This is a genomic window from Tardiphaga sp. OK245, assembly GCF_900108575.1.
Classification (GTDB): domain Bacteria; phylum Pseudomonadota; class Alphaproteobacteria; order Rhizobiales; family Xanthobacteraceae; genus Tardiphaga; species Tardiphaga robiniae.
Map to the genome: position 1 here is coordinate 515,900 of NZ_FNWZ01000002.1, position 56,763 is coordinate 572,662.

Consider the following 56,763-nt stretch of genomic DNA (forward strand, 5'->3'; position numbering starts at 1 on the left):
AGAGTGACTGCCCAATAATTCCTCAGGGAATGGCGAGCGAACATAAAATGACAACGTTTCTCGCCGGACTCAAGTGGCACCCCAATTGCATGCACTTATTGCCATGACAAGTATGCAAGAAAATGGACCCACCGAGGGCCAACGCAGACCGACCGCCGTTGAACTGTCAGCGACCTCGGTAACGTTCGGCCGCGGCCCGACCGCCACGCCGGCGCTTGCGGAGACGAACCTTATCATCCCCGACGGCGAATTCCTTGCCCTTGTCGGCCCCTCCGGCTGCGGAAAGTCGACGATCCTCAAGCTCGTCAGCAATCTGCTCCGCCCCACCACCGGCGTCGTCATCGTCGGCGGACGTGAGGTCGCCGCGAAGGCGTTGCGGATTGGCATGGCGTTCCAGAACCCGACCATGCTGCCCTGGCTGACCATTGAGCGGAACATCATGTTGCCGCTCAAGATCGTGGAGCCGTTCCGGTCCGAGTATCGGCAGAAGCGCAAAGGCGAATTTCGCGACAAGGCCCATGCATTGCTGGCCCAGGTCGGCCTCAAGGATTTCGGAAACAAATATCCCTGGCAGTTGTCCGGCGGCATGCTGCAGCGGGCCAATCTGTGCCGCGCGCTGATCCATGAGCCGCGCATGTTGCTGCTCGACGAGCCGTTCGGCGCGCTCGACCAGTTCACCAAGGAAGAACTCTGGTCGATCCTGCAGAGCCTCTGGCTGCAACACAAACCGACGGTGCTGCTGGTCACGCATGACCTCCGCGAAGCGGGCTTCCTGGCCAGCCGCATCTGCGTGATGAGCGCACGACCGGGCCGCATCCTCGACGACAGCCCGGTGGACTTCCCGCGCCCGCGCACCATCCCCATGACTTTCGAGCCTGATTTCGTCGCACTCAACCAGCGCCTGCGGGAACTCATCGTCAATGCCCGGAGCAACGCTCCCGAAGCGCAGGAGGCATAGGTCATGAGTGTAGGCCTGCGTCAAAAACTCTGGTCGTTCGGACTGATCGTCATCTTCTTCGTCGGATGGCAATTATTTTGCGCCATGTCGGGCGTGTCGGATCTGGTTCTTCCGCGTCCGACGGAAATCATTGCGACGCTGATCGCGCGCTTCCCGATCCTGTGGCCGCATATTCTACAGACCCTCGGCACGACTATGGCGGGCTTCGTCCTTGGCGTCGGCCTTGGCGTCGTGCTGGGCGCGGTCATCGGCGTCTCGAAAGTCGCCTATGACACCGCCTATCCGCTGCTGGTCGGCTTCTCGTCGATTCCAAAAGTCGCCGTCGTGCCAATCTTCGTGTTGTGGTTCGGCTCGGGCTCCGTGCCTGCGATTCTTACCGCGCTGTCGATCTGCTTCTTCCCCATCGTCGTCAATATCGCGACCGGCCTCGCGACCACCGAACCGGAGCTGGAAGACGTGTTGAAGGCACTCGGCGCCAGCAAGATGGACATTCTCTGGAATGTCGGCCTGCCGCGCACCATGCCGTTCTTCTTTGCCTCGCTGAAAGTCGCGGTCAGCTACGCCTTTGTCGGCGCCGTGCTGGCCGAGACCGTCGCGTCGAATCGCGGCATCGGCAATGTGATGATGAGCGCATCGTCGAACTTCAACGTCCCGCTGGTGTTCGCCTGCCTGTTCATTCTCGCGATCCTCGGCGTGGCGCTCTACGTCATTTTCTCTCTGATCGAAGCGCGTGTGACCGGCTGGGCCACGCGCAAGAACGATCTCGTTGCGACCTAATCCACCCACATCAACCAGGAGAATGTCATGTTGAAGAGATTGACCGCCCTCGCAGTCGGCAGCGTCCTGCTCACAGGCTCCGCCTTCGCTCAAGAGACGACCATCAAGTTCACGCTGGGCTGGAAAACCCAGGGCAGTGACGCGGCGTTCTTCTATGCCAAGGACAAAGGCTACTTCAAGGAAGAGGGCCTGAACGTTGTCATCGATCAGGGCGAAGGCTCGGGCGCGACCGTGACCCGTATCATGTCCGGCGCCTGGGATGCCGGCTTCGGCGACGTCAATGCCATCATCCAGAACTCCTCGACGCGCCCACAGGACGCGCCGGTGATGGTCTATATGATGTGGAACCAGCCTCCCTTCTCGATCGTCACCAAGAACACCAGCGGCATCAAAACGATCAAGGATTTCGAAGGCCACACGCTCGGCGGCGCGCAGGGCACGCCGACGACGCGTCTGTTGCCTGTCTTCATCCAGAAGAACGGCCTCGCGGCCGACAAGATCAAGGTCACCAATATGGCTCCCAATCTGCAGGAGCCGATGCTGATCAAGGGCGATATCGACGCCGCGCTGGTGTTCAACATTACCAGCTATTTCAATCTCGTCCTGAACCGCCAGGATCCCGAGAAGGATTATAAGTGGTTCTCCTTCGGTGAATTCGGCCTCGACCTGTATTCCAACGGCGTGATGGTATCGCAGAAGCTATTGGCTTCGAATCCCAAGGCTGTTGCCGGTCTGGTCCGCGCGATCAACAAGGCTAACATCGCCGTCGCCAAGGATCAGAACGCCGGCATGGCGTCGGTCGTCGCCTTCGACAATCTCGTCGATGTTCCCGTCGAAAAGCGCCGCCTGCAATATTCCTTCGACAAGCTGATGGTCTCGCCCGAGATGAAGGAAATCGGCGTCGGCGATATCAAGGATGACCGCATGACCCGCGCCATCGGCATGGTCGTCGAAGGTTACGATCTGAAGCGCACGCCGACCCCGAAGGAAATCTTCTCGCGCGAATTCCTGCCGGCGCGCGGAGATCGCGAACTGGTCTATACGGCGAACTAAGGCTTGCACGCGGATGAACGGGATCCTGTCTGCGACGAATATCTTCACCGGCACAGATCGAGGCCTCGTGCCTCAGGCCAGCATCCATTATGCGGATGGCCTGATCACGAGCGTCTCGGCCGGCGCGCATATTTCACCGCAGACAAACCACCTGATTATCCCCGCACTGGTCAACGCCCACGACCACGCCCGGCCGTCCATGACATCCTTCGGCGCATCGAACATGCCCTTGGAATCGTGGATCGCACGCTCAGCCTTCGGCACGCCGCCCGATCCCTATCTCGTCGCCGCTGTCTCGCTCGCCCATGCGGCGCGTGCAGGCTGCGGCGGCGCGATGATTCATTATACCCGGCCGAGCGGCAAGATGCCGATCGTCGATGAGTCGATCGCAATCGCAAAGGCCGCGAGCGATGTCGGCATCCGGCTGGCCTTCGCGCTCGCCGTGCGCGACCAGAATCCGATCGTCTATGGCGATAGCGCCGACGTGCTTGCCGCATTGCCCGAAGACAACCGCAGCACGATTCAGGACATGTTCATTCGTCCGAGCCCGACACCATCCGAATATCTCGACCGCGTCGACGCTATTCATGCCGCTATTGCCGGGCCGATGATCGACGTGCAATTCGGGCCGGCTGGCGTCCAGTGGTGTTCCACCGCGCTGCTCGAGGCGATTGCCGAACGCTCGGCCACCACCGGCCGGCGCGTCCACATGCATCTGCTCGAGACCATCTATCAGCGACAATGGGCCGACCGCGCTTTTCCGAGCGGCATTGTACGCTACCTGAAAGATATCGGCCTGCTGTCCAACCGCCTGACACTGGCGCATTGCATCCATGCCCGGCCGGACGAACTCGATATGATCGCCGAGTCCGGCGCGACCATCGTAACGAATTTCAGCTCCAATCTGCACCTGCATTCCGGTCTTGCGCCGATTGCCGATGCGCATCGCCGTGGCTGCCCGATCGCCGTCGGCATCGACGGCGTCGCCCTCGACGAGGACGATGATGCGATCCGCGAAATGCGCCTCGTGCAGATGGCGCATGACGGCCTCGGCTTCGACCGCACATGGAGCCGTGCGGAGTTTCTCACGCTCGCCGTCCGCAACGGCCGGAAGTCGATCGGCGCACCGGGCTCGGGCATGCTCGCCGCCGGAGAAGCCGCTGATTTCATTGTTCTCGATATCGGCCAACTCGACCGCGATGCCATCATGCCGGTCGATCCGATCGACATGCTGTTTGCGCGCGGCAACACGAGCTGCATCCGCGATGTCGTGGTCGACGGGCGCACCATCAGCCGCGATGGCAAGCCGACCGGCGTCGACCTGGAGGCCATGGAGACCGAGTTGCGCGGGCTCTATCGCAAGAGCGTGCCCCAGTTCAAGGCGCTCGAACGCGCCTGGGCACCGTTCGAAAGCGCCGTGTCGCACTGGTTCCGGCAACAGGGGTGTTGCTAGCAGCGGGGGCGCTGCTAGCTCACCAAACCTTCAGCGGCTTCAGTTCACCTGACGTTTTTCCAGCTTTCGTGCCAGCGTGCGGCGATGCATGCCGAGGCGGCGCGCCGTCTCCGAAATGTTGAAATCGCTCTCCACCAGCGTCTGGTGGATGCGTTCCCATTCCAGCGTCTTGATCGAGGTCGGACGTTCCGTGAGCGCCACTTGCACATCGCCGGTCGCCTTCTGGAACGCTTCCTCGATATCGTCGGTGTTCGAAGGCTTGGCGAGGTAATGACACGCGCCGAGCTTGATCGCCTCCACCGCCGTGGCAATGCTGGCATAGCCGGTGAGCACTACGATCAGCATCTCAGGGCTCAGCGCATGCAACGCCTCGACACAAGCCAGGCCCGAGGCTCCGCCGAGCTTGAGATCGACCACCGCATAGCCCGGCACCTTGTCGCCGAGCACCTCGGTTAAGGTCTCGAAGCCCTCGGAATGCAGCACGGTGTAACCGCGACGCTCGAACGATCGCTTCAGCGTGCGCGCGAAACCCTCGTCATCCTCGACAATGATCAGCAGACGTTCATCCGACATGTTTGCGCGCTCCAATCGCGAGGGCGGATAGTGGTAGCGACAGCGTCACGAGGGCACCGCCCACAGGACGATTCTCCGCCACCACTGCGCCGCCCAGTTTGCGGACAGCATTGACCACCAGAAACAGACCGAGCCCGCGCCCGGACTGGCCCTTGCTTGAATTATAGGGCTTGCCGAAATTCGCCAGCATCTCCTTGGCGAAACCCGGTCCCATGTCGCTGACCTTCAGCATCAGCGAATCGCCATCGCGCTCGATAGCGAGGCGAACCCAGAGCGGCGATACCTCGTTGGCGTTATCGAGCACGTTGAAGATCATCTGCTTCAACGCCGAGTCCGACACGATCGGCATGTCCTCGCCGAACCGATTCTCATAGACCAGCGTGTTGATCGAGCGCGCACCGCGCCAGTCCTCGACCAGTTCGCCGAAGAAACCATTGACGGTCGTCACAACCGGTGCCTCGCCGCGCATGTCGCCCGCTGACATGAGAATTCCAGTGACGATCGACTTGCAGCGCTGCACATCGGCCTGCATCTCGCTGATCTCTTCCATCAGCTCGGGGTTGCCTGCAAGTTCCGGCATCCGGCGCCAGTCACTGAGGATCACCGACAGTGAGGCCAGCGGCGTACCGAGTTCATGCGCGGCGCCGGAAGCGAGCAGGCCCATGCGCACAATATGATCTTCCTCCGCGGCCTGCTGACGCAGCGCTGCTAGACCCTCGTCGCGCTCGCGCAGGTTTTCTGCAATGCGCGTCATGAAAACGACGATCAGCGCCGCGTCGAGCACGAAGCAGATCAACATGCCGATAATGTGCAACTGGAACAGATCGTCGCGCAGCGCGTCCGGCAGCGCCAGCGGACGATGAAATACAATCAGCCCGGCGAAGCATAGACAGGCAACAACAACAACGACCCAGGTCGAGCGGCCGTTCAGCAACATCGCCCCGAGCGTAACCTGCAGGAGATAGAGCGATATGAATGGATTTGTGGCGCCGCCGCTCAGATAAAGCTGGGCAGTCAGCGCCGCGACGTCGAGCAGCAAAAGCAGGAGCAGTTCGCGGTCACGCGCGTCGGTCTGCTGACGCAGCCACTCCTGGCTGATGACGTTCAGAAATACTGAGCCGCACAGCACCATGACCATGGCCATCAGCGGTAGCGAAATGCCCATCACCAGATGCACGAAGCCGATGGTCAGAACCTGCCCGACCACTGCGATCCAGCGCAACTGGATCAGCAGATTGATGTTCTTGATATTGGTGGTCTCGTCGAGCGGCAGAGCCGTGACTGCAACGGGCGTGGTGGCACCTGTCGCGTCGACCGGTGACGCGGCAACCGCACTGACGCCAGTGACGTCCGGTGTGCCCACCTTGCTCTCTGCTCCCAAACCCGGCATCTCGCCCCGTCAGCTTGATCGGCCGGGCTCGATCGGACCGGCGTATCATCCAAGACGTCATACGCGAGGTAGTGATTTTTTCCGAATCCGCCACTCGTCGCGAGCGACGAACAGGGCACCGCCGGCCAGCATCAAAGCGAGGCCGAACCAGGTGATGGCATAGACCACGTGGTTGTTCGGGAAGGCGATCACGGTCAGGCCACCATGGGGCTGCCCCGGCGCGTCCAGCGCGGCATTGGAATCGATGAAATAGGGGGCGACGGCGCCGAGCGTCTGGCTGGCGGCAATCGCCTCGACATCGCGGGAATACCAGCGCTGGGTAGCGGGATCATTTGAGCGCAGGAACCCACCCTTCGGTTCGGTGACGCGCAGCAGCCCGGTTACCGACACCTGCGTCGCGGGCGCCGCGAATGCGCCGGCTTTGCGCTCATCCGGGCTGACGAAACCCCGGTTCACCAGCACGGTGTAGCCGGCCTCGGCGCGCAGCGGCGTCAGCACCCAGAAGCCGGCGCCGAGATCCGAGACAGCCTGCACCAGAGTATCGGCGCCCGGCACAAACCGCCCGGTGACGCTGACGCGACGATATTCATCGTCATTGCGATTGATCGCAGGCCACGCCGCAGGCCCGGGTGCAGCTTCGGGCGCGGCGTGGCTGCGCTGATCGACACGTGCGATCAGATCCAGTTTCCAGGCGCGGCGTTCGACCTGCCAGATGCCCAGCGCGGTCAATCCCGCGATACCGAGCAGTGCCGGCAGGCCCAGCACCGTGAGGGTTGTCGCGCGACGTGGCGACCGCCCGGATTCCGTTTTCGATTCAGACGACTCCTGTCTGGCCGGGCGGCCTACGACGATCCCGTCGTTGGCGCGCGCCGTGGCCATCAGGGCATATTCCTCATGTCGTGAACCGGCATCATGTTGACGTTGAGGTGATACATCACCCAGAGCGAACCGCTCAGCGCAATCACGACGATGATGATCGTGAAGATCAGCGCCATCATGGTCCAGCCGGCATCCGACGTCGTGTTCATGTGCAGGAAGTAGACCATGTGAACCACGATCTGCACCACAGCGAACGCAACGACGATCGCGATGGTCCAGTTCTTGTTCTCGATCGCACCCGTCATCACCAGCCAGAATGGAATGGCGGTAAGGATGACCGAGAGGACGAAGCCAGTCATATACGACTTGAACGAACCATGATCGCGGCCGTCATCGTGGCCGTGGTCATCGTGACCATGTCCGTGCGCGGCATGTGCATCGGCGCTCATCGCAGCACTCCCAGCAGATAAACAAAGGTGAAGACGCCGATCCAGACGACGTCGAGGAAATGCCAGAACATGCTCAGGCACATCAGCCGGCGCTGGTTCGCCTCGATCAGGCCGAAACGGGCGACCTGCACCATCAGCGTCACCAGCCAGATGATACCGAAGGTGACGTGCAGACCGTGGGTGCCGACCAGCGTGAAGAAGGACGACAGGAAGGCGCTGCGCCAGGGGCCTGCACCTTCGTGGATCATGTGATGGAACTCATAGAGTTCGATGCAGAGGAACGCGAGGCCGAACAGACCGGTGATGCCGAGCCACATTTGGGTCGACTTCACTTTGCCCTTTATCATCTCCAGCATCGCGAAGCCGTAGGTGATCGACGAGAACAGCAACATCGCGGTGTTAAGCGCGACGAGCTTGAGGTCGAACAAATCCTTCGGCCCGGGGCCCGCAGCATAGCTGCCGCCGAGTACGCCGAAGGTGGCGAACAGCATCGCGAAGATGAGGCAATCGCTCATCAGGTAGAGCCAGAAGCCCAGCATGGTGCTGGAACCGGCCGGATGATCGTGTTCATCGACGACGTAGAAGACCGGCACTTCAGTGCCGTTTATCGTTTGGGTCGGTACGTTCATGACGCGGCCTGCACTGCGAGAAGTTTCGTACGCTCGCCTTCGGTACGGATGACGTCCTCCAACGGAATGTGGAAGTCACGATTGTAGTTGAAGGTATGGAAGATCGCGACGCCGACGATGGCAATGAAGCTCAGGGCCGCGAGCCACCACATGTACCAGATCAGAGCGAAGCCCATCGCCGTGGCCAGGACAGAGAGGATCACGCCGGTACCGGTGTTCTTCGGCATATGGATCGGCCGGAAACCTTCCAGCGGACGCGTATAACCACGGCGCTTCATGTCCCACCACGAGTCATTGTCGTGAATGACCGGGGTGAAAGCGAAGTTGTAATCCGGCGGCGGCGACGACGTTGCCCATTCCAGCGTGCGCCCGTTCCAGGGATCGCCCGTGGTATCGCGCAGCTTCTCGCGATTCCAGATGCTGACGGCGATCTGGACGAGGAAAGCACCGATGCCGATCGCGATCAGAACCGCACCGAAGGCGGCGATGACGAACCAGATCTGCAGCGACGGATCGTCGAAGGTGCGCAGGCGGCGGGTGACGCCCATCAGACCAAGCACATAGAGCGGCATGAAGGCGAAGTAGAAGCCGAGGACCCAGCCCCAGAACGAGACCTTGCCCCAGAACTGATCGAGCTTGAAACCGAAGGCCTTCGGGAACCAGAAGTTGATGGCCGCAAAGATGCCGAACACCACGCCGCCGATGATGACGTTGTGGAAGTGAGCGATCAGGAACAGGCTATTATGCAGCACGAAGTCGGCCGGCGGCACCGCGAGCAGCACGCCGGTCATGCCGCCGATCACGAAGGTCAGCATGAAGGCGATGGTCCACATCATCGGCAATTCGAACCGGATGCGGCCGCGATACATCGTAAACAGCCAGTTGAATATCTTCGCGCCCGTGGGGATCGAGATGATCATGGTCGTGATTCCAAAGAAGGAATTCACGCTGGCGCCCGAGCCCATGGTGAAGAAGTGATGCAGCCAGACAAGATAGGACAGGATCGTGATGACCAGCGTGGCGTAGACCATCGAGGTGTAGCCGAAAAGTTTCTTGCCCGAGAAGGTCGAGGTCACTTCCGAAAATACGCCGAACAGGGGCAGGATCAGGATGTAAACCTCCGGATGGCCCCAGATCCAGATCAGGTTCACATACATCATCGGGTTGCCACCGAGATCGTTCGTGAAGAAGTTGGTGCCGACATAGCGATCCAGCGACAGCAGCGCGAGAACGGCGGTCAGGATCGGGAAGGACGCCACGATCAGGACGTTGGTGCAGAGCGAAGTCCAGGTGAAGATCGGCATCTTCATCATGGTCATGCCGGGCGCACGCATCTTCACAATGGTCGCGATCAGATTGATGCCCGATAGCGTCGTGCCGACACCGGCGACCTGTAGCGCCCAGATGTAATAGTCGACGCCGACATCCGGACTGTAGCCGAGATTCGACAGTGGCGGATAAGCCAGCCAACCCGTCTTGGCGAATTCACCGACAAACAGCGACATCATGACGAGGATGGCGCCGCCGGTGGTCATCCAGAAGCTGAAATTGTTCAGGAACGGAAACGACACGTCGCGCGCACCGATCTGCAGTGGCACGATATAGTTCATCAGGCCGGTGACCAGCGGCATCGCCACGAAGAAGATCATGATCACGCCATGCGCCGTGAACACCTGATCATAGTGATGGGCGGGCAGGAAGCCGTCGGAGCCATTGAAGGCCATGGCCTGCTGGGCGCGCATCATGATGGCGTCGGCGAAACCGCGCAGCAGCATGACGATGCCCAGCACCATATACATGATGCCGATCTTCTTGTGGTCCACGCTGGTGAACCACTCCTTCCAGAGATAACCCCAGAGCTTGAAATAGGTCAGCGCAGCGAGCAGCACGATGCCGCCGAGCGCGACCATCGCGAAAGTCGCGACCAGGATCGGTTCATGATAGGGGAACGACTCGAGCGTCAGGCGGCCGAAGATGAACTTCGCAAGCCCGGTATTTGCCACTACGGCTGTATCAGACATTTAGATCGACCCGATCAGGTGTTGGAAGCGCGCCGCTCGGCAGGCGGCGGCGCAGGCGTGAAATTGAATGGCGCGGGGGCGGCACCCGGGCGCGCGAGACCAGCACCGGTGACCGGCGTCGGGTCAAGTGGAGTCGTCGTCGAGCGGTGATCGGCTGCTTCGCGTGCGGCCTCGGCGAGGGTGCAGACGCTGGCGACGTAGTTCTTGGTCGAGCTGGAGCCGTCAAGCATCGAAATATTGTATTTCAGCGGCAGGATGTTGCGGGCGCTGGCAAGGCCGAGGCCACCCTTAGCGTCCATCGCCATCATCTCACTCATGCACATCTTGCCGGGCTGGGCGCACATGTTGAGGATCGCCTTGTAGAGGTCAGGTGCGACTTCCTTGTAGAGACGAACCGGCACATTCTCGCTGGGCTTTTCGAGATCCAGATAGGCCTCACGGCTCAGCGTCTCATTGCTCGCCTTGGCCTTGGCGATCCAGGCATCGAAGCCGGCCTGGTCGACGCCATGGAACTTGAAGCGCATGCCGGAGAAGCCTGCGCCGCTATAGTTCGCCGAAAAGCCGTCATAAACGCCAGCCTTGTTGATGACCGCGTGCAGCTTGGTTTCCATGCCGGGCATCGCATAGATCTGGCCGGCGAGCGCGGGGATATAAAAAGAGTTCATCACCGACGAAGCAGTGATCTTGAAGCGCACCGGACGATCGACCGGCGCGGCCAGTTCATTGACCGTAGCAATGCCGTATTCCGGGTAGAAGAACAGCCACTTCCAGTCGAGCGCGACGACTTCGACCTGCAGCGGCTCAAGAAGGCTCGCAGCATTGCCGGGCGCAATTCGGTCGAGCCGACGATACGGGTCTAACAGATGCGTGCTGGACCAGGTCACGGCGCCGAGACAGATGATGATGAGGAGGGGCATCGACCAGATGACGAGCTCGAGATGGGTCGAGTGATCCCAGTCCGGCTCGTATTTCGCGTCGGCATTTGACTGCCGGTACTTCCAGGCGAAGAACACGATCAGGGCCATCACCGGCACGATGATCAGCAGCATCAGCACCGTGGAAATGACCACGAGATCGCGTTGCTGCACTGCGATGTCACCCGCAGGATTCATCACGACGAAATTGCATCCGCCCAGCAAGGCAACCAAGGGCAGCAAAAGGAGTATCCGTAGGCGGCTCAAGGTGTTACCCATTCGATAATGTCCGTTCGCGCGCACGGTTAGGCGTATTTGCTGCAGGGCAACATTGGACAATTTGTCCAATGGTCCGAAGACGCGGTTCGCGACAAATCGTCAACCTCGCGTCGCCCTTTGGGCGTCGATTGCATGGCCTTCAACACACCACCGACGGATAGAAAAAATGGCGCAGACGTCATCGACGATCGAACGGGACGCACGCCTTCTGCACGCGGATGGCCACGGAGCGGTTAACCCGGGCGAGATCGCCATTGGCGTCATCATCGGCCGGACCTCCGAGTTCTTTGACTTCTTCGTCTATGCGATCGCTTCGGTGCTGGTGTTTCCGAAGCTCGTCTTCCCCTATCTCGATCCTCTGACCGGCACTCTCTATTCCTTTGCGATCTTTTCGCTGGCATTCATCGCCCGCCCGATCGGCACGATGATCTTCACGGCCATCGATCGCAGCCAGGGCAAAGGCGCCAAATTGACCATCGCGCTGTTCCTGCTCGGCGTTGCCACCGTCGCCATCGCCTTCCTGCCCGGTCACGAATCCATCGGCGTCGCATCGGCCTGGCTGCTGGCTGCTGCACGTATCGGCCAGGGCATTTCCTGGGGCGGCACCTGGGACGGCCTTGCTTCGCTGCTGGCGCTGAATGCGCCGGAAGGCAAGAAGGGCTGGTACGCGATGATCCCGCAGCTCGGCGCCCCGATCGGCCTTCTGGTGGCGAGCGCGCTGTTCGCCTTCTTCGTCGACACGCTGTCCGCTGACGACTTCCTCGACTGGGGCTGGCGCTATCCGTTCTTCGTTGCTTTCGCCATCAACGTCGTCGCCCTGTTCGCGCGCCTGCGCATGGTGGTGACGCCGGGCTACACCGAACTGTTCGAAGCCCGCGAACTCGAGCCGTCCTCGATCACCGAGACGATCGCCCAGCAGGGCCGCACCGTGGTGATCGGCGCCTTCGCACCACTGGCGAGCTTCGCACTGTTCCACATGGTCACAGTGTTCCCGCTCTCATGGGTGTTCCTGTTCACCCGCGAAGCGCCCGGCCGCTTCCTGATCGTCGAATGTATCGGCGCCGTGTTCGGCATCATCGCCATGATCGTGTCGGGCTATGTCGCCGACAAGGTCGGTCGCCGCACGCTGCTGACCGGTTCGGCGATTGCCATCGCGGTATTCAGCGGCTTCGCACCGCAGATGCTGGACGGCGGCATCGTCGGCGAACTCGCCTTCATGGTGACCGGCTTCATCCTGCTCGGCCTGTCGCTCGGTCAATCTTCGGGCTCGGTCGCATCGAGCTTCTCGAAGCGCTTCCGCTACACCGGTTCGGCGCTCACCACCGACCTTGCCTGGCTGTTCGGCGCCGGCTTCGCACCATTCGTGGCGCTGGTGATGTCGAGCCGCTTCGGCCTGTCCTCGTCGGGCGTGTATCTGCTCTCGGGCGCGGTCGTGACCCTGCTTGCGATCTCGATCAACCGGCAGTTCGCCAGCCGCGACGCCTCGGCGATCCAGCCGTAAGCAACACTGTCGCTAAAGAAAGAGCCCCAGTTCTGATCAGAACCGGGGCTCTTTCTTTTTGTTCTGGCTTATTTCCCTGACGCGAACCGGCATCTACTTCGCTAATGCGACAGCGGCACATCATCCTGATGCAGGATGCGTTCGGCGGCACCCTGCAGGTCGTCATACTGGCCTGATTTCAGCGACCACAGGAACGCCGCGAGGCCGCACAGGCCAAGCCCGATGGCGATCGGAATCAGATAGAAATAGTCTGTCATTCCGCCGGCTCCATTCTGACCGCCATTCGCGGCGTTGATGCGCTCGCGTCCTGAGACTTGTCGGACTTGTCGGACTTGCCGCGGCCACGCAGCCGCAGCGCATTGGCGACAACCACGATGGACGAACCGGACATCGCGATCGCCGCAACCAGCGGCGTGACATGGCCCATGATCGCGATCGGCACCGCAATGAGATTGTAGCCGACTGCCAGCGCGAGATTCTGCCGCACGAGATGCCCTGCCTCGCGCGAGACCGCGATTGCCTGAGACACGGCCGACAGATCCTCGCGCAGGAAGACGAGATCGGCGGCGTTGCGCCCGACATCGGCGGCCGATGCCGGAGCCATCGACGCATGCGCGGCCATCAGCGCCGGCGTGTCATTGAGACCGTCGCCGACCATCAGGACCTTCTTGCCGGCGGACGCCAGCTCTGCCACATGCGCCGCCTTGCCGCCCGGCAGCACGCCGGCGAAATATGGCACGCCTATGCCTGCAGCGAGTGTCCGCACCGGCGTCTCGCGATCGCCCGAGACAACCTCGACAGCCAGTCCGTCGCGCTTCAGGTCGCCGACCGTTTCAGCCGCGCCCGCACGCAACCGATCCTCGAAGCGGAAATCCGCCACGCATTGTCCATCGCGCGACAACACGGCGGAAGAGCCATCGAGATCCATACCGCTGGTATCGGTGAGGGCCCATTCCGGCCGCCCGAGGCGCAGCACGCTGCCGCCGAGACGCGCTTCCATGCCGCAGCCCGGATGTTCGGAGACATCATCGAGCGCAATCGGAGTCGTCGTTGTTGAAACGGCAGCAGCGAGTGCACGCGAATAGGGATGACGTGAATGCGCGGCGATCGCGCCGGCCAACGCCAGGGTCGCAGGATCGACGTTGTCCGAATTGACGACGCGGGCATTGCCAAGCGTCAGTGTGCCAGTCTTGTCGAACACCACCGTATCGATCTCGGCGAGACGCTCAAGCGCCCCGCCATCCTTGATCATGATGCCGCTCTCAAACAGCCGCCGCGCAGCAACCACCTGCACCATCGGCACAGCTAAGCCAAGCGCACAGGGACAGGTGATGATCAGCACCGCGACGGCAATAGTGATCGCGCGATGAACGTCGCCGGACACGATGAGCCAGCCAACCAGCGTGATGGCCGCGGTAAGATGCACCACCGGCGCATAGAGCCCGGCCGCACGATCGGCGATGCGGCGATAGACCGAACGGCCCTGCTCTGCGGCTTCCATCATCCGCAGCATTTCCGCGAGGAACGACTCGTTGGCCGAGGCTGTCGCCGTGATGATCAGAGGGCCTGTGAGATTCAGCGTACCCGCGCGCAGCACTGAACTCGGCAGAGCCGGCTGCGGCACGCTCTCACCGGTGACCAGCGAGACGTCGAGTTCCGACAGACCCTTGGTCACCTGCGAATCGACCGGCACGCGCTCGCCGGCAGCGAGCATGATGGTCATACCCGGCGTGATTTCGCCGACCGGCAGATAGGTCTGCGCACCGTCACTCTGCAGAACCAACGCGCCCCGCGCCGCCAGGCGTGCGAGCCCCTTCACCGCGACACGCGCGCGCTCACGCATCATGTGATCGAGGGTGCGGCCGATCAGTAGAAAGAACAGCAGTGTCACGGAGGCATCGAAATAAGCATGCGGCCCATGGATCGCGGTTTCGTGCAGGCTCATGCCGAAGGCCAGCAACACGCCGAGCGAGATTGGCACATCCATATTGGTGCGACCGTGACGCAGTGCCTGCCAGGCCGAGCGAAAGAATACCCGGCCGGAATAAATCAGCGTCGGCAGCGCGATCAGCGCAGAGATACCGTGGAACAGATCGCGCGTCGCGGGCTCGGCACCAGACCACACCGAGACCGACAGCAGCATGATATTGCTGGCTGCAAAGCCCGACACCGCCAGCGCACGGATCAGTTCCGACAGCGTCGTATCCGTAGCATCGCCATCGACCTCGAACAGATGCGCTTCATAGCCAACATTGCGCAGCGTTTCGATGAAAGGCGGCGGTGCGGCATCGGCGCGCCATTTGATGGTGACGCGCTTCGTGGAGAGATTAACCCGTGCCCATGTCACGCCATCGAGCGCACCAAGCGCTTGTTCGACCGTGCGAATACAGGCGCCGCAATGAACGTCCGGCACCGAGAGATCGGTCTGCCTCAAACCGCCGGCAATGGTACGGCTGACCAGCAGGACTTCGCGCGGATCCGGCGCCGCCAGTATGGCCAATTCTGCTCCTGAGCCACAGCAACTCATCGGAGACCTCGTTTCTCACTTTGCACATGATCTTTTCGGAAACCGGTTCCCGCTTCTCCGGATCATGCTTTAGCCAGCCACCTCGACACCCGGCTTCATCGCCACATAGGCGTGCCATGTCCCGTGACCGAGCACGGGAAACACGACGATCATACCGAGCAGGCCGGTCATGACATTGATCAAGAACAAAGCCAGCGCGATTCCCGCCCAGGTCAGCATGACCGGCAGATTGGCCCAGACCATTCCCATACTGGTGCCCATTGCGGTAAGCGCATCGACGCGTTCGTTGAGCAGCATGGGAATGGCGAACACGCTGATCGCAAAGGAGAATGCCGCAAAGATGCCGCCGACCGCGGTGCCGGCGATCAGCATCGCCCAGCCGACGGGTGTGGTGAACAGCATGGCCGCGACGCCATCGAGGCCGGGAAACGGGTTCATGCCGAAAAACAGCGCGTAGATGATCACCGCGGCGCGGATCCAGACCAGCATCAGCGAGCACAACAAGAGGCCCGCGAACAGCAACTGCCCTCCCGACTTTGGCCGGACAAGGATCATCTGCAGCAGCGACACACGCTCATGCGCGGCGATCCGGCGACTTTTCTCATAGAGTCCGATAGCGAGCACTGGCCCGACCACCATGAAGCCGGCAAATGCCGGAAACAGGATGTAGTCCCAACCGAAAGCGAACAACCCGCCGACAAGGACTACCGAGACCGCGAAAACCAGCACGCCATAGCTGAGACTCACCGACGGGATAATTGTCAGATCGCGCCAGCCGGCTTTGAGCCAGTCAAAGGCGACGGATGGCGCAACATGGCGATTCCACGACACCGAGGGTGGTAGCGGAGGAGCAATGGCTGGAAGAGTCATCTTCGACCTCGCAATCTCAACGACGCGGCGTGCATGACGAGGATGCCGCACTGAATTTGCCGGCTTCCGCGGCACTGGTGCCGCGCTTGACGTGATCGATACAGTCGGGCTGCGACGAGAACGCCACATAGGCCATGTGCGCATTGGCCATCAGCACCAACAGCAGAGCGGTAGCAACCGCCATCCAGATCCAGAACTTCGCGTTAACCTGCTTCATCGCTGCTGTGCTCATGGTCCTGCAGCCCTAAGGTTGACGAGATAGAGCGCGAGAATCTTGCGATCGAGCGCCGACAGTCGCGAATCCCAGCTCGGCATGTGACCTTGCCGGCCACCCCAGACAGTCGTGAAGACCGACTGGGCGTCACCGCTATAGATCCAGAAATTGTCACGCAGGTTCGGCGCACCGAGTTCGATATTGCCGGTCGCGTTCTCGCCATGGCAGGCGACGCAATTGTCGGTGAACACCACCTTGCCGCTGGCGAGCTTCCCGGGCGCGATCGCCTTGGCCACCGCGGGATTCGACAGGCTTCGAACATAGTCGACAACATCGTCGATCTGCTCGCGCTTCAGCATCCCGTCGCGGCCGAAGGCCGGCATCTGCGACGTCCGCGAATCCTTGTGCGGCGAATTGATGCCAACGCGGATCGTCTCGGCGATCGCATCGGGCGTACCGCCCCAGAGAAAGGCCTGCGACACCAGCGTTGGAAAGCCGTTGCCACCCTCGGCGGTGCGGCCATGACAGGCCGCGCAATTATCGCCGAACAACGTCGCGCCGGTCTGCCGCACGATCTTCATCAACTTCGGATCGGCCTGGATAGCTTCGAAGCTTTCGGTCTCGATCAGCTTGCTCCACTTGGCGCGGTCCGAGGCCGCGTCCTTGATCTGCTCGGCCACGATGTTGCGCTGGTCGATCCCCAGCAGACCCTTGGTATAGGTCACGCCCAGCGGCCATGCTGGCATCAGGATCCAGTACACAACCGAATACAGAAACGTGGCCCACAGAAAGAAGATCACCGCACGCGGCACCGGCGTGTTCAATTCCTTGATGCCGTTCCACTCGTGGCCGGTGGTGAGATAGCCGGAGTCGGGATCGCGTTCCTCTACTGCCATCACTTCGCCTCGTATGGCTTGTCCTCAACGGAAGGATCGAGGATCGACTGCGCCGCAGAGTCGAACGACTTTTTGTTCTTCGGCCAATAGGCATAGACCACCACGCCAACAGACATGGCGATCAGATAGAACAGCCCGAAGGACTTCGCGAACCTGACAGTGGCCTCGTGCTCCATCGTCACTCTCCCGCCGCAGCCGTTTTGGCCTTGTGAGCCGCATCAGTCAGCTTGCCCAAGATCTGCAAGTAAGCGACCAGCGCATCCATCTCGGTGGGCTCGCCGGGCTGGCCATCGAAGGCGCGCACATTGGTCGCTTCGCCATAGCGCTTGGTGACGCCTTCTGCGAAAGGCGTATCCGGCGAGGTCTGGCCATAGGCGTCGTTGGATGCGTTGGCGATCATCTCATCCGTATAGGGCACGCCGACCTTGCGCAGTGCGGTCAGATGCAGGCCGAGATCGTCGATCCGCGCCTTGGCGCGCGTGAGATAGGCATAAGGCGGCATCACGGATTCCGGCACCACGTCGCGCGGATTGATCAGATGCTTGACGTGCCATTCGTCGGAATATTTGCCGCCGAGACGCGCTATATCCGGTCCGGTGCGCTTCGAGCCCCACAGCATCGGATGATCGTATTTGGATTCGACCGCGAGCGAATACGGCCCGTAACGTTCGACTTCATCGCGCAATGTGCGGATCATCTGCGAATGACAGGCGTAACAGCCTTCGCGGATATAGATGTTGCGGCCGGCGATTTCGAGCGGCGTATAGACGCGCATATCCGGTGCATCTTCCACGGTCTGATGGATCGTGAACAGCGGCACGATCTCGATGAGGCCGCCGATGCTGGCGGCAATGATGATGCCGATGGCAAGGCTCATCGTCTTGCGTTCGAGCTTGTAGTGCAGGCCGAACAACCCCATCGTCATTCTCCCGGCTGCAGCGCAGGCACGCCAGCGGGCTGTGCCACCGGACGATCTGCGGCGCGCTCATCGGCCGGCTGACCAGCAGTGCGGATGGTCATGACGATGTTGTAGAGACCGATCACGGCGCCAGCGAAGAAGAAGAACCCGCCGACCGCCCGCGCGACGTAATAGGGCTTCATCGCGATCACTGTCTCGATGAAGGAATAAGAGAGCGTGCCGCTACTGTTATAGGTGCGCCACATCAAACCCTGGATGATACCTGAATTCCACATCGCGAAGACGTATGTGAAGAGGCCGGCGACAGCGAGCCAGAAGTGCCATTCGACGAGCGCCGGCGAATACATCCGCTCGCGCTTCCACAGCCACGGCACCGACGCATAGATCGAACCGAAAGTGATCATCGCCACCCAGCCGAGCGCGCCGGCATGGACGTGGCCGACGGTCCAGTCGGTGTAATGCGACAGCGAATTCACCGAACGGATCGCCATGAACGATCCCTCGAACGTGGTGAGGCCGTAGAACACCGCAGCCACCATCATGAAACGCAGCGTCGCATCGTCGCGCACCTTGTACCAGGCGCCGTTCAGCGTCAGCAGAGCGTTGCCGGCGGAGCCCCAGGACGGAATCAGCAGCATCAGCGAGAAAGTCATGCCGAGCGTCTGCACCCATTGCGGCAGCGCTGTGTAATGCAGGTGATGGGAGCCCACCCACATATACATGAAGGTGATGCCCCAGAACGAGATGATCGACATCCGGTAGGAATAGATCGGCCGCCCCGCCCGCACCGGTAGATAGTAATACATCATGCCGAGGAAGCCGGAGGTGAGAAAGAAGGCGACGGCGTTGTGGCCGTACCACCATTGGGTCATCGCATCCTGCACGCCGGAAAAGGCCGAATAGCTCTTGGCGTGACCGAACGAGACCGGCATCGCCAGATTATTGACGGTATGCAGGATCGCCACCACCAGGATGAAGGCCATGTAGTACCAGTTGGCGACGTAGATATGCGGCTCCTTCCGCCGCGCCAGCGTCCGCATATAGATGACGAAATAGACGATCCAGACGATTTCCAGCAGGAGGTCGGCATACCATTCCGGCTCGGCATATTCCTTCGACTGGGTGACGCCCATGAAGTAGCCGGTGGCGGCGAGCACGCAGAACAGATTGTAGCCGAGCAGTACGAACCACGGGCTGATCTGATCGGGCAACCGCGCGCGCGAGGTCCGCTGCAGCACATAGAGCGAGGTGCCAATCAGTCCATTGCCGCCGAAGCCGAAGATCACTGCACTGGTATGCGCGGGGCGGATGCGGCCGAAGCTCGACCAGCCAGCATCGAACGTCAGATTGGGAAACACCAGCTGCCACGCGACCCAGTCGCCGATGAACATGCCGATGACGGCCCAGATCATCGCCAGAATGATCGCCAGTTTGGTAGGGTCATCGTAATACAGCGCGAGCCGGGCCTCGTCCGGCTCTGGCTCGTAATAGACATAAATGACACCGAAGATGCCGGCGATCCCCGCCAGCATGACAATCGCGCCATGGATGCCGAGCGGGTCCTGACTGCCGGCGATCGCCATCGCCAGACCGCAAATCGTCAGGGACAGCAGAATGATCAGCGCGAGCTGCCGCTCCGATTTGGTCAATTGCGCGATCATCCGGTCATCCCCTGCTCGTCTCGCACCGGCTCGTCAGGCAGGACGCGCAGCGCCCGATCGGCACAGAGCATCCTCACACCATCACGACTAACTCACTCCGCCGCCATAGCGATTGACTTAGGTCAAGCCCGCGAACGGTTTCCGACCGGGATCAATCGCAATTTTTGATACTTACAACCAATGTCGCGCAACCGAACCTGGCGCGTCTCTTCTATAGGCGCAGACAGGATGCCTGCGCCTCTTAGTCCTTCACGTCGTAGCGATAGGATTTCGAGACGATCTGCCAGCCATCGGCCAGCTTCATCGCGACCAGGTAATCGGTGAAGTAACGCGGCGGCAGCTGGCAGCGCACCTTGATGAAGGCTGTCTTGTCGTCGGAGCGATCGATGGTGACAATGAGGTCATCGCGGGTCTTGCCATCGACCTTGCCCGAGGTCCGCGTACGAACCATGGCCATCCAGTCCGGCATGGTCAGTACTTTCAGCTCGCCATTCTCGACCCAGCGCAGGTCCGCGGTCGGATGAAAGATCGCGCCAAGCTTGTCGGCATCAGCCTCGTAGAGGCCGTCGAAATAATGCTGGATCACCGCTTCAACGGTCGAACGATCATAAGCCAACTTAGTCCCCCACCCACAATCAGACTGGAACCCTTATAACATCAAAGCGATGACGGCCATACTATACCGTTGCATAGGTCATCCGACCTTAGATCACTTGCTGTCGCCCAGCATCTTTCGAAAACGTTCGATCTCCTGCGGCACGAAATGCGCAAGATAGGCCGGCGCCATTTCGGCATCTGCGGCGGGCATCGAGCCGAGATCATCGAGGCGTTTCTGATAATCGGGATTGGCAACGGCAGCGCGCATCGCGGCATTGAGCTTCGCGATGATCGGCGCAGGCGTGCCCTTCGGCGCGAACAGCGCATACCAGCCAGATATTTCAAATTGCGGCAACCCGGCCTCGCTGGCGGTCGGAACGTCAGGCAGATGCGGCAAGCGCGTTCTGGATGCCAGCGCAATCGCGCGAATGAGGCCGCTCTGGATGGCCGGCGTCACAGAGGCCGAGGAATCGCAGATGCCATCGATCTGCCCACCTATCAGATCATTCAGGGCCGGACCGCCGCCGCGATAGCCGACCAGCGTGACATCGATGCCCGCGGCCTGAACGAAAGCCTTGCAGAACAGATAGTTCTGCGAGCCCACACCGGAGTGGCCGATATTCAGCTTGCCGGGGTTCTGCTTCGCGTGGACGAGGAATTGCGCGAGATTCTCCGCCGGAAAGTTGCGCCGAATCGCAACCATCGCCGAACTCTTGTTGAACATGCCGATGCCTGCAAAATCCGACGGCGCGAATTTCACATCGGGCGTGAACAGGTAGACCGCAGTATTGGTGCCGCTATTGCCCTGCACGATGGTGTAGCCGTCGGGTGGAGCCTGCGCGACGCGGGCCAGCGCCACGGCCCCACCCGCACCGCCGATATTTTCGATCACGATGGGCTGACCGAGATGCCGGCTCATCTGTTCGGCAATCAGCCGTGCATTGACATCGGAACTGCCGCCGGCAGCGAATGGCACAACGAGCGTGATGGGACGGGTGGGATAATCCTGCGCGGATGCGCACAGCGGCGCGATCAGCACCAGACAGAGCGGAGCAAGCCTGAACCAAGCCATCCCAAATCCTCCCTGACCAGGTCTTGTCTAAGTAGATCTTTGCCTGATTTTTCCGTGATCTTAGGGAGTATCCGGCGCCGGATGCAAAGACATGTTATGCTGCAGAGCGGCGTAACCGACGGCGTGCGGCGCCGTTCCTTGAGTCTACGGAGGTCCTATGACCATCTCCATGGTTCACCCAACGATCGACACCAAGAGCCTGCTGGCCGGCGCACAATTCGCCGACGCCTTCAGTATTACGACCGAAACGACGGACCTGACCGCCCGCGACGCCGCCACCCGCATGCTCAGCCATTCTCCGCCCTGGGTGGACGCCCTGATGCAGCTGCGGGATCTGATCGTTGCGCCCTTCGGGCTGAAGACGGCGCACTCTGCGCGTCACGCCAATGTCGACAAGGTCGGCTTTTTCCCTGTGCTCAGCGAGACGCCGCAGCGTCTGATCGCGGGATTCAATGACAATCATCTCGATTTTCGCGTCGTGGTCGATGTCGCAGCGGACGGTACCGGCCAGCGCGTTACGGCAACGACCGTCGTGCTGATGCATAACTGGCTCGGACGTATCTACCTGACGGTCATCAAGCCGTTTCACCGAATGGTGGTCCGTTCCATGCTGCGGCAGGTCACGCGCTGAATTTGCCGTGGCAGCCGTGGGGAACCTGGGTCATCGCAGCCCGTTAGCCCATATGCCATTTACAGAGATTGATCCGCAGAACGAGGAGCTGAAAGTCACGCTGGCGCACGCGTTTGACGCCGCTTGGCAGCCCTTTGTGACGCATGAAGGCGAGTCCGCGGACACGCCCGAGAACCGCCGCCGCCTTGCCGCGCGGATTGTCGCCGTGGCGCGGTCAGGACAGATCGAAGAAAAGGCGCTAAGCGAGGCCGGATTGATTTACCTCCGCGTACTCGCCGAGGCAGCGCGGCTTTCCGCCCGCATTCGTGACGTCGCATCTCCCGATCTGGCGCCCCAAGCTGACGACCAACGAAACCAGTCGTTCGGCCCGGAGACGGTCGCTGCGATGTCCACAGCGCTGGATCGCTGCCTCGATGAATTGCCGCTGCGGATTTCATCGGACGCCGTGCAGTTGCTCTCGAGCAGTATTCTCGATGAAGCATCGCGCGGGGAGCGCGACCCGGAAAAGCTGCAGCTCCACGCCTTGGCATTGCTCAAGTCGCGTCAGTAGGCTCCTTGCTCACCGGATCCGTCTCGGCCCATTCGGCGACGCAACGTTCGAGATCCTTCAAATTCTGCCGCATCTGTTCCAGCGAAAAGCCGATCGCGAAGAAACGCTCGGCTACATCGCCGGGTAATCCGCGCGTTAGCCCCTCTTGCCGAAGCGCACCGACCTCTCCTGCATAAGCCTGTAGTGCGGTCTGCACCGGCCAGATCGCCGGCGCACCGGTGCCGCTGCGCAGTGCTACGGCGGTCGAATGCAGAAACGTCGTCATCGCATCGCTGACCCGCGACAGCGGACCCGCCAGCCTGACCTGCAACGCAGATGGTAACGGCACCACAGTGGACCGCCCGATCATGACCAGGTCATGCCGCAGCCGCAGCGTTGTGCGCAACAGCGGGCCAGTGTCAGGGCCGCTGGACAGATGCGCCGCACGCTCGCGCTCGGCTTCGGCGCCGATCGCATTCAGATTGGTGAGCGCATGGCCGATGCCATCCTGCAACCGGTGCAGTGCTTCATTGTCGCGGCCGCGCGTCAGAGAGGCGAGCAGTTCGGTGAGCGCCGTCGCGATCAGATCGAGCGCCTCGGCCGAACTGGCGCGGACCTGATTATGCGCCCGCGACGGCAGCACCAGGAACGACACCAGAAGACCTGTGACGGCACCGACCGTGACTTCGAGCACGCGGTCGATGGCGGATTCCAGTGGTGTGTTGTGATTCATCATCGGCAGCAGCAGCACGATGATCGCCGTCACCGTTGCAACATTGAGGCTGGGATTGATCGCCGCGATGAAGGCCAGCGGCGCCACCGCCAGCACCAGAACGGCGAGCAGCGCGCCTTCATTGGAATGCGGGATCAGGATCGCAACCGCGCCGCCATAGATGGCGCCGCCGATCGTGCCGACCAGATAATCACGTGTTGCCTTCAGCGACCGCCCGACACTCATCTGGGTGACAATGATCGCCGTCAGCACAGCCCACAGCGGCAGTTTCAGCCCGACGGTCAGGGCTATGATCAGCGCAGCAAGCGCCGCTGTGGTCACCCGGACGCCGAGGCCGAGTTCGACCTTTCGCGCCCGGAAGAAGGCAACCACCCGTTTCAGGAAGCCGAGAATTCGCTTCGATGCGGACATGTCAGAATTGATCCCTGAAACGGATTTTGACGAACCAGTTTCAGCATGGCTGATCCACGCGTCGCCATGGCCGCTTGAAACGCCGATTTGGTCCGCCTAAGGCTATTTCAACAAGAGTGAGGAAACACAATGGCCAATGAGACCGCAACGCTTGCCGCTTATGTCGCGGACCTGAAATTCGACGACATTCCGCAGGACGTGCTGGAACGCGCCAAGGTCCTCACCCTCGATTATCTCGGCAGCACCATCCGTGCCCGCAGCGAGGCCGAATCCACCCCCTCACTGCTGAAGATGCTGGAGGCCCTGTCGCTGGACGGCAAGGGAGAATCCACTGTGTTCGGCGACAGCAAGACCTGGACGCCGGCCGTGGCCGCCCTGCTCAATGGCGCGCTCGGCCATTCGCTCGATTTCGACGACACCCACGCCGATTCCTCGCTACATCCCAGCGCTCCCGTGGTACCCGCCGCCTTCGCCGTCGGCGAAATGGTCGGCGCCTCGGGCAAGCAGGTGTTAACAGCCATCGTCGCCGGTTATGAAGTCTGCTGCCGGCTCGGCAATGCGCTTGATCCGACCTCGCATTATGCGAAAGGTTTTCACCCCACCGCCACCGCCGGCACCTATGGTGCTGCGGCTGCAGCCGGCAAGTTGTTCGGGCTCTCGAAGGATCAGCTGATTTCAGCCTTCGGCGTGTCGGGCAGCCAGGCGGCGGGCTCGCTGCAATTCCTCGTCAACGGTGCCTGGAACAAGCGCTACCAGGTCGGCGCGGCCGCCATGAACGGCGTGATCGCCGCGACCTTGGCGCGCAACGAATTCATCGGCGCGACCGAATCCGTCGAGGGCAAGCATGGCCTCCTGGTCGGCTACAGCGACAACGCGCATCCGGAAAAGGCCGTGGCCGATCTCGGCTCGGTTTATGAGACCATGAAGATCGGCGTGAAGCCGTATCCGAGCTGCCGCTATACGCATGCGGCCATCGACGCATTGGTGGCGATGCGGCGCGAGCACAATCTGACGCCCGAGCAGGTGAAACGCGTCGAGATTGGATTGCATCGCAACGGCATCACGCTGACCGGCGACGCCGCCACCAAGCGCCATCCGACCTCCATCGTTGGCGGCCAGTTCTCGATGTTCTTCACCGGCGCGCTGGCGCTTGATCAGGGCTCATTCGGCTGGGACGACTACAAGCGCCTCGGCGATAGCGCGATCAACACGCTGGCCGACCGTTTCGACGTAGTTCAGGACGAACGCCTGGAAGGCAAGCGTCATCCGTTCGGCGCACGCGTCAGCATCCATACTGAAGACGGCATGCATGAGCGCATCTATGCCGATCCGTCGGGCGAGCCGACATCGTTTCCCGATGCCGCCGCCATGCAGCAGAAGTTCCTGCAGCTCGCGCGCCCCGTGCTGAATAATCGCGCCGAGAAATTCGCGGATGCGATCCTCTCGCTCGAGACTTTCGACCGTGTGGCAACGGCGACCGCACTGGGACGGTAACGGACATCAGGCTCCGTCGATGATGATAAAATCGGCATCGGCGTATTTTTGCCGGATGGATCTGGCGGTTTCGTATTCCGGGCTGCGGTAGCAGGCGGTTGCGGTCGCGCGGTCGGCGAATTCCACCACCACATTGCGGTCCCGGGCGTCGCCTTCCATGGTTTCGAAGGCGCCGCCGCGCACGATGAACCGTGCGCCGAACTTGTCGAACGCCGGCTTGGCCGCGGCGAGATATTCCGGATAACGGCTCTCGTCGCGCACCGAGACGCGGACAATCCAGTAGGCTTTCGACATCATAGCTCTCCAGTTTTGATGTGATCGTTGTGGCGCGTCCTGCGTCGCATCGTCATTGCCGTGGCGGATCACGGCATCAATGCCGGCGCGGGTCACGCCGATATCGCGCAATTCGTAATCGCTCATGGAGCGTAGTTGGTCACGTGCCTGTTGCCGCTCGCGCAGGCCGCGCCAGCCGCGGCGCAGGGCTGCGACGGCAGCGATCGCGATCGACCGCAACATCCGGCCACGCTCGGCATGGACACGGCGGATGATGGATCGCTTCAGCGCAGTCCATTGCAGCGGCGTCAGGCGACGGACGTCGTGTGCATACGTTTCGCGTTTGTCGTCGATCATGTCCGCCCCTTTCCGCTTATGAGTGACGTTGGCCATGACGGGTTTACTCGGCGCTTTCCATCCCATAAAATGAATAATTAAGATCATTTCGATCTCATGGAGAGATGCATGGATCTGTCCGAGCTGCGCATCTTCCGCGCTGTGGTGCGCGAAGGCGGCGTGACGCGCGCCGCGGAGCGGCTGCATCGCGTGCAGTCCAACGTGACGACACGGGTGCGTCAGCTCGAAGACGATCTCGGCACGACGCTGTTTGTGCGCGAAGGCAAGCGGTTGCATCTGACGCCGGCAGGTCAAACGCTGCTCGGCTATGCCGACCGGCTGCTGGCGCTCGCCGACGAGGCCCGCGACGCGGTGCAAGACCCGCGGCCGCGGGGCGTCTTCCGCCTCGGCGCCATGGAGAGCACAGCAGCGGTGCGCTTGCCCGGACCGCTCCATGAATTTCACCGCCGCTATCCCGGCGTGCAGCTCGAAATGCGCATCGGCAATCCGGAGACGCTCGCGAAAGGCATCCTCGCCGGCGATCTCGATGCCGCCTTCGTGGCGGAGCCGATCGCCGCAGCGCCGTTCGACCGCATGCATGCGTTCGACGAGGAGCCGGTGATCGTGTCGTCGCCACGCCATCCGCCGATCGGCCGCAAGGACAGCGCGCCGCGCGCGGTACTGGTGTTCGAGAACGGCTGCCCGCATCGCAAGCGGCTGGAAGACTGGTATGCAAAGCGCGGCGAGATGCCCGAGCGCACCATCGAACTCGGCTCCTATCACGCCATGCTCGGCTGCGTAGTCGCGGGTATGGGCATCGCGCTGCTGCCGGAAAGCGTGCTGTCGACATTCCCGGAGGGCAAGCGGCTCACCGTGCATCGCCTGCCGCGCGGCGAGAATCACGCCGAGACCGTGCTGATCTGGCGCAAAGGCGCGGCTTCGCCGAATGTCCAGGCGATGCAAAAAGTGCTGCTGGACGAACGAACGACCCGCCGCCCTACAGCTAAGCGCAAGGCATCAAGCGTTAGCGCACCGCACAATGTGAAGTAGATTTACAACCGCATTCGCCCGTGGCTAACGTCACACCAATAAAAAGCAAACGGGAGGAGACCTTTATGTTGCGCGTTACAGCGATTGCGGCCGGATTCGTCATCGGCGTTGCGGCTCTTACGACAATCCAGCCTGCTTCGAGCCAGTCTGACGGCTGGGTCACGCTGGTCGACAGCACCAAGATGGGCGACTGGGACAAGGTTGGCGACGCCAACTGGGAGATGAAGGACGGCGCGCTCGCCGCCGACAAGCTGCTCTCCGGCAAGGACCTCGCTTATCTCGTCAGCAAGACGCCTTACAAGGATTTCCAGATCAAGGCCGAGTTCTGGACCGATGCCGAAGCCAATAGCGGCATCTTCATCCGCTGCGATAACCCGAAGGTGATCGACGGCAAGACCTGCTATGAGGTCAACATCTTCGACAAGCGGCCCGACCCGTCCTATGGCACCGGCGCCATTGTCGATGTGGCCAAGGTCAATCCGATGCCTAAGGCGGCGGACAAGTGGAACACCTATGAGATCACGGCGAAAGGTCCGAAGCTCACTGTCATCCTGAACGGCGAAAAGACCGTCGATGTCGAGGACACCAAGCACGCCGCCGGCCCGATCGCCCTGCAATACGGCTCCGGCGTGGTGAAATTCCGCAAGGTCCAGATCAAGCCGCTGTAAGCACAGCCATTCCTCAGCCCGGACGGAGCGATCCATCCGGGCTGAGGCCCTTTTACCCGCTCCGCCAAATGCTGCTATGATGGCCCCAACCCCACGGAGCCCTCATGAGCTGGCAACCATCAGAAGATCCAATCCTCGGTGATCCCAAGACCTGCGACGCACTGGAGCTCGTGATCGTGCCGCGCACCCGCGATCTCGGCGACGGCTTCCTCGTCCGCCGCGCCCTCCCCCATGGCAAGCGGCAGATGGTCGGCCCGTTCATTTTCTTCGACCATTTCGGCCCGATGCAGTTCATCTCCGGCAAGGGCATGGACGTGCGGCCGCATCCGCATATCGGCCTGGCCACGGTGACCTATCTGTTCGACGGCGCGATCATGCATCGCGACAGCGAGGGCAATGTCCGCGAGATCCAGCCAGGCGCCATGAATCTGATGACTGCCGGAAAGGGCATCGCCCATTCCGAGCGCACTCCGGACGTGCAGCGCCGCGACGGCCAGAAGATGCTGGGCCTCCAGAGTTGGATCGCGCTGCCCAAGGGCTCCGAGGAAATCGCGCCGTCGTTCCAGCATTATGCCGCAGACAGCCTGCCAACCATCACCGACACCGGCTTCACCGCGCGCGTGATCGCCGGCAAGGCGTTTGGCAAAGCATCGCCGGTGTCGATGGTGTCGCCATGGTTCTATGCCGAAGTGGCCGTCGAGGCCGGCACCAGCGTGCCGCTCGATCCCGACCATGAGGAACGTGCGGTCTATATCGTCGATGGCGAGATCGAGATCGCCGGCGATCGCCATGAAGCACCGCAACTGCTGATCTTCCGGCCCGGCGACGCGATCACCATCAAGGCGACGCGCAATACCCGCATGATGTTCCTCGGCGGCGATGCGCTGGAAGGTCCGCGGCATCTGTGGTGGAATTTCGTGTCCTCCAGCAAGGAGCGCATCGAGCAGGCGAAAGAGGACTGGAAAACCGGCCGCTTCGCGCATGTGCCCAACGAACACGAATTCATTCCGCTGCCGGAATAGGCTCACTCCTTCATCACGTCGCCGCCGGCCAGACGCCGGACGGCTCTGCTTTCGAAAGACCCTGACATGACCACAATGGCCACCAGCGACCTGCCCCTCCCCAAGATCGGTCGCGGCAAGGTGCGCGATATCTATTCCGTCGGCGGCGACCGCGTGCTGCTGCTGACCACCGACCGCATCAGCGCCTTTGACGTGGTCATGAACGAAACCATCCCGATGAAGGGCGCGGTGCTGACCCAGATCAGCGCCTGGTGGTTCAACCAGCTTGGCGGCGTGGTCCCGCATCACATGATCTCGGCCGATGCCGACGAGATCATCGGGCAGGTGCCGGCGCTCGCAGGTCACCGCGCCGCCTTGGCCGGTCGCGCCATGCTGTGCCGCCGCACCACCGTCTTCCCGATCGAGTGCGTGATCCGCGGCTACATTTCGGGTTCGGCCTGGAAGGAATATGCCGCGTCAGGCACGCTGGCAGGTGAGAAGCTCGATGCCGGACTGCTCGAAAGCCAGAAATTCGCCGAGCCGGTGTTCAGCCCGGCCACCAAGGCCGAGACCGGCCATGACGAGAACATTACCATCGCCCGGATGCGCGAGATTATCGGCGAGGAGGATGCCTTCACCCTCGAGAGCATGACTCGCGCCGTCTACACCCAGGGTGAAGAGATCGCCCGCGAGGCAGGCATCATCATCGGCGACACCAAGTTCGAATTCGGCAGGGAAGGCAATGGCCGCATCATCCTGATCGACGAGGTGATGACCCCCGACAGCTCCCGCTTCTGGGCCGCCGACGTCTATAGACCGGGCCAGCCGCAGCCGAGCTTCGACAAGCAGCCGCTGCGCGACTATCTCGACATCGAGCGCCGCGCCGGCCGCTGGAACGGTGAAGCCCCGCCGCCGCCGCTGCCCCCTGAGGTGATCGACGCCACCAGCAAGCGCTATTTGGAGGCCTATCGCCGCCTGACCGGCACGGAGCTGGTCATCAACTAACAAATTGACCGTCTTTCCCGCGGACTGTCATAAAAATAGTCTTGTCCGTACATCTCACCGTCGTCTACCAGAGACGGCGGCGGTTGCGCCTGTCGCGCAGCGCTCCTACAGGTTCGCGCGTGACATACTTCCGGCCCGCACTCCTCATCGCCCGTCATTGCGAAGGTAGCCGCCCATGACTGACACCCTTGTCAGCCCGGACGTGTTGCGCGCCTGGCGCAACGACGTGTTCGGCGGCCTGATCGCCAGCGTCCTCACCATCAGCTTCGGTCTGTCCTATTCGGTGCTGATCTTCACCGGGCCGCTGGCCTCGCTGCTGCCCTACGGCATCGCCGCGACCTTCATCTCTGCAAGCGTCATAGCCGCCGTGATCGCGCTTGGCAGTTCGTTCCCCTTCGCGGTCGCCGGCCCCGAGAGCTCGACCGCAGCCGTCACCGCCATCCTGGCGGCGGCTCTGGTCGAGCACATCGTTACGGCCGATGCACCGTCTGCCTTGCTTGGCCCGGTGCTCATCACCCTATCCTCGGCCACGATCATCACCGGCATTGTGCTGTGCGGCTTCGGCGTTACCCGCATGGGACGCGCGATCCGCTATGTGCCCTATCCGGTAATCGGTGGATTTCTCGGAGCCACCGCCTGCCTGATCGTCGCCGGCGCCATTCAGGTGATCACCGGCTACAAGCTGCAATGGGCGAACCTGACAAAACTCGCCAATCCGATGACGATCTACGAGTTGCTGGCCGCGGCAGCCGTGGCACTGACCATCTATGCGACCTGGCATCGGTCCCGTAAGCCACTGGGCCTGCCGATGATTCTTCTCGGGAGCGTCATAACGGCTCATCTCGTCTTCCGGATCGCAGGCGTGTCCGTAATCGAGGCCCAGGCAATCGGCTGGACTTTCGCATCGCCGCCGAAAGCCAGCCTGACCTTGCCCTGGGCGTTCTTCAGCGACGGTTACCCATGGCAAGCGCTGCCCGGACTCATCGGCAATTTCATCGCTGTGATCTTCGTGACGGCCGTGAGCACCCTGTTCAATACGACGGGCCTTGAAGTCGCCGCACATCGGGAAGCCGATATCGAACGCGAGCTCAATGCGACCGGGGCGGCCAATATCCTGGCCGGTGTACTCGGAGGCTATGCCGGCTGCATCTCGATCAGCCGTTCGCTCCTGAATCGCAACAGCGGTGCCACGGGGCGGCTTTCGGGCCTCACCGTCGCTGCGGCAGCCGCGCTGATGCTCGTCGTCGACCCCGCGCTGCTGGCCTATATGCCGCGCTTCGTGCTCGGTGGCCTGCTGCTGTATCTCGGCCTGGAGCAACTTCATCGCTGGATCGTCGACTCCCGCAAGCGGCTGTCGCTGCTCGACTACCTGTCCCTGCTGGCAATCATCATCATTATTCTCACATGGGGGTTCGTAGCCGGAGTGCTGATCGGCATCGTGATCGGCTGCGCCACCTTTGCGCTCAGCGTATCGCGGGTATCCTCGATCAAATACGGTTTCGATGGCTCGGAATATCGCAGTTCGCTCGATCGATCACTTGAGGATCAGCGTACGCTGGCGGCGCATGGCCGCGAAATCCAAGGCCTTAACCTGCAGAGCTATTTGTTCTTCGGCTCGGCCAACCGGCTCTATCTGCATGTCAAGGCGCTGCTGCGCCGTCATCCCGAGTGCCGCTATCTCGTCTTCGACTTCAAGCTGGTGACGGGCATCGATTCGTCGGCCGCCCACAGCTTCGCCCAGATCAAGCGCATCGCCGAAGGCCACGGCACCACGCTGGTGCTCGCAAATCTTCATCCCTCAGCCAATCGCAATCTGCGCGCCAGCCTGTTCATCGATGACGCCGTCAAGGTCACGGGCGAACTCGATCACGCGCTGGAGTGGTGCGAGAACGAGGTGATCGCGCGGCATCGCGGGCTCGCCGAAGAAGAAGCCAACTTGCGCGACTGGTTCACCAAGATCCTGCGCACCGCCGACGATTCCGAAGAACTGATGCGACGCTGCCAGCGCGTCGAGGTCGTTGCCGGCGAGATCATCGTTCAGGCTGGCGACGCTGCCGATTCCATGCACTTCATTCTGGACGGCCGACTCGGCATCATGGTGCCGGCGGGCGATGGCAAGCTGACGCGGGTGCGCAGCCTTGGGCGTTACACGACGGTGGGCGAAATGGGCCTTGTCGCCTATGCACCGCGCAGCGCCACCATCCAGGCAGAGATCGCCAGCGTGCTGTATCTGCTGCGCGCCGACGCCTTCGAGGACATCAAGCAGAACCATCCGGCATTGAGCCAGAAACTGCTGACTTATTTCGTGTCTGTGATGGCGGAGAGGCTGGCTTTTGCGAGCCGGATGATCGCCGTGCTGCGAAGGTAAGAATAGCCGACACAGCGCATCTGAAACGGACGTCGCGATCGTCTACGAGTTGGAGCCGCCGACACCGACGGCCGAATTGGCAGGTTTCGTTGCCTTGCGGCTGGCGCGCCAGTTCTCCCACCTTTGGACAACGACAAAAAAGGTCGGAACGAACAGGACGGCAAGGCAGGTCGAGGCGAGCATGCCCGAGAATACGGTGATGCCGATCGACTTGCGAGCGTTGGCGCCGGCGCCGGTCGCGAGCACCAGCGGCAGCACGCCGAGAATGAAGGCGAAGGACGTCATCAGGATCGGCCTGAATCGCGCACGCGCGGCTGCGACCGCCGACTCCAGTAGTGGCTTGCGATCATGCACGTGCAGTTCGATCGCCACCTCAACGATCAGGATCGCGTTCTTCGCTGACAGCGCGATCAAAAGGATAATGCCGATCTGGGTGTAGAGATTGTTCTCGATTCGCAGCGCGGTGAGTACCGCCATCGGGCCGAGCAGTGACAGCGGCACGGCCAGGATCACCGAAATCGGCGCGTACCAGCTTTCATACTGCCCCGCGAGCACCAGATAGACGAGCAGCAACGCAAGACCGAACACATAATAGAGCTGATTGCCGACGATCTTTTCCTGATACGACATCGCCGTCCATTCGAAGCCCGTTCCCGGAGGCAGAGTCTTCGCTGCGATCTGCTCCATCAATGCCATGGACTGCCCGGAGCTGTAGCCCTGTGCTGGCAGGCCGATCACCGTCGCCGTCGGATAGAGATTGTAGAGACTGATCAGCGACGGCCCCACGGCGGGCGTAATCTTCGCCACGGTGCCAAGCGGGACCATATTGCCCTGCTGGTTGCGGACCATCAGGTTCTCGATGTCCCGGGCAGTCAGCCGGAATTTGGCATCTGCTTGTGTGTAGACCTGAAAGGTGCGGCCAAACTTGTTGAACTGGTTGACGAAGGACGAGCCCAGATAGGACGACAGGGTTGAGAACACCTGATCCGTCGTGACATGCAGGGTCTGGGTCTTGATACGGTCGATTTCGATATCGAATTGCGGCACCATTGAGCGGAACGGCGAACTGACGCGCTGCAAAGCACTCTGCGTCTCTGCATTAGCTACAATCGCCCCGGTGATCGCCTGCAGCTTGCTGTAATCGGCATTGCCATCGCGCAGTTCGATCTGCATGGCGAAGCCCGCCGCGTTGCCGATGCCCTGAATGGGCGGCGGCGGGATCACCAGAATGCGCGCCTCTGGAATCACCGACAGGCTCTCGTTCAATCCAACGAACAGCGAACGAAGATCCTGTCCCGGTCCGCGCTCGCTCCATTCTTTCAGGATCAGATAGGCGACACCGGCATTGGCCAGGCTGGAGCTGCTGTCGAGCGCGGAGATGCCGGCGATGGTAACCACCTGTTCCACCGCTGGCGTCTTCGCGGCCAATTCACTGACCCGATCGAGTACACGCTGAGTCCGATCCAGCGCGGCACCATCGGGCAACTGGACTGCGACCAGCAGATAGCCTTGATCCTCGATCGGGATGAAGCCGGTGGGAATCCGGGATAGGCCGTAACCGCCAATACTGATCAGGATCAATGCCAGGACAACCGAGAGATTGCTGTGCGCGACCATGCGACCGATCAGAGCGGCATAGCCCCGTTCGAGCCGGTCGTAGACCCTGTTGAACCCACGATAGAAAAAATTGCGCTTCTCCGGCGGCACCGGGCGGCGCAGCCACAATGCACATTGCGTCGGCTTCAGCGTGGCCGCATTGACGGCGCTGAGCAGCGCCGTGGCCGCGATGACCAGTGCAAATTGCGCATACATGCGCCCCGTCAGCCCGGGCAGGAATGCCGCCGGCAGGAACACCGAAATCAGCACCAGCGTGATGCCGATGATCGGGGCGAACAGCTTGTCCATCGCGCTGATCGCCGCGTCATGGCCGGACATGCCCTGCTCGATATTGTAGGCCGCGCCTTCGACGACCACGATGGCGTCATCGACGACGATGCCGATCGCCAAAACGATGGCGAACAGGGTCGACAGATTGATCGTGAAACCGAGCGCCGCCATGGCCGCGAAGGCGCCGATGATCGTCACCGGCACCGTCGTCGCCGGCACCAGCATCGCGCGCCAGTCCTGCAGGAAGATCAGAATGACCACCAGCACTAGCAAACCTGCTTCGAGGAGCGTCTTGTAGACCTCGTTGATCGATGCCTGGACGAATTTCGTGGTGTCGAACGGCGTGTCGTATTTGATGTCGTCGGGAAATTGCGTGGCCAGCGCCGCCATCTTCTTCTCGACAGCCTTCTCCACCTCGAGCGCATTGGCGCCCGGCGACTGGAATACGCCGATGCCGACGGCTGGCTTCTGGTTGAGCGAAAAGATCTGGCTGTAGGTCTGCGCACCCAATTCGACGCGTCCGACGTCACGGACCCGCGTGACATCGCCATTGTCGCCGGTCTTGACGATGATGTCCTCGAATTCACCGGGATCATCCAGCCGCCCGTTGATGTTCAGCGTGTACTGGAAGGCCTGTCCCGCGGGCGTCGGCGGCATGCCGATTTGCCCCGCAGAAACCTGCTGGCTCTGCTGCTGGATGGACTGGATGATATCCTGCGGCATCAGCCCGCGCACTTGCAGCTTGCTCGGATCCAGCCATATCCGCATCGAATACTGGCCGGCGCCGAACACCGTCACATTGCCGACCCCCGACAGACGCGACAACTCGTCCCGGATGTTGATCGTGGCGTAATTGCTCAGAAACAGGCTGTCATAGGTCGCCTTCGGTGACGTCAGTGTCACGAACAACAGGATCGCCGTCGATTTCTTCTGAACGGTCACGCCCTGATTCTGCACGGCGGTCGGCAGCGACGACAGCGCACTTGATACGCGGTTCTGCACCAGCACCTGCGCAAAATTCAAATCGGTGCCGATCTTGAACGTGACCGTGAGTGAATAGGTGCCATCCGCTGCGCTGTAGGACTGCATATAGAGCATATCCTCGACGCCATTCACCTGCTGCTCGATCGGCAGCGCCACCGTGTCGACGATGGTCTTGGCACTAGCGCCGGGATAGCGCGTCGTCACCTGGACGGTCGGCGGCACCACGTCCGGATATTGTGCGACTGCGAGGCCATAGAGCGAGACGCCGCCGATCAGGATCATCAGCAACGCGATGACATTGGACAGGACCGGCCGCTCGATGAAGAACTTCGAAATCATGGCCTGTCCTATTTGGTCGGGGTCGGCGCTTCGATCTTTCTCAGTTGCGGATCGACCTTCTGCCCCGGAATGACACGCAGCAGGCCTGCAATGACGACGCGATCATCCGGCTTCAGACCGCTTTCAATGACGCGAAGCTCACCTTCCAGCGGGCCGGTGACGACCTTGCGCTGCTCGATGACATTGTCGCCATTCACGACCAGCACATAACGCCCGGCCTGATCGCTGCCGAGCGATACATCCGGCACCAGCAGGGCGTTGTCCTGCTGGTCGATAGGCACGCGCACGCGAACATAAAAACCCGGCAACAGGATGCGATCCGGATTTGGCAGAACACCTCGCACCGGCAGCGTACCCGTCGACTGGTTGATGGTCGGCGAGATGTAGTCGATCTGGCCCTTGTGCGGAAAACCAGTCTCGGTCTGCAGTCCGATCTCGATCGGCAGCTGCCTGAGATCGTTCACCGTCAGCCCGCGTCGCCGGGCTTCATCCCGGATGCGCAGAACGTCCTGTTCGTTGACGTTGAAATTCACATAAATCGGATCGAGCTGCACGATCGTCGCAAGCTGGGTCGGCGACGCTACACCGACCAGTTCGCCAACCGACACCAGATGTGCGCTGACGATGCCGTCAAACGGCGCAATGACATTCGTATAGCCGTAATTGACGGCCGCGATCTTGGTGTTGACTTGCGCCTGCTGCAGATTGGCTTGTGAATTCTCTCGTGTCGCCGTCGACTGCTCGAGCGTTGACTGCGCAACAACCTGGCGGGATACGAGGTCCGACTGGCGTTTGAAATCCGCTTCCGCCTGCTTTGCAGACGCCTGCGCACCGGCTTCCGCAGCCTGCGCCTGTTCCAGCTTCAACTGGTATGTCTCAGGCTCGATCGTGAACAGCGTGGTGCCTTGCTTGACGAAGGAGCCGTCCTGATAGTTGATCGACTGCAGAACGCCCTGAACGCGCGCCACGAGATCGACATTCTTGATCGGCGCTGTATTGCCTGTCGCTTCGAGAAAGCGCGTGATGCCGCGCTGCACAGGAACCGCCACCTCAACTTTCGGCGGCGGTGGCGGCACGAAAGTGTTTTGCTCGCAGGCACTTAAAAAGATGCTCGTCAGCACAACGCCGGCAGCGCGTATAGCGGGGACATGCTGCAGCTGCTCAATGCGGGCTTTCGGTCCAGATGAACAGGCGCGCATAAATCGCATTGTCCTGCCTCAATCAAAAGACTCTCAAAAAAACCTTGGCCAAAAACGACAGCCGCCCGCATCAATAGCAACAATCCACTTGTAGTGAAACCGAAACCGTAAAATGATGTCGGACCGAAGTTGTTTTGCGAATGCCTTTCAGAACTCACGCTTCTTGAAGATTTTACGCAGTTGCCCTGACTAACCGGGCGGTAGCAACGAGGATTTCAGCGATGAATTTCATGTTCGGCTTGGCCGCGCGATATCGCGTATCGATGGCTACTATCATTCTAATCGCAATCGCGAGCCCCACCTTTGCGCAAGCGCCGAGCCAGGCGCAGCGTGACGCGATCAAGACGCAGTGTCGCTCGGATTACATCGCGCATTGCTCAAGCGTTCCTCCTGGTGGAGAAGCCTCGCTGCAATGCCTGCAAAAGAACATGGCTAGTCTTTCTGCGGGATGTGCGGGCGCGGTGCGCGCAGTTCAGGCGCCAACTGCGGCACCGAAGGCCACCGCGCCAACGCCTGCTGCAGCGCCCAAGACAGAAGCAACACCACCGGCTACCAAGCCCGCGCCCGCCACTGCCGCACCAAAGGCGGCAGTGAAAAGCACAGCCCCGCCACCTGCTGCGGCAGCCACAACCGCTACGCCTGCCGCCGCCGCTGCTCCTGCAGCCATCGTGCTGCGGCCGATGCGGCCACGCGAAGAATTGCTCGTGATGAGATCAGCATGCGGTGGCGACATCAGATCGCTCTGCGGCGGCATAGCGCCTGGTGGCGGCCGCATCGTGCAATGCCTGGCCAGCAACAGCGCATCACTTTCGCCGGCTTGCACCAGCGTTCTTGCGCCATTCGCTCAACGATGAACACGATGCGCCCGGCAATAGGCGGGATCACTCTCCACGGAAGGCCAAAATCAACTGGATCAACCGGACAGACAGAATGACGTAACAGAGCGACATGATGATCTGAAGCGCCACGTGCCATTCCAACTTTGCGAGCTTGTAGAGGCCATCGAGGAAATTCAGCAGCAACAAAACAATTCCGAACAGCATGACACCGCGACCGACAAGACCGTGGCGCAAATATCCAAACAGGACGATCAGGGGCTCATTGCTCGACACATGCGCCCCGGCCGAGATGATCAAAGTGCCGATCACCATCTTTTCGACGTGACTGAATATTTCCTTTGAAGCGGGCTCGATATGTCGACCGTGAAAAGTAAGCCACCTGGTTCTGAAATCCGACATGCTTTCTCCTGTTGAGATCAACACCGGGCGAAATCATCACATCGCATGTTTCTGGTCGGCAAGGATTTGTATTTACGAGATTGAATAAAAGTTCTGTCGGATCGAGATGCAAGGCGGCGGCGCAAGATTTCTCATTGACCACTCAGCCTTTGCGTCTCCTGCGAACTACTCTTTGCGCGTGAAGCCACTTCTCATTTGATCGTTCTTAATTCCGCCTACTGAAGCCCACGAACCTTTCTTCGTTTGTTTTGCCAACCAACACAGCCGGGAGATCACCATGCGTACTTTCTTAATGATGGTTGCAGCCGTTCTCGCATTCGGCACGACAATGACGTTTGAAGCCACCGACGCCAACGCCGTCGTCTGCGCACGCGGCGTTTACCGTGCCGGCTGCGCCGGCTATCGTGGCGCCGCGGTGGTGCGCCGCCCGGTGGCGGTCGCGTGCCGCACCGTCTGGGTCAATGGCGTGCGCGTCCGTCGCTGCTACTGAGCGACGCTGGCTCGGCCAGCCCAAATGCAAATGCCCGGCACATCTAGCGAAGCTTGCTTCGCGCTGGCCGGGCATGACGCATAATGAATTTTAATTGGGTCGGAGGTGACGCCTCAGATCCCTGACATCATGATGTATTTGATCTCGACATATTCTTCCATGCCGTGATGCGAGCCTTCGCGGCCCAAACCCGACTCCTTCACACCACCGAACGGAGCGACTTCGGTGGTGATGAGGCCGGTATTAACGCCGACCATGCCGGACTCCAGCGCTTCCGCAACACGCCAGACACGGCCGAGATCACGCGAATAGAAGTACGATGCCAGACCGAACGGCGAGGCGTTGCACATGGCGATGACGTCGGCTTCGTCCTTGAAACGGAACACCGGCGCCAGCGGGCCGAAGGTTTCTTCCTGCGAGACCAGCGCATCCGACTTCACATTGGCGAGCACCGTCGGCTCGAAGAACGTACCACCGAGCGCATGGCGCTTGCCGCCGGTGACGATCCTTGCGCCGCCCTTCACGGCATCAGCGATGTGACGCTCGACTTTCTCGATCGCCTTTTCGTTGATCAGCGGGCCTTGGGTGATGCCTTGCTCGGTGCCGTCGCCGACCTTCATGGCCGCAACCTTCTTCGCCAGCTTCTCGACGAACTGATCGTAGATGGCGTCCTGAGCGTAGAGGCGATTGGCGCAGACACAGGTCTGGCCCATGTTGCGATACTTCGACACGATCGCGCCCTCGACGGCGGCGTCGATGTCGGCATCGTCGAACACCACGAAGGGCGCATTGCCGCCGAGTTCAAGGCCGAGCTTCTTCACACCGACCGAAGCCTGCCTGTAGAGGATCTTGCCGACATTGGTGGAGCCGGTGAAGCCGACGAAGCGCACCGCAGGATGTTCGCAGAGCACGAGGCCGATCGCCGATGCGTCGCCGGTGATGATGTTCAGCACACCCTTCGGCACGCCGGCACGCTCGGCGAGTTCAGCCAGTGCGAGCGCCGACAGCGGCGTCTCGTTGGCAGGCTTGATCACCACGGTGCAGCCGGCGGCCAGCGCCGGCGACACTTTGCGGGTGATCATCGAGTTCGGGAAATTCCACGGCGTGATGGCGCCGCAGACGCCGATCGGCTGCTTGATGGCGAGGAGCCGGGCATCGGCACGCTGGGTCGGGATGGTCTCGCCATAGACGCGGCGGGCTTCCTCGGCGAAGAATTCGATATAGGCGGCACCGATATCGACCTCGCCCAGCGCTTCCGCCAACGGCTTGCCCTGCTCGGTGGTCAGGATCAGCGCGAGATCCTCGCGATTGGCGATGATCAGCTCGAACCACTTGCGCAGGATGTTGGAGCGCTGCTTGGCGGTGAACTTGGCCCAGGCCGGAAACGCCTTTTCGGCGGCCTCGACAGCCTGCGTCGTTTCCTTGGCGCCCATATTGGGCACCTTGGCAATTTCAATCTCATTGACCGGATTGGTCACCGAGGTCTCGCCGGTGCCGACCCAGGCGCCGTCGATATAGCACTTGTCGCGCAGCAGCGAGGGGTCCTTGAGGCGGTCGCGCAGCGAAGGGGCGGTGGACTGGCGTGCGGCTGAGGTCGGTGACATGGGCGGTTCTCCTGCGGAAAGTGTCGCGAACGTATAGCCGCGGACTTGTAGAGGAGTATAGGCCCGAAAGCGCCCCTTGGCGGCGAATGGCAGCTATCGCCCGCAGGGGTATTTAACGCCCGAATTCAACAGTCGCAGAGCGCCGCAAGCCCGATCAGGCCGCGCCGCGCATATAGGTCTCGCGCCGGTCGATCATGCGCTCGAAAGCGATGCGGGCGTTGGCACGGGTGGTCGTGGAGAAGGTGCGATATTCCAGCTCCGGCAGCATCGCAGCGTCGCTGCGACCGAACCAGGAAATAAACGATTTGGGCGGGGCCGAAATCTTCGCCAGCGCCTGCGCCAGATTTTCAGCCGCATCGAAAGCGAAAAGGGCGCCGGTCTGCGCCACGCGAACCTCGAAAATTCCTGGACCGATCGGGGCCTCGATGCTCTCGCCACGGGAAGCGCGGGGATAATGTTTCCAGTCGGTCCAGTTCGCGATCATCGTCGGTCTCCGCAGCTGACACGCTGCACGTGTTACTCATGGTCTTACGGATTAGTGTCGGAAGGCGCTTTGACGTTCACGTCATTTTTTGAACACAGCTGCGCCAATTTCGTTCCAAGGCGCGATCGAACTCGCTCCCATGCCCGATATGGTTCCCCTCAGATGCTAAAACCAGCGCAAATGTAATCACATCCGCGAGACCGACGACCTCGCGCCCAAGTTGAATGTCCACGCCGGAAATCGGTAAGATCAAAGAAAATCGGGGGAGGCAACGGATGTCAGTTCAAGCCGAGATTGACCGGATTCTGCAGCGAGCCAGTGAAACAGGCGCCATTCCCGGTGCCGTGGCGATAGCTGCGATGCGGAACGAGATTCTTTACCAAGGGGCGTTCGGCAAGCGCGACGCATCCAAGGATACCACCATCACGCCGGACAGCGTGTTCTGGATTGCCTCCATGACCAAGGCGATTACGGCCGCTGCAGCGATGCAGCTGGTGGAGCAGGACAAATTGACGCTGGACGCACCGCTGGCGACCATGCTTCAGGACCTCGCGGAGACGCAGGTGCTGGATGGCTTCGACAGCGAAGGCACTCCGAAACTACGTCCGCCGCGCCAGCCGATCACCTTGCGGCATCTGCTGACCCACACCGCCGGCTTCTGTTACGACATGTGGAACGGCGACATGGTGCGCTATCTTGAGACAACCGGCACTCCGCCGTTTCGCTCCGGACTGAACGCCGCCATGAAGGTGCCGATCATGCGCGATCCCGGGACCCGCTGGGAGTACGGCACCAATATCGACTTCGTCGGTAAGGTCGTCGAGGCCGTCAGCGGCGAACGCCTGGACGCCTATTTCCAGAACCATTTGCTGGCGCCACTTGGGATGACCGACACCGCCTTCGTGATTGGCGGCGACCAGCGCAAGCGCCTTGTTGCCATGCACAGCCGCGGCGTTGACGGTGCACTGACCCCGATCCCGTTCGAGATCAAACAGGATCCGGAATTCTTCGCCGGTGGCGGGGGGCTCTATGGCACCGCCCCCGACTACATCAAGTTTACGCAAATGATGCTGAATAACGGGACCGGCAACGGCAATCGGATATTAAAGCCAGAGACCGTCGCGCTGATGAGCCAAAACCACATCGGCGAACTCAACATGACGCCGATGGCTTCAGCGGTACCGACCGCCAGTAACAATGTCGACTTCCTTCCGGGCATCGACAAGAAATACGGGCTCAGCTTCATGATCAATACGGCGCAGTCAGCCGAAGGCCGCAGCGCCGGCAGCCTTGCCTGGGCCGGCCTCGCTAACACCTATTACTGGATAGATCCAGCGCGAGATATCACCGGCGTCATCATGATGCAGGTGCTGCCGTTTGCGGATTCGACCTGTTTAAAGGTGTTTTCGGATTTCGAACGCGCCGTTTATGCGGAGCTGCATGCGAAGAAGGCGGCGTGAGAGCCGCGATGCGCTGATCTCTCACCACGTCATGGCCGGGCTTGACCCGGCCATCCACGACTTTCCTCTCTTGCCAAGACGTGGATGCCGGCACACCTAGCGAAGCTCGCTTCGCGCTGGCCGGGCATGACGACAGAGAAGAAAGCCCAAGAAATGCAGCCTTAAACCGGCAACCCGTTCTTGCCCGCCAGGTCCTTCAGCGAAACCTGGGGACGCGCGCCGATATGCTGGATGACTTCGGCAGCGGCCATCGCGCCGAGCTTGCCGGCATTCTCATACCCGGCGTTGCGCACCAGGCCGAACAGGAAGCCCGCTGCGAACAAATCGCCAGCGCCTGTCGTGTCGACGAGCTTCTCGATCTTGTGTGCAGGGACCGCAACGATGCCATCGCCCGATGTCACGACACAGCCCTTCTCGCTGCGGGTGACGACGCCGAGCTTGGTGTCCTGGCCGAGCTGCTTGAGCGCCGCATCGAAATCCGTGGTTTCGTAAAGCGAGGTCAGTTCGGCCTCGTTCGCGAAGATGAGATCGACGGTGCCGGACCGCATCAGGTCGAGAAACTCGGCACGATAACGACCAACGCAGAACGCGTCCGACAGCGTCAATGCGACCTGACGCTTGGCGTCATGGGCGATCTTCGAGGCCTTCACGAAGGCTTCCTTGGCGCTGGCGGGATCCCACAAATAACCTTCGAGATAGACGATCGACGAGGCCGCGACCGCAGCGGCGTCAATATCGTCGGGCGTCAGATCCTGCGCAGCACCGAGATAGGTGTTCATGGTGCGCTCGCCATCGGGCGTCACCAGGATGTAGGAACAGCCGGTGGCCGGACCGCCGGTGGCGGGTTTGGTGTCGAACGCAACGCCGGCCGCACGGATGTCGTGGGTATAGAGCATGCCGATCTGGTCATCCTTGACCTTGCCGACATAGGCCGCGCGGGCGCCGAGGCTGGCGAGGCCGACGATGGTATTGGCGGCCGAACCGCCGGACATTTCGGTGGCAGGGCCCATCGCCTTGTAGATCGCAGTGGCGCGGGCTTCATCGATCAGCGCCATGCCGCCTTTGGTCATCTCATGTGCGGCGAGAAACTTGTCGTCCGCCTGCACCAGCACGTCGAAAATCGCATTGCCGATTCCGAGCACGTCATATTTTGCTGAGGTCATTAAGAATATCCCGTTGCGGCAATTGCGATGAGGCTGAAAATCCGTTTCAACTCGTCTCGCGGTCGCCCAAGTTGAGCCGTCGGTAAAGGCCGGTTTGATGGCTGCAGCGACTATCACGTTCTGCCCCGCGCCAGCAAGGACAGCCCCTTACGATGGTTCTATGATCCGTTCCATCCTGACCGTTTCCACGGGCACTTTGGCGTCGCGGTTGCTGGGCTTTGCCCGCGACGCAATGGTGGCTGCGCTGCTCGGTGCAGGCCCGATCGCGGATGCTTTTCTGGTCGCGTTTCAGCTGGTCAACGTGATCCGGCGGTTGCTCACCGAGGGCGCGCTGAATGCGGCGCTGATTCCGGCCTGGCTGCGCATCCAGACGACGCAGGGCACCGTCGCAGCCGCAGCTTTTGCAGGTCGTGTGCTCGGCACCATCAGCGTTGCGCTGATCGTCGCCACGATCCTGATCGGTTTTGCGATGCCGCTCGTGATCGCAATGCTTGCCCCGGGTTTCGTCGGCCAGCCGACGCTGCAACTCGCCGTCGAGAATGCGCGTTTGATGCTGCCCTATCTCGCCTTCGCCGGCCCCGTCACTGTCATGATGGGACTGCTGAACGCGCAACAACGCTTCGCGGTGACCGCATTTTCGCCGCTGCTCTTCAACATCGTCCTGATCGCCGTCATGGCCCTACTGCTAGTGTGGCGGCAAGAGCCAGACACTGCCGCTATGGCCATGGCGGCCACTGTAGGCATTGCCGGGCTGCTGCAATTGCTGATGCTGATCTTGCGGAAATCTGGCGGAAATCTGGCGGCGCCTTTGCGGCTGTCGCTCGATAGCGAGATGCGCGGCTTCTTCCGCAAGGCGTTGCCTGGCATGGTCGCCAATTCCGGGCCGCAGCTTCTCATCGTCACCGGCGCAATCATCGCATCGACGACTCCGGCTGCTGTGTCGTGGCTGTATTTCGCGAACCGTCTGATTGAACTGCCGCTCGGCATCGTCGGCACGGCCATGGGCACTGTGCTGGTCCCCGCATTGACGCGCGCCGTGCGATCAGACGATCAAGCCGCCATCGCGCAGGCGGAATCGCGCGGGTTTGAACTCGCGATCGGTCTCGCATTGCCTGCTACGCTCGGACTGATGATATTGAGCCATCTCATCGTGCAGTGTCTGTTTCAACACGGCGCGTTCGGCGCGAGCGACACGGTCTCGACTGCAAGCGCGCTGATATGGCTGGCCTTGGGCCTGCCCGCTCAGGTGCTCGTGAAAGCCTTGTCGCCGGCCTTCTTCGCACGTGAGGACACGACGACGCCGCTGCTGGCGACGCTTATCGGCCTGGTAATCGCAACCATCTCTGCACTGATTTTGAATAGGCCATTCGGTGCGAGCGGCATCGCAGCGGCGATCGCTCTGGCTGCGTGGGGCAGCGCGATCTTTTTGATCGTCCGGAGCGCAGCAGCTTTCGGCTTCTCGCCCGACCATGATGCAAGACGCCGACTGCCGATCATCGTGCTGTCGTCGCTGGCGATGGGCGGCCTGCTATGGCTCGCCGCGCATCTTGTCTTGCCCTGGACGGCACAGGCCCACGGCCTGGTACGAGCGAGCTTGCTCGGCCTCCTGATCGTTGGCGGGCTGGCAATCTACGCAGCACTGCTCACCCTCTCCGGCGCCGTGCGCTGGGCCGAAGTCCGCGGCGCCCTCAAGCGATCACCGGCGGCCGGCTAGGGCAGATTGGCAATGGACGCCGCCCGGCGCCTATGGCAAGTCACGCCCCTTGGCCCGCATTCCACCACGGGCGCACAGGAACTAGACGATGGCTTTTACTCAACGGGTTTTTTCGGGCGTCCAGCCGACGGGCAATCTGCACCTCGGCAACTATCTCGGCGCGATCGTGAATTTCGTCAAACTGCAGGAGACGCATAATTGCATCTACTGCGTGGTCGATATGCATGCCGTCACCGTGCCGATCTCCGTGTGGGGCGGACCCGATGAATTGCGCCGCAACACCCGTGAAGTGACCGCCGCCTTCATCGCCTCGGGTATCGATCCGAAAAAGCAGATCATCTTCAACCAGAGCCAGGTGTCCGGCCATGCCGAGCTGGCCTGGATCTTCAACTGCGTCGCCCGCCTCGGCTGGCTGAACCGCATGACCCAGTTCAAGGAAAAGGCCGGTAAGGACCGCGAAAACGCGTCCGTGGGTCTCTACGACTATCCGGTGCTGATGGCTGCGGACATTCTGCTGTATCGCGCCACGCACGTTCCGGTCGGCGAGGACCAGAAGCAGCATCTAGAACTGTGCCGCGACATCTCGCAGAAGTTCAACAACGACTTCTCCGAATCCATCGCAGCGCAGGGCCATGACGGCCCTTACTTCCCGATGCCGGAGCCTGTCATCACCGGACCGGCGACTCGGGTGATGAGCCTGCGCGACGGCACCAAGAAGATGTCGAAATCGGACGCGTCAGACAATTCGCGCATCAACCTCACGGACGATGCAGACACGATCGCGCAGAAGATCCGCAAGGCGAAGACCGATCCGGAACCATTGCCGTCGGAAGAGAAGGGCCTGGAGCCGCGTCCCGAGGCCGATAATCTCGTCGGCATCTATGCCGCACTGTCCAATCGGTCGAAGGCTGACATTCTCACAGAATTCGGCGGCGCGCAGTTTTCGGGCTTCAAATCGAGCCTTGTCGATCTCGCTGTCGAAAAACTGTCACCTATCGCCGGCGAGATGAAGCGGCTGACGACATCCGATCTGACCTATGTCGATCAGGTTCTGGCCGATGGCGGCGAACGCGCCGGCGTCATTGCCGCCGAAACCATCAAGTCCGTGAAGGACATCATCGGCTTCGTCCACAAGCGGTAAATTCGCTATCGCATTCCTTTTCTCTGCCACAATCGACGCGACGCAAGTCATCCTTGCGTCGCGCTTGTCGAACGCCGCTGCGCCGTGGCAGCATGACACGATTGCCAAGCCGCTCACATTCTGGCGCATCAGACACGCCACAGCATCGGGACATGCATGAGCACCCAGCGACGTAGTTATGAAAGCGGCCACAAGCCGAAATGCCTCGTGGTCGTCGATGACAGCGAGGAATGGGACCGCGCAGTGTATTACGCCAGCCGCTGGGCCATTCGTGTCGGTGGCGGCGTGGTGATGCTGCGCATCATCGACACCGAAGATCGCAACCAGCAATGGCTCGGCGTTGCCGATGTCATGAAGGCCGAAGCGGAAGAAGGTGCCAATGCCGCGCTGGACCGCGCCTCAGGCCGCGCCAATGGCATCGCCGCCATCACCCCTGAACGCGTGATCCGCGAGGGTGATCCCACCGAGCAAATCCTCGACGTAATCGACAAGGACGTCGACATTTCCATGCTGGTGCTGGCTGCATCGGCCGGCGCGGAAGGCCCCGGCCCGATCGTCACCATGATGGCCAAGCTGGTCGGCTCGTTTCCGGTGCCGGTCGTCATCGTGTCGGGCGCCCTGAGCGACCTCGACATCGACGCCCTGTCGTAACCACCCTTTCGGACGGCTAAGGGACTGCGAAATAGGCCGAATTCGGCGATTTCGCGCCTTGATCGTGCGTTTTTCGTCGCCATCTGCTAGGGGATACTCACGCGCCGGCCTTGAACCGGCGACGCAGGAGAGACCGATGTTCATCCAGACCGAAGCTACCCCCAATCCCGCCACGCTGAAGTTCATTCCCGGCCGCGACGTGCTCGACAGCGGCACCATGGAATTCACCTCACCGGAAGCCGCAACGCGTTCGCCGCTGGCCGAAAAGCTGTTCGCCGTGAAGGGCGTCACCAGCGTGTTCTACGGCTCCGACTTCGTCACCGTGACCAAGGACGACAGCGACTGGCAGCACCTCAAGCCGGCGATCCTCGGCGCCATCATGGAGCACTACATGTCCGGCGCGCCGCTGATGGCCGACGGCAGCGTGAGCGGCGACGTGATCTCCGACGACGAGGCCGAATTCTTCAACGAGGAAGACGCCGAGACAGTCGATACGATCAAGGACCTGATCGAGACCCGCGTGCGCCCGGCTGTTGCGAATGACGGCGGCGACATTACTTTCCGCGGCTTCAAGGACGGCATCGTCTATCTGAACATGAAGGGCTCCTGCGCCGGCTGCCCGTCATCGACAGCGACCCTGCAGCACGGCATCCAGAACCTGCTGAAGCACTTCGTGCCGGACGTTGTCGAAGTCCGCCCGATGTAAGTTCGGTCGCACCGCGACACATAAAAATGCCCGGGACAATCCCGGGCATTTTCGTTTCTGGAACAGCCTTCGTTTAGCGCCCGATGCTTGCGGCTTCTTCGGCGGCGCGCTGCATGCTCGATGACATCTCGTTCGTCACCGTGCTCTGCTCTTCGACGGCAGCCGCAGTTGCGGTGACATATTCGCTGACGTTCTGGATCTCCTGCTTGATCGCGTTCAGCGCATCGACCACATCGCTCGAAATGCCATTGAGGCTGCCAATCTCGCTGGCGATCTTATCGGTCGCCTGCTTGGCCTGGTTGGCCAGATTTTTCACCTCCGATGCAACGACCGCAAAGCCACGACCGGCTTCACCGGCACGCGCCGATTCGATGGTGGCATTCAGCGCCAACAAGTTGATTTGTCCGGTGATGTTGCCAATCAGCTCAACGATCCCGCTCATCGCCTGCGCTGCCGTGCTGAGACGCTGCGCTTGATCGTCCGCCAACTCGACCTTGCCCACGGCAGACATCGCCGTGGTCTTTGATTTCATCATGGCCTCAGAGATTTCGCGCACCGACGCGTTCAGTTCCTCGGCGCCGGCGGCGACCGATTCCATCATCGCCCGCACGCGTTCGCTCTTCATGCGCGCGATCACCTGCGCCGTGGTGTCGGTGGCATACTTTACGACCTTGTAGGGCTTGCCATTGAGATCGAGGATCGGATTGTACGAAGCCTGTATCCAGACTTGTTTGCCGCCCTTACCGATCCGCTGGTACTCCGCCGCCTGATAGTTACCCCGCTTGAGCGCCGCCCAGAATTCGCGATAGTCCGCACCGTCGCGCTCACTCGGCACAACAAACATACTGTGGTGCTTGCCCTGTATTTCCGAGAGCGCGTAGCCGAGCACGTCCAGAAAATTCTCGTTGGCGCTGAGAACGATGCCGTCCATGCTAAATTCGATCACGGCCTGCGACTTGCCGATGGCCTCGATCTGACCTGAGAAATTCGCCGTGCGCAGCTTCTGTTCGGTGACGTCTGACGCGAACTTGACCACCTTGATTGGCCGGCCTGTCTCATCAAGGATTGGATTGTAGGTCGCGAGAATCCAGACCTCTTTGCCGTTCTTGCCGATCCGCTTGTATTCGGCGGCCTGATATTCACCACGATTGAGGCTGGCCCAGAATTCGCGATAGGCCGCGCCGTCGCGGGTTGCGGGATCGACAAACATGCTGTGATGTTTGCCTTCGATTTCCGCGAGATTGTAACCCATGACATTCAAGAACAAGTCATTGGCCGTGACAATCGTCCCATCGAGCTTGAACTCGATGACAGCCTGCGAACGACCGATGGCTGCGATCTTGCCGGCATCGTCCATACTGCGGATTTTCACTGCAGTTGTATCCATGGCAAACTTGACGATTTTCAGGGGCTTGCCATCATTCCCCAGGATCGGGTTGTAGGAACCCTGGATCCAGACTTCCTTGCCACCTTTGCCGAGACGCTTGAACTCGCCGGCCTGGTACTCGCCGCGATTGAGGTTGTTCCAGAACGTGCGATATTCCGCGCTGCTCTTCATCTCCGGCGTCACGAACATGCTGTGGTTCTTGCCGACGATTTCTTCCAGCGTATATCCAAGGGCGGACAGGAAGTTTTGATTGGCTCCAAGGATCGTGCCGTCAGCGCTGAACTCGATCACCGCTTGCGATTTTTTGATCGCTGCCGCCAGGGCCAGCCCCTCGCGCGCCTCTGAACTGCTCAACCAATGCAGCATCGAATCGCCTCCCATAAATATAATCGTATTCAAAAAATTAGACGAATAATTTCAGCCCGCATGAAAGCCACGCGCATCCGCAAAATGTCGCTTCCGAACGGTATGCTTATCTCATCGATCTCCGAAGAATTTATTAAGTGAAGCTTTTAACCAGAGCGAAACTGAAGCTGTCCACGGGCGCATTTCGCTCACGGGAACTTTGATGATCTCGCTGTCGTATCTTGTGAAAATATCTTTATGAGAAAGCGAGTAGTGGATGCACGCTAAAGCTGCCGCCCCCTCTCCGGCAGCAACGCGAATCACAGCACCATTGCGCGTGGAGCGATATTCTGCGAGTGGCAGGCGCAAACCCTCGCAAGCCGTGGTAGCGTCTCTTTTATGTTGATCCTTGCCATTGATACCGCCCTTGACGCCTGCGCCGCAGGCATCCTCGACACCCGCACCAGCAAGCTCATTGCGCATGAGTCCATGCCGATGAAGCGCGGTCACGCCGAAGCGCTGATGCCGCTGCTCGGGCGCGTCATAGCGGATTCCGGCATCGCCTTCGCCGACCTCGACCGTATCGCCGTCACCACCGGCCCCGGCAGCTTCACCGGCCTGCGCGTCGGCCTGTCGGCGGCGCGCGGCATTGGCCTGGCGGCCAGCAAGCCCGTGGTCGGCATCACCACACTGACGGCCTATGCAGCCCCCGTCGTCAGCGAGAACATGGATGCGCCTGTTATCGCCGCCATCGACGCGCGGCATGACCATGTCTATTTCCAGGTCGTCAGCGGTAACGGCACCTCACTGGTGCGGCCGGGCGTCATCCCCATCCACGAGGCCCTTGAGGCCGCACAGTTCGGCGCGCCGTATCTGGTCGGAAATGCCGCCGAGATCATTGCCGCACGCTGGCCGTCCGATGCGCCGGCGCCGTTGCGCGTCGATATGCAACCTGCTCCCGAAATCTCATGGGTGGCATGGCTCGGTGCCGCCGTGAATCCGGAGACCGCGCTGGCGCGTCCCTATTATCTGCGCGCACCCGACGCCAAGCCGCAAAGCAGCCTGATGCAGCAGGCCGCACTAGCCGCATCATGATGCCGGCCTGGTGGTCGCGCCTGTTCGGCCACGGCAATGCTGTGGTCGAGCCCGCCACGCTGCGCGACGCGCGACAACTCGCGCAGTTGCATGCGGCATCCTTCCATCGCGGCTGGGGTGCCGGGGAATTCGAACAGATGCTGCGCGAGCAAAACACCCTCGTGCATCGGCTGAAACTGCGCGGCCGCCTCATCGGCTTCGCCGTCTCACGAATCGCCGCCGATGAAGCCGAGATTCTCTCCATCGCCGTATCGCCCGGTTATCGCGGCCGCGGCCTGTCGCGCGATCTATTTCTCACCCATCTCGGTCATCTGGCCGGTCGCGGCGTGCGTACCGTGTTCCTCGAAGTTGAGGAAAACAATCAACCGGCGCGGCGGCTTTATGACAGAACCGGCTTCGCAGTCGCGGGACGCCGGGAACGCTATTACAAGGAAGCGGATGGAGCGGAATTGAATGCGCTGGTGATGCGGCGCGACTTGTCCTGACGCCTGCGGAGTGGCAAAAGAAGCCACGATGGGATCCGGATCATGACTGCACTGAAATCATCTGCGATGAAGTCTGCTGGTATCGAGGCGCGCTGCGCCGCGACCGGCATGCGCATGACGGAGCAGCGCCGCGTGATTGCGCGCGTTCTGGCGGAAGCCGACGATCATCCCGATGTCGAGGAACTGTATCGCCGCTGCGTTGCGGTGGATGACAAGATCTCGATCTCGACGGTGTATCGCACTGTGAAGCTGTTCGAAGACGCCGGCATCATCGAGCGTCACGATTTTCGCGAAGGCCGCGCGCGCTACGAGACGATGCGTGACAGCCATCACGATCATCTGATCAACTTGCGTGACGGGACCGTCATCGAATTCACGTCTGAAGAAATCGAGAAATTGCAGGCTGAAGTCGCCGCGAAGCTCGGTTACAAGCTGGTCGATCACCGGCTGGAGCTGTACTGCGTGCCGCTCGACGAGGACAAAACCACCAAGTGAGCGAATCAACCAAGTGAGTTCAGTTTCTTCGCGCTTCGATCTCGTCATCTTCGATTGTGACGGCGTGCTCGTCGACAGTGAGTCCCTCGCCTGCGTCGTCCACGCAGATGTCCTGACACAGTTCGGCTATCCCATCACCGCCGATCAGGTGCATGAGCGTTTCCTCGGCCGGTCCGCGCGCGAGGCGCGCCTGGAAGTCGAGACCGAGCTCGGCCGCGTGCTGCCCGATGACTACACCGCGACGCTGAAAGCCACGATCGACGAGGTGTTCGGCGCGAAGCTGCAGTCGATCCCGCATATCGCCGAGACACTCGCAATATTGTCACAGCCGGTTTGCGTAGCGTCCTCGGGCACACCGACACGCATTCGCAGCAGCCTCACTACGACCGGGCTGCTCGATCGTTTCGATCCGCATCTGTTTTCCGCTCTGCAGGTCGAGCGCGGCAAGCCGCAGCCCGATCTGTTTTTGTTTGCCGCCGCGCAGATGAATGCCGTGCCGGAGCGCTGCGTGGTGATCGAGGACAGCATTCCCGGCGTTACGGCGGGCATCGCAGCCGGCATGACCGTATTCGGCTATCACGGCGGCGGCCATTGCAGCCCGGCCACCGCGGCAGCCCTGACGGCCGCTGGAGCCCATCTCGTATTCGACGATATGCGGCAGCTCCCTGGCCTGGTGGCCAGGGGCGCACTGGCTGGCGAGCCCGTCGGCCTCGCCTAAGCCATTGCGAGCACTTATATTTTGCAGAAATGCTGGATTTTCCGGACGTTAGCCTATAATTGAGCGCTGCGCAGCAAGCGCATTTCCAGCCCATTACAGGTTCCATGACCGCGCCGCGTAAGCTGCATATCAAATCCTACGGCTGCCAGATGAACGTCTACGATGCCCAGCGCATGGTGGACACGCTGGCGCCTGAAGGCTTCGTCGAGACGGCCAATGTCGACGACGCGGATCTGGTGATCCTCAACACCTGCCACATCCGCGAGAAGGCGTCCGAGAAGGTCTATTCGGAGCTCGGCAAGCTGCGCGTGGCCAAGGCAGAAGCCGCGCAGGCCGGACGCAAGATGAACGTGGTCGTCGCCGGCTGCGTCGCGCAGGCCGAGGGCAACGAGATCATTCGCCGCGCGCCTGTTGTCGATGTCGTGGTCGGGCCGCAGAGCTATCACAACCTGCCTGCGCTGCTGAAGCAGGCGAAAGCCGGCGGCCGCGCGCTCGACACCGAATTTCCGGTCGAGGACAAGTTCGGCTTCCTGCCGCCGCCGAAGCCGGCAGCGATTCGTGCCCGCGGCATTTCCTCTTTCGTTACCGTGCAGGAAGGCTGCGACAAGTTCTGCACCTTCTGCGTCGTGCCCTACACCCGCGGCTCCGAAGTCTCGCGCCCGGTGGCGAAGATCATCGACGACGTGCAGCGGCTCGCCGATAACGGCGTGCGCGAGATCACCCTGATCGGCCAGAACGTCAACGGCTATCACGGCGAGGGTCCCGACGGCCGTCCGTGGGCACTGGGCACGCTGCTCTATCGCCTCGCAAAAATTCCCGGCATCGCCCGGCTGCGCTATTCCACCAGCCATCCCCGAGACGTCGAGGACACGCTGATATCGGCGCATCGCGATTTGCCGGAGCTGATGCCGTTCGTGCATCTCCCCGTGCAGTCCGGTTCCGACCGCATTCTGGCGGCCATGAACCGGAAACATACAGCCGAAGATTATCGCCGCGTCATCGACCGTTTTCGCGGCGCGCGGCAAGACATTGCTTTTACTTCTGATTTCATCGTGGGCTTCCCGGGCGAGACCGAGGAAGATTTTGCAGCCACGCTCGCGCTCGTCACACAAATCGGATACGCTGGCGCTTATTCGTTCAAGTATTCGCCGCGTCCGGGAACGCCGGCCGCGGATTTGCAGGAGACGGTGTCACAGGCTGACATGGACGAGCGATTGGTGCGGCTTCAGAACCTGATCGACAGCCAGCAATCGGCCTTCAACGCGGCCACGATTGGACGCACTGCGGATGTGCTGTTCGAACGCCCCGCGCGCAATCCCGGCCAGATCGTCGGTCGCACCGCTTACCTGCAGCCGGCCCATGTGATGGCTTCTGACGACATTATCGGCCAGGTGCTTCCGGTCACCATTGAGAGCCTCGAGCGCTACAGCCTGCTCGGCAGCCTCGCATCACCTCCAGTTGCTAGTTCTCCAGTACCACCAGTGTTGCAGCCAGTCCGTTCTCACACCGTCACGGGAGCCTGAATTCTTGGCCAAAAGCGCATCGGATTCGTCTACGCTCGCTGTTCGCAAACTCGATACTCCACCGCAGGCCGAGACGCAGGTCGTCATCGACTTTGATGACAACCGGGCGGCCTCTTCGCTGGTCGGGCCTTATGGCCAGAACCTCGCGATCATCGAACGCCGGCTGAATGTCGTCGTCGATTCCCGCGGCAACCACATCACCCTCACCGGTACCCGCGACGCCTGCGACGCCGCCCGCCGTGTGCTCGAAACGCTCTATGCGCAGGCAGTGCAGGGCCATGACCTTGCCCCCGGCGATGTCGAAGGCACGATCCGCGCGACGCTGGCGCAAGGCACGCTGTTTCCGTTCGATCCCAAGGGGTCGAAAGCAGCCGCCTCGAACTTCGACACCATCAATCTGCGCAAGCGCCCGGTGCGTGCCCGCACCGCGACGCAGGACGCCTATATCCGCGCGCTGAGAAGCAACGAACTGGTGTTCGGCATCGGCCCCGCCGGTACCGGCAAGACCTGGCTTGCGGTTGCGCAAGCGGCGATGCTGTTCGAGCGCAAGGAAGTCGATCGCATCATCCTGTCTCGTCCCGCGGTGGAAGCCGGCGAAAGGCTCGGCTTCCTGCCCGGTGACATGCGCGAGAAGGTCGATCCCTATCTGCGCCCGATCTATGACGCATTGTATGACCTGATGGACGGGCGCATTGTCGAACGCGCGTTGCAGACCGGCGAAATCGAAATCGCGCCGCTTGCGTTTATGCGCGGTCGCACGCTGACCAATGCCGCAATCATTCTCGACGAAGCGCAGAACACCACCTCGATGCAGATGAAGATGTTTCTGACGCGTCTGGGCGAGAACAGCCGCATGATCATCACCGGAGACCCCTCGCAGGTCGACTTGCCCAACGGCCAGACCTCGGGTCTCGCCGAGGCCGCGCGTCTGCTCGACGGCGTGCAAGGCATCTCGCAGGTGAAATTCACCGGCGAAGACGTGGTCCGCCACGAACTCGTGGCCCGCATTGTCGCCGCTTACGAAGGAACGCCGCAGAAGGCGGTCGCTACAAAGACCTGATGACACACTCATACGCTGACGGCGGACCCGGAATCGGGTCCGTTCGCGAAAGAAGTTCGATACCGATGCCGACCTATTCATCTCCCGCGACAGAGGTTCTTGTTGTCGCCGATTGCTGGTCTGCGGAGGCCGATGCCGACGCCGTGATTCACCGCGCCATCGAAGCTGCCGCCGCCATGGTCGATACCGATACGGCCGACGCCGAACTCGCCATCATGCTCACCGACGATGCCGGCATCCGCACGCTGAACCAGAACTGGCGTGGCATCGACAAGCCGACCAACGTCCTGTCATTTCCGGCGCTGCAGCCGCCCGAAGGCGCAGACGAGCCCGATGACATGCCGCGCATGCTCGGCGACATCGCTATTGCCTACGAGACCACGCGCCGCGAGGCTGACGAAGAAGAGAAGAGCTTCGCCAACCATCTCAGCCATCTCGCCATTCACGGTTTTCTGCATCTGGTCGGTTACGATCATGAGAAGGACGACGAAGCCGAAGAGATGGAAGCGCTGGAGCGCGAGATCCTGGCAACGCTCGGGATCCCGGACCCCTATGCAGATCAGGATCGGGTGACCTGAGATGCCGGACGGCGACACTAGAAGCGATCATTCGAAGACCTCAAGCAATCTGCCTGCGGTGGTTCACGACGGCGAGGTCATGCGCCCAACGTCGGAGACCTGGCTGACCCGCGCGATCCGCTCGCTGTTCGGCTGGAAGCCGGGCTCGGTGCGCGCCGACCTGCAAGTCGTGCTCGACGCCTCCGCGCCGGACGAGACCGGCTTCTCCACCATCGAGCGCACGATGTTGCGCAATATTCTGGGCCTCAACGAGCGCCGCATCGCCGACGTCATGGTGCATCGCGCCGATATTATCGCGGTGAAGCAGGATATCTCGCTCGGCGAATTGATGGGCCTGTTCGAGAGCGCAGCGCATTCACGCCTGGTCGTATTCAACGAAACCCTCGACGATCCCGTCGGCATCGTTCATATCCGCGACCTGCTGGCATACATGACCGTGAAGGCGCGCAACGTCGTGCCGTCGACGGCCAAGAAGAAGAAAGTGTTTCCCGCCGGCCTCGACCTGCGTTCGGTCGATCTGGCGCAGACCGTCGTTGACACCGGCATCATCCGCAAGCTGCTCTACGTGCCGCCATCGATGCGCGCCATCGATCTGCTCGCGCAGATGCAGGCCGCACGCATCCATCTCGCACTCGTTGTCGACGAATATGGCGGCACCGACGGCCTCGTCTCTATCGAGGACATTGTCGAGCAGATCGTCGGCGAGATCGATGACGAACACGACAGCGACGAGCCGCCATCCATTGTCAGGCAGGGCGACAGCTTCATCGCCGATGCACGCGCCAGCCTAGATGACGTGCGCGCCATGATCGGCGAAGAATTCGAGACCGGCGAAGACGGCGAGGAAGTCGAGACACTCGGCGGCTATCTCGTCACCCATGTCGGCCGTTTGCCCGTGCGCGGCGAAGTGATTTCCGGCCCTGGCAATTTCGAGATCGAAGTGCTCGATGCCGATCCGCGCCGCGTCAAGCGATTGCGCGTCGGCCCCCGCAAGGAGCGGCCTGCGCCGCGTGCCCGCGAACCACGCCGCCGCGATGCGTCATCGGACACCGGCGCGGCACCGTCCAATGACAATGTGAATACGCCTCCATCAGGCGACAGCGCGGGAACGCCGTGACATCACGCAGCCTGCGCTCGGTCGCACTCAGCATCATTCTCGCTTGGGGTTGGAAGCGCGCAGGCATCGCGCTGCTGGCCGGCGCGGTATCGTCGCTGGCGATGGCGCCGTTCAACGCCTGGCCGGTACTGTTCATCACGTTCCCCGTCGTCGTCTGGCTGATCGATGGCGCCGCCGCCGGCAAGATGCGCGGCATTCCCGCGGCCGCCATGGCGGGCTGGTGGTTCGGTTTCGGCTATTTCGTGCCGGGCCTATACTGGATCGGCTACGCTTTCCTCGTCGACGCGCAGACCTTCGCATGGCTGTTGCCCGCCGCGATCTGCGGCCTGCCCGCCTATCTCGCGCTGTTCACCGCGATCGGCTTCGCGCTGGCACGCCTGCTCTGGACCAAGGATGTCGCGCGGATCTTCGCGCTCGCCGCGAGCCTGACGATCGGCGAATGGCTGCGCGGTCATGTATTGACGGGCTTTCCCTGGAATGCGTTCGGCTATGCACTCACCGAACCGCTCGCGCTCGCGCAGAACGCATCGCTGGTCGGCCTATGGGGACTGACATTTATCACTGTAGCGATCTTTGCATCGCCTGCGGTGCTGATCGACGGACGCTCGCGCACGCAGCGGCCGTGGCTAGCGCCGGCGCTTGCGCTGGTGCTGCTCGTCGTGATGGGCACCTATGGCATGGCTCGGCTATCGCGCACCCCGACGCAGCTCGTCGCCAATGTGAAGCTGCGCATCATGCAGCCGAATCTGTCGCAGGACACGCGCTTCAACTATTCCGCCAAGGCGGATGTCATGAGCAGATATCTTGCGCTATCGGACCGCGCGACCGG

General features: G+C 61.4%; 56 protein-coding genes and 1 pseudogene (1 of these 57 running past the window's edge). 28 read left to right on the forward strand and 29 right to left on the reverse strand.

From position 1 onward, the window contains the following. Positions 1–103 precede the first annotated feature (103 nt). From BLW80_RS09085 to BLW80_RS09100, 4 genes are read left to right on the forward strand one after another with little or no spacing between them, the layout of a single operon-like run. Positions 104–958 carry an ABC transporter ATP-binding protein gene (locus BLW80_RS09085; protein ID WP_210185312.1) on the forward strand — a complete coding sequence of 285 codons (855 nt, stop codon included), beginning with the start codon at positions 104–106 and terminating at the stop codon, positions 956–958. A 3-nt stretch (positions 959–961) separates the two neighbouring features. After that, positions 962–1,735 (forward strand): ABC transporter permease, encoded by a 774-nt coding sequence (locus BLW80_RS09090; protein WP_068729960.1) that lies wholly within the window; start codon positions 962–964, stop codon positions 1,733–1,735. Between the two features lie 27 nt (positions 1,736–1,762). Beyond that, positions 1,763–2,788 carry an ABC transporter substrate-binding protein gene (locus BLW80_RS09095; RefSeq protein ID WP_093757699.1) on the forward strand — a complete coding sequence of 342 codons (1,026 nt, stop codon included), beginning with the start codon at positions 1,763–1,765 and terminating at the stop codon, positions 2,786–2,788. 13 nt (positions 2,789–2,801) lie between these two features. Continuing rightward, positions 2,802–4,241, forward strand: a complete 1,440-nt coding sequence (locus BLW80_RS09100; RefSeq protein ID WP_093757700.1) for an amidohydrolase family protein — start codon at positions 2,802–2,804, stop codon at positions 4,239–4,241. Positions 4,242–4,280: 39 nt separating this feature from the next. On the opposite strand, the gene BLW80_RS09105 is transcribed toward BLW80_RS09100, so the two are convergent. The 7 genes from BLW80_RS09105 to cyoA form a co-directional block, all read right to left on the reverse strand. Continuing rightward, positions 4,281–4,814 carry a response regulator transcription factor gene (locus tag BLW80_RS09105; protein ID WP_089263395.1) on the reverse strand — a complete coding sequence of 178 codons (534 nt, stop codon included), beginning with the start codon at positions 4,812–4,814 and terminating at the stop codon, positions 4,281–4,283. Next, positions 4,804–6,177, reverse strand: coding sequence for an ATP-binding protein (locus tag BLW80_RS09110; RefSeq protein WP_502688588.1), 1,374 nt, complete (start codon positions 6,175–6,177; stop codon positions 4,804–4,806). Before BLW80_RS09110 ends, BLW80_RS09105 begins: the two co-directional genes overlap by 11 nt. An 84-nt stretch (positions 6,178–6,261) precedes the next feature. Further along, a complete protein-coding gene (locus tag BLW80_RS09115; RefSeq protein ID WP_093757702.1) occupies positions 6,262–7,083 on the reverse strand; it encodes an SURF1 family protein in 822 nt (273 codons plus the stop codon). After that, complete coding sequence (gene cyoD / locus BLW80_RS09120; RefSeq protein ID WP_093757703.1) at positions 7,083–7,472, reverse strand: cytochrome o ubiquinol oxidase subunit IV; 390 nt, start codon at positions 7,470–7,472, stop codon at positions 7,083–7,085. Before cyoD ends, BLW80_RS09115 begins: the two co-directional genes overlap by 1 nt. Continuing rightward, on the reverse strand, positions 7,469–8,101 hold the full coding sequence (cyoC, locus tag BLW80_RS09125; RefSeq protein WP_093757704.1) for a cytochrome o ubiquinol oxidase subunit III: 633 nt from the start codon (positions 8,099–8,101) through the stop codon (positions 7,469–7,471). The genes cyoD and cyoC overlap by 4 nt, the downstream gene beginning before the upstream one ends. Continuing rightward, positions 8,098–10,122, reverse strand: coding sequence for a cytochrome o ubiquinol oxidase subunit I (gene cyoB, locus BLW80_RS09130; protein WP_093757705.1), 2,025 nt, complete (start codon positions 10,120–10,122; stop codon positions 8,098–8,100). The genes cyoC and cyoB overlap by 4 nt, the downstream gene beginning before the upstream one ends. Positions 10,123–10,136: 14 nt before the next feature. After that, complete coding sequence (cyoA, locus tag BLW80_RS09135) at positions 10,137–11,303, reverse strand: ubiquinol oxidase subunit II (protein ID WP_170849649.1); 1,167 nt, start codon at positions 11,301–11,303, stop codon at positions 10,137–10,139. 178 nt (positions 11,304–11,481) lie between these two features. On the opposite strand from cyoA, the gene BLW80_RS09140 reads away from it, so the two are divergent. Further along, entirely contained in the window at positions 11,482–12,816 is a 1,335-nt protein-coding gene (locus BLW80_RS09140) for an MFS transporter (RefSeq protein WP_089263383.1), read from the forward strand. A 101-nt stretch (positions 12,817–12,917) separates the two neighbouring features. Here BLW80_RS09140 and ccoS read toward each other — a convergent pair whose 3' ends face one another. The 10 genes from ccoS to BLW80_RS09190 all read right to left on the reverse strand — a co-directional run bounded on the left by ccoS (position 12,918) and on the right by BLW80_RS09190 (position 21,572). After that, entirely contained in the window at positions 12,918–13,073 is a 156-nt protein-coding gene (gene ccoS / locus BLW80_RS09145; RefSeq protein WP_089263381.1) for a cbb3-type cytochrome oxidase assembly protein CcoS, read from the reverse strand. Further along, positions 13,070–15,343, reverse strand: coding sequence for a cation-translocating P-type ATPase (locus BLW80_RS09150; protein ID WP_093757707.1), 2,274 nt, complete (start codon positions 15,341–15,343; stop codon positions 13,070–13,072). The genes ccoS and BLW80_RS09150 overlap by 4 nt, the downstream gene beginning before the upstream one ends. Before the next feature lie 69 nt (positions 15,344–15,412). After that, positions 15,413–16,213, reverse strand: coding sequence for a DUF2189 domain-containing protein (locus BLW80_RS09155; protein WP_093757708.1), 801 nt, complete (start codon positions 16,211–16,213; stop codon positions 15,413–15,415). A 16-nt stretch (positions 16,214–16,229) separates the two neighbouring features. Further along, positions 16,230–16,445, reverse strand: coding sequence for a hypothetical protein (locus BLW80_RS09160; RefSeq protein WP_244528079.1), 216 nt, complete (start codon positions 16,443–16,445; stop codon positions 16,230–16,232). Continuing rightward, positions 16,442–17,323: a cytochrome-c oxidase, cbb3-type subunit III gene (ccoP, locus tag BLW80_RS09165; protein ID WP_093757710.1), complete on the reverse strand. Its 882-nt coding sequence runs from the start codon at positions 17,321–17,323 to the stop codon at positions 16,442–16,444. Before ccoP ends, BLW80_RS09160 begins: the two co-directional genes overlap by 4 nt. Next, positions 17,323–17,499, reverse strand: coding sequence for a cbb3-type cytochrome c oxidase subunit 3 (locus BLW80_RS09170; RefSeq protein WP_349633093.1), 177 nt, complete (start codon positions 17,497–17,499; stop codon positions 17,323–17,325). The genes ccoP and BLW80_RS09170 overlap by 1 nt, the downstream gene beginning before the upstream one ends. A 2-nt stretch (positions 17,500–17,501) precedes the next feature. After that, entirely contained in the window at positions 17,502–18,242 is a 741-nt protein-coding gene (gene ccoO / locus BLW80_RS09175; RefSeq protein WP_170849621.1) for a cytochrome-c oxidase, cbb3-type subunit II, read from the reverse strand. A 2-nt stretch (positions 18,243–18,244) separates the two neighbouring features. Then, positions 18,245–19,903, reverse strand: coding sequence for a cytochrome-c oxidase, cbb3-type subunit I (gene ccoN / locus BLW80_RS09180; protein ID WP_093757712.1), 1,659 nt, complete (start codon positions 19,901–19,903; stop codon positions 18,245–18,247). A 241-nt stretch (positions 19,904–20,144) separates the two neighbouring features. Further along, the gene (locus BLW80_RS09185) at positions 20,145–20,519 is read right to left on the reverse strand and encodes a nuclear transport factor 2 family protein (protein WP_093757713.1); all 375 of its coding nucleotides are present in this window, start codon (positions 20,517–20,519) and stop codon (positions 20,145–20,147) included. 93 nt (positions 20,520–20,612) lie between these two features. Continuing rightward, positions 20,613–21,572, reverse strand: coding sequence for a tripartite tricarboxylate transporter substrate-binding protein (locus BLW80_RS09190; RefSeq protein ID WP_093757714.1), 960 nt, complete (start codon positions 21,570–21,572; stop codon positions 20,613–20,615). 157 nt (positions 21,573–21,729) lie between these two features. On the opposite strand from BLW80_RS09190, the gene BLW80_RS09195 reads away from it, so the two are divergent. Together BLW80_RS09195 and BLW80_RS09200 are read left to right on the forward strand one after the other, a co-directional pair. Beyond that, positions 21,730–22,203 (forward strand): DUF2867 domain-containing protein, encoded by a 474-nt coding sequence (locus tag BLW80_RS09195; protein WP_093757715.1) that lies wholly within the window; start codon positions 21,730–21,732, stop codon positions 22,201–22,203. A gap of 7 nt (positions 22,204–22,210) precedes the next feature. Further along, positions 22,211–22,753, forward strand: coding sequence for a hypothetical protein (locus tag BLW80_RS09200; protein ID WP_139285798.1), 543 nt, complete (start codon positions 22,211–22,213; stop codon positions 22,751–22,753). Here BLW80_RS09200 and BLW80_RS09205 read toward each other — a convergent pair. Next, positions 22,737–23,876: an FUSC family protein gene (locus tag BLW80_RS09205; RefSeq protein ID WP_093757717.1), complete on the reverse strand. Its 1,140-nt coding sequence runs from the start codon at positions 23,874–23,876 to the stop codon at positions 22,737–22,739. The genes BLW80_RS09200 and BLW80_RS09205 overlap by 17 nt on opposite strands. A 129-nt stretch (positions 23,877–24,005) precedes the next feature. On the opposite strand from BLW80_RS09205, the gene BLW80_RS09210 reads away from it, so the two are divergent. Then, positions 24,006–25,370, forward strand: a complete 1,365-nt coding sequence (locus tag BLW80_RS09210) for an MmgE/PrpD family protein (RefSeq protein WP_089263362.1) — start codon at positions 24,006–24,008, stop codon at positions 25,368–25,370. A gap of 6 nt (positions 25,371–25,376) precedes the next feature. Here BLW80_RS09210 and BLW80_RS30730 read toward each other — a convergent pair whose 3' ends face one another. After that, on the reverse strand, positions 25,377–25,664 hold the full coding sequence (locus BLW80_RS30730) for a DUF1330 domain-containing protein (protein WP_244528174.1): 288 nt from the start codon (positions 25,662–25,664) through the stop codon (positions 25,377–25,379). Between the two features lie 96 nt (positions 25,665–25,760). Then, positions 25,761–26,186, reverse strand: a pseudogene (locus BLW80_RS30955) (hypothetical protein); the annotation flags it as partial. Here BLW80_RS30955 and BLW80_RS09220 point away from each other — a divergent pair. The 5 genes from BLW80_RS09220 (at position 26,109) to BLW80_RS09240 (ending at position 32,071) form a co-directional block, all read left to right on the forward strand. Then, complete coding sequence (locus BLW80_RS09220; RefSeq protein WP_093758191.1) at positions 26,109–27,029, forward strand: LysR family transcriptional regulator; 921 nt, start codon at positions 26,109–26,111, stop codon at positions 27,027–27,029. The pseudogene BLW80_RS30955 and the gene BLW80_RS09220 overlap by 78 nt on opposite strands. Before the next feature lie 65 nt (positions 27,030–27,094). After that, the gene (locus BLW80_RS09225; protein WP_093757719.1) at positions 27,095–27,697 is read left to right on the forward strand and encodes a 3-keto-disaccharide hydrolase; all 603 of its coding nucleotides are present in this window, start codon (positions 27,095–27,097) and stop codon (positions 27,695–27,697) included. A gap of 104 nt (positions 27,698–27,801) precedes the next feature. Continuing rightward, positions 27,802–28,719 (forward strand): pirin family protein, encoded by a 918-nt coding sequence (locus BLW80_RS09230; RefSeq protein WP_093757720.1) that lies wholly within the window; start codon positions 27,802–27,804, stop codon positions 28,717–28,719. A 66-nt stretch (positions 28,720–28,785) separates the two neighbouring features. Next, complete coding sequence (locus tag BLW80_RS09235; RefSeq protein WP_093757721.1) at positions 28,786–29,703, forward strand: phosphoribosylaminoimidazolesuccinocarboxamide synthase; 918 nt, start codon at positions 28,786–28,788, stop codon at positions 29,701–29,703. Positions 29,704–29,878: 175 nt separating this feature from the next. Continuing rightward, complete coding sequence (locus tag BLW80_RS09240; protein WP_093757722.1) at positions 29,879–32,071, forward strand: SLC26A/SulP transporter family protein; 2,193 nt, start codon at positions 29,879–29,881, stop codon at positions 32,069–32,071. Positions 32,072–32,113: 42 nt separating this feature from the next. Here the strand turns inward: BLW80_RS09240 and BLW80_RS09245 are convergent, their stop codons facing one another. The 4 genes from BLW80_RS09245 to BLW80_RS09260 form a co-directional block, all read right to left on the reverse strand. Next, positions 32,114–35,281 (reverse strand): efflux RND transporter permease subunit, encoded by a 3,168-nt coding sequence (locus BLW80_RS09245; protein WP_093757723.1) that lies wholly within the window; start codon positions 35,279–35,281, stop codon positions 32,114–32,116. Positions 35,282–35,289: 8 nt separating this feature from the next. After that, entirely contained in the window at positions 35,290–36,480 is a 1,191-nt protein-coding gene (locus BLW80_RS09250) for an efflux RND transporter periplasmic adaptor subunit (protein WP_170849650.1), read from the reverse strand. 472 nt (positions 36,481–36,952) lie between these two features. Then, complete coding sequence (locus tag BLW80_RS30985; RefSeq protein ID WP_139285799.1) at positions 36,953–37,303, reverse strand: hypothetical protein; 351 nt, start codon at positions 37,301–37,303, stop codon at positions 36,953–36,955. A 58-nt stretch (positions 37,304–37,361) separates the two neighbouring features. Beyond that, a complete protein-coding gene (locus BLW80_RS09260) occupies positions 37,362–37,718 on the reverse strand; it encodes a hypothetical protein (RefSeq protein ID WP_089263347.1) in 357 nt (118 codons plus the stop codon). Between the two features lie 277 nt (positions 37,719–37,995). On the opposite strand from BLW80_RS09260, the gene BLW80_RS09265 reads away from it, so the two are divergent. Continuing rightward, complete coding sequence (locus BLW80_RS09265; protein WP_089263345.1) at positions 37,996–38,208, forward strand: hypothetical protein; 213 nt, start codon at positions 37,996–37,998, stop codon at positions 38,206–38,208. 113 nt (positions 38,209–38,321) lie between these two features. On the opposite strand, the gene BLW80_RS09270 is transcribed toward BLW80_RS09265, so the two are convergent. Continuing rightward, the gene (locus BLW80_RS09270; RefSeq protein WP_089263343.1) at positions 38,322–39,812 is read right to left on the reverse strand and encodes an NAD-dependent succinate-semialdehyde dehydrogenase; all 1,491 of its coding nucleotides are present in this window, start codon (positions 39,810–39,812) and stop codon (positions 38,322–38,324) included. A 154-nt stretch (positions 39,813–39,966) separates the two neighbouring features. After that, on the reverse strand, positions 39,967–40,296 hold the full coding sequence (locus BLW80_RS09275) for a hypothetical protein (RefSeq protein ID WP_093757725.1): 330 nt from the start codon (positions 40,294–40,296) through the stop codon (positions 39,967–39,969). A gap of 275 nt (positions 40,297–40,571) precedes the next feature. Here BLW80_RS09275 and BLW80_RS09280 point away from each other — a divergent pair, with 275 nt between their 5' ends. Further along, positions 40,572–41,756: a serine hydrolase domain-containing protein gene (locus tag BLW80_RS09280; RefSeq protein WP_093757726.1), complete on the forward strand. Its 1,185-nt coding sequence runs from the start codon at positions 40,572–40,574 to the stop codon at positions 41,754–41,756. Positions 41,757–41,917: 161 nt separating this feature from the next. Here the strand turns inward: BLW80_RS09280 and BLW80_RS09285 are convergent, their stop codons facing one another. Then, the gene (locus BLW80_RS09285) at positions 41,918–42,919 is read right to left on the reverse strand and encodes an adenosine kinase (protein WP_093757727.1); all 1,002 of its coding nucleotides are present in this window, start codon (positions 42,917–42,919) and stop codon (positions 41,918–41,920) included. A gap of 160 nt (positions 42,920–43,079) precedes the next feature. Between BLW80_RS09285 and murJ the strand changes: the two genes are divergently transcribed. From murJ to BLW80_RS09305, 4 genes are all read left to right on the forward strand, one after another. Beyond that, entirely contained in the window at positions 43,080–44,633 is a 1,554-nt protein-coding gene (gene murJ, locus BLW80_RS09290; RefSeq protein WP_093757728.1) for a murein biosynthesis integral membrane protein MurJ, read from the forward strand. An 88-nt stretch (positions 44,634–44,721) separates the two neighbouring features. Further along, positions 44,722–45,774 carry a tryptophan--tRNA ligase gene (gene trpS, locus BLW80_RS09295; RefSeq protein WP_093757729.1) on the forward strand — a complete coding sequence of 351 codons (1,053 nt, stop codon included), beginning with the start codon at positions 44,722–44,724 and terminating at the stop codon, positions 45,772–45,774. 156 nt (positions 45,775–45,930) lie between these two features. Then, a complete protein-coding gene (locus BLW80_RS09300) occupies positions 45,931–46,425 on the forward strand; it encodes a universal stress protein (RefSeq protein ID WP_089263331.1) in 495 nt (164 codons plus the stop codon). A gap of 136 nt (positions 46,426–46,561) precedes the next feature. After that, on the forward strand, positions 46,562–47,131 hold the full coding sequence (locus BLW80_RS09305; RefSeq protein WP_089263329.1) for a NifU family protein: 570 nt from the start codon (positions 46,562–46,564) through the stop codon (positions 47,129–47,131). A gap of 73 nt (positions 47,132–47,204) precedes the next feature. Here the strand turns inward: BLW80_RS09305 and BLW80_RS09310 are convergent, their stop codons facing one another. After that, on the reverse strand, positions 47,205–48,884 hold the full coding sequence (locus BLW80_RS09310; protein ID WP_093758192.1) for a methyl-accepting chemotaxis protein: 1,680 nt from the start codon (positions 48,882–48,884) through the stop codon (positions 47,205–47,207). Between the two features lie 111 nt (positions 48,885–48,995). After that, positions 48,996–49,346: a hypothetical protein gene (locus BLW80_RS30230; protein WP_170849600.1), complete on the reverse strand. Its 351-nt coding sequence runs from the start codon at positions 49,344–49,346 to the stop codon at positions 48,996–48,998. Here BLW80_RS30230 and tsaB point away from each other — a divergent pair. The 9 genes from tsaB to lnt all read left to right on the forward strand — a co-directional run. Next, positions 49,263–49,958, forward strand: coding sequence for a tRNA (adenosine(37)-N6)-threonylcarbamoyltransferase complex dimerization subunit type 1 TsaB (gene tsaB, locus BLW80_RS09315; RefSeq protein WP_093757730.1), 696 nt, complete (start codon positions 49,263–49,265; stop codon positions 49,956–49,958). The genes BLW80_RS30230 and tsaB overlap by 84 nt on opposite strands. After that, positions 49,958–50,443, forward strand: coding sequence for a ribosomal protein S18-alanine N-acetyltransferase (gene rimI / locus BLW80_RS09320; RefSeq protein ID WP_093758193.1), 486 nt, complete (start codon positions 49,958–49,960; stop codon positions 50,441–50,443). Before tsaB ends, rimI begins: the two co-directional genes overlap by 1 nt. A 42-nt stretch (positions 50,444–50,485) precedes the next feature. Beyond that, positions 50,486–50,938, forward strand: a complete 453-nt coding sequence (locus BLW80_RS09325) for a Fur family transcriptional regulator (RefSeq protein ID WP_068730031.1) — start codon at positions 50,486–50,488, stop codon at positions 50,936–50,938. A 13-nt stretch (positions 50,939–50,951) separates the two neighbouring features. After that, the gene (locus BLW80_RS09330; protein ID WP_093757731.1) at positions 50,952–51,656 is read left to right on the forward strand and encodes an HAD family hydrolase; all 705 of its coding nucleotides are present in this window, start codon (positions 50,952–50,954) and stop codon (positions 51,654–51,656) included. A 104-nt stretch (positions 51,657–51,760) separates the two neighbouring features. Then, positions 51,761–53,179 (forward strand): tRNA (N6-isopentenyl adenosine(37)-C2)-methylthiotransferase MiaB, encoded by a 1,419-nt coding sequence (miaB, locus tag BLW80_RS09335; protein WP_093757732.1) that lies wholly within the window; start codon positions 51,761–51,763, stop codon positions 53,177–53,179. 4 nt (positions 53,180–53,183) lie between these two features. After that, positions 53,184–54,239, forward strand: coding sequence for a PhoH family protein (locus tag BLW80_RS09340; RefSeq protein ID WP_068730036.1), 1,056 nt, complete (start codon positions 53,184–53,186; stop codon positions 54,237–54,239). A gap of 65 nt (positions 54,240–54,304) precedes the next feature. Further along, positions 54,305–54,817, forward strand: a complete 513-nt coding sequence (ybeY, locus tag BLW80_RS09345) for an rRNA maturation RNase YbeY (RefSeq protein WP_093757733.1) — start codon at positions 54,305–54,307, stop codon at positions 54,815–54,817. Position 54,818: 1 nt separating this feature from the next. Then, positions 54,819–55,934, forward strand: a complete 1,116-nt coding sequence (locus BLW80_RS09350; protein WP_093757734.1) for a hemolysin family protein — start codon at positions 54,819–54,821, stop codon at positions 55,932–55,934. Next, positions 55,931–56,763: the 5' portion of an apolipoprotein N-acyltransferase gene (gene lnt / locus BLW80_RS09355; protein ID WP_093757735.1), read on the forward strand. It continues 775 nt past the right edge of the window; only the first 833 of its 1,608 coding nucleotides appear in the window; the start codon lies at positions 55,931–55,933; its stop codon lies beyond the right edge, outside the window. Before BLW80_RS09350 ends, lnt begins: the two co-directional genes overlap by 4 nt.

Excerpts from the sequence above, each read along its gene's own strand:
- BLW80_RS09085 (WP_210185312.1), top strand. The coding sequence starts at position 104 with ATGACAAGTATGCAAGAAAATGGACCCACCGAGGGCCAACGCAGACCG.
- BLW80_RS09090 (WP_068729960.1), top strand. The coding sequence starts at position 962 with ATGAGTGTAGGCCTGCGTCAAAAACTCTGGTCGTTCGGACTGATCGTC.
- BLW80_RS09095 (WP_093757699.1), top strand. The coding sequence starts at position 1,763 with ATGTTGAAGAGATTGACCGCCCTCGCAGTCGGCAGCGTCCTGCTCACA.
- BLW80_RS09100 (WP_093757700.1), top strand. The coding sequence starts at position 2,802 with ATGAACGGGATCCTGTCTGCGACGAATATCTTCACCGGCACAGATCGA.
- BLW80_RS09105 (WP_089263395.1), bottom strand. The coding sequence starts at position 4,814 with ATGTCGGATGAACGTCTGCTGATCATTGTCGAGGATGACGAGGGTTTC.
- BLW80_RS09115 (WP_093757702.1), bottom strand. The coding sequence starts at position 7,083 with ATGGCCACGGCGCGCGCCAACGACGGGATCGTCGTAGGCCGCCCGGCC.
- cyoD (WP_093757703.1), bottom strand. The coding sequence starts at position 7,472 with ATGAGCGCCGATGCACATGCCGCGCACGGACATGGTCACGATGACCAC.
- cyoC (WP_093757704.1), bottom strand. The coding sequence starts at position 8,101 with ATGAACGTACCGACCCAAACGATAAACGGCACTGAAGTGCCGGTCTTC.
- cyoB (WP_093757705.1), bottom strand. The coding sequence starts at position 10,122 with ATGTCTGATACAGCCGTAGTGGCAAATACCGGGCTTGCGAAGTTCATC.
- BLW80_RS09140 (WP_089263383.1), top strand. The coding sequence starts at position 11,482 with ATGGCGCAGACGTCATCGACGATCGAACGGGACGCACGCCTTCTGCAC.
- ccoS (WP_089263381.1), bottom strand. The coding sequence starts at position 13,073 with ATGACAGACTATTTCTATCTGATTCCGATCGCCATCGGGCTTGGCCTG.
- BLW80_RS09150 (WP_093757707.1), bottom strand. The coding sequence starts at position 15,343 with ATGAGTTGCTGTGGCTCAGGAGCAGAATTGGCCATACTGGCGGCGCCG.
- BLW80_RS09155 (WP_093757708.1), bottom strand. The coding sequence starts at position 16,213 with ATGACTCTTCCAGCCATTGCTCCTCCGCTACCACCCTCGGTGTCGTGG.
- BLW80_RS09160 (WP_244528079.1), bottom strand. The coding sequence starts at position 16,445 with ATGAGCACAGCAGCGATGAAGCAGGTTAACGCGAAGTTCTGGATCTGG.
- ccoP (WP_093757710.1), bottom strand. The coding sequence starts at position 17,323 with ATGGCAGTAGAGGAACGCGATCCCGACTCCGGCTATCTCACCACCGGC.
- BLW80_RS09170 (WP_349633093.1), bottom strand. The coding sequence starts at position 17,499 with ATGGAGCACGAGGCCACTGTCAGGTTCGCGAAGTCCTTCGGGCTGTTC.
- ccoO (WP_170849621.1), bottom strand. The coding sequence starts at position 18,242 with ATGGGGTTGTTCGGCCTGCACTACAAGCTCGAACGCAAGACGATGAGC.
- ccoN (WP_093757712.1), bottom strand. The coding sequence starts at position 19,903 with ATGATCGCGCAATTGACCAAATCGGAGCGGCAGCTCGCGCTGATCATT.
- BLW80_RS09190 (WP_093757714.1), bottom strand. The coding sequence starts at position 21,572 with ATGGCTTGGTTCAGGCTTGCTCCGCTCTGTCTGGTGCTGATCGCGCCG.
- BLW80_RS09195 (WP_093757715.1), top strand. The coding sequence starts at position 21,730 with ATGACCATCTCCATGGTTCACCCAACGATCGACACCAAGAGCCTGCTG.
- BLW80_RS09205 (WP_093757717.1), bottom strand. The coding sequence starts at position 23,876 with ATGTCCGCATCGAAGCGAATTCTCGGCTTCCTGAAACGGGTGGTTGCC.
- BLW80_RS09210 (WP_089263362.1), top strand. The coding sequence starts at position 24,006 with ATGGCCAATGAGACCGCAACGCTTGCCGCTTATGTCGCGGACCTGAAA.
- BLW80_RS30730 (WP_244528174.1), bottom strand. The coding sequence starts at position 25,664 with ATGTCGAAAGCCTACTGGATTGTCCGCGTCTCGGTGCGCGACGAGAGC.
- BLW80_RS09220 (WP_093758191.1), top strand. The coding sequence starts at position 26,109 with ATGGATCTGTCCGAGCTGCGCATCTTCCGCGCTGTGGTGCGCGAAGGC.
- BLW80_RS09225 (WP_093757719.1), top strand. The coding sequence starts at position 27,095 with ATGTTGCGCGTTACAGCGATTGCGGCCGGATTCGTCATCGGCGTTGCG.
- BLW80_RS09230 (WP_093757720.1), top strand. The coding sequence starts at position 27,802 with ATGAGCTGGCAACCATCAGAAGATCCAATCCTCGGTGATCCCAAGACC.
- BLW80_RS09235 (WP_093757721.1), top strand. The coding sequence starts at position 28,786 with ATGACCACAATGGCCACCAGCGACCTGCCCCTCCCCAAGATCGGTCGC.
- BLW80_RS09240 (WP_093757722.1), top strand. The coding sequence starts at position 29,879 with ATGACTGACACCCTTGTCAGCCCGGACGTGTTGCGCGCCTGGCGCAAC.
- BLW80_RS09245 (WP_093757723.1), bottom strand. The coding sequence starts at position 35,281 with ATGATTTCGAAGTTCTTCATCGAGCGGCCGGTCCTGTCCAATGTCATC.
- BLW80_RS09250 (WP_170849650.1), bottom strand. The coding sequence starts at position 36,480 with ATGCGCGCCTGTTCATCTGGACCGAAAGCCCGCATTGAGCAGCTGCAG.
- BLW80_RS09260 (WP_089263347.1), bottom strand. The coding sequence starts at position 37,718 with ATGTCGGATTTCAGAACCAGGTGGCTTACTTTTCACGGTCGACATATC.
- BLW80_RS09265 (WP_089263345.1), top strand. The coding sequence starts at position 37,996 with ATGCGTACTTTCTTAATGATGGTTGCAGCCGTTCTCGCATTCGGCACG.
- BLW80_RS09270 (WP_089263343.1), bottom strand. The coding sequence starts at position 39,812 with ATGTCACCGACCTCAGCCGCACGCCAGTCCACCGCCCCTTCGCTGCGC.
- BLW80_RS09275 (WP_093757725.1), bottom strand. The coding sequence starts at position 40,296 with ATGATCGCGAACTGGACCGACTGGAAACATTATCCCCGCGCTTCCCGT.
- BLW80_RS09280 (WP_093757726.1), top strand. The coding sequence starts at position 40,572 with ATGTCAGTTCAAGCCGAGATTGACCGGATTCTGCAGCGAGCCAGTGAA.
- BLW80_RS09285 (WP_093757727.1), bottom strand. The coding sequence starts at position 42,919 with ATGACCTCAGCAAAATATGACGTGCTCGGAATCGGCAATGCGATTTTC.
- murJ (WP_093757728.1), top strand. The coding sequence starts at position 43,080 with ATGATCCGTTCCATCCTGACCGTTTCCACGGGCACTTTGGCGTCGCGG.
- trpS (WP_093757729.1), top strand. The coding sequence starts at position 44,722 with ATGGCTTTTACTCAACGGGTTTTTTCGGGCGTCCAGCCGACGGGCAAT.
- BLW80_RS09300 (WP_089263331.1), top strand. The coding sequence starts at position 45,931 with ATGAGCACCCAGCGACGTAGTTATGAAAGCGGCCACAAGCCGAAATGC.
- BLW80_RS09305 (WP_089263329.1), top strand. The coding sequence starts at position 46,562 with ATGTTCATCCAGACCGAAGCTACCCCCAATCCCGCCACGCTGAAGTTC.
- BLW80_RS09310 (WP_093758192.1), bottom strand. The coding sequence starts at position 48,884 with ATGCTGCATTGGTTGAGCAGTTCAGAGGCGCGCGAGGGGCTGGCCCTG.
- tsaB (WP_093757730.1), top strand. The coding sequence starts at position 49,263 with ATGTTGATCCTTGCCATTGATACCGCCCTTGACGCCTGCGCCGCAGGC.
- BLW80_RS30230 (WP_170849600.1), bottom strand. The coding sequence starts at position 49,346 with ATGCGCAATGAGCTTGCTGGTGCGGGTGTCGAGGATGCCTGCGGCGCA.
- rimI (WP_093758193.1), top strand. The coding sequence starts at position 49,958 with ATGCCGGCCTGGTGGTCGCGCCTGTTCGGCCACGGCAATGCTGTGGTC.
- BLW80_RS09325 (WP_068730031.1), top strand. The coding sequence starts at position 50,486 with ATGACTGCACTGAAATCATCTGCGATGAAGTCTGCTGGTATCGAGGCG.
- miaB (WP_093757732.1), top strand. The coding sequence starts at position 51,761 with ATGACCGCGCCGCGTAAGCTGCATATCAAATCCTACGGCTGCCAGATG.
- ybeY (WP_093757733.1), top strand. The coding sequence starts at position 54,305 with ATGCCGACCTATTCATCTCCCGCGACAGAGGTTCTTGTTGTCGCCGAT.
- BLW80_RS09350 (WP_093757734.1), top strand. The coding sequence starts at position 54,819 with ATGCCGGACGGCGACACTAGAAGCGATCATTCGAAGACCTCAAGCAAT.